Below are 57,671 nucleotides of genomic sequence, written 5' to 3' on the forward strand. Positions count from 1 at the left end.
GGAAGAGACTCCCATTTCAGATAACCGCTCAGGTGATTGCGGTATTGACGTTCAAGAAGTTCACCGTCCACACCGAACAGGCTCCCCAGCAGCTTACAACTGACAGGAAGCGTATCAATATAATTCTTTTAAAAAAGACGCAAATTCATGCGTCATACGGCTGCCTTCCGCCACCAGTTTCCAATTACGGCTTACGTAACGCCCCTCGTCTTTCAAAATCCAACGGCGACGGCGGATATTCAGGAAAAGATGCTTGCCACGGACGGGGAAGTCCTGAACCACCACAGGAGCGTAGAAGCCTTTGCTTTCCACTTTGACATTCGAATACTCACCGGGAAGCTCATTTTTCTCTTCCAGGTAAATCACGATTTCACTACTGCTTTCCTTTACATCGGAAATGTTGAAATAATCCAATATCCCTTCGGGAAGAAGGAGACGATAACCGTTAGCTTCCATAATTACTGTGCTGTTGTTGCAGGCAAAGATAAGATTTTATCAGATATACTCCTCAGATTTTTACGTTGACCCGATTAATCAGAGGGTACATGTAAACCAAGATGTAAACCGGGAAAAGAGTCAACGTAAAAACCGGGATGATTACTCGCTTTATGCATAGCCTGAACAGAAAGAAAATATTCGTCCATACCGTCTGTGTAAAACATTTATTCTGTATTTACAATATATCTTATTTACTATGAAAACAGTAAAAGAACAGAGTTATGATTTATGAGTAAAAAAACGTAAGAAGCGATAGCTATCACCCTTATGATTCGAAGTTCGGTAAATTCAATATAGCCACGATAATAGTAACAATTTCTTCACATTTATTTATCTTTAGGCGTGAGAATTGTTGCCTATTAGGTCTACGGCTTGCCAGAGCCCCGAATACTGAATAGACATAACACAAGCCCTCACGCTTTTTTAAGACCTCGACCGATAAATAAAACCGGACTTCAAAGAATTCCCATTCTTAATATTCACTATCTTTGCCCGCAAATTAAAAATGTCAGAATGAAAACAAATGATAAAATGAGAACGATTGTGCCAATTCCTTCCCGGCAGAATGTGTTTCGTGAAATGCGGGATTATTTGATGATTGCCTTAGGCATGATTATGTACGGTATCGGGTGGACGGTATTCCTGCTCCCCAATGACATTACCACAGGCGGTGTACCAGGTATCGCCTCACTGGTATATTTCGCAACGGGGCTACCGGTACAATATGTTTATTTCGGTATCAACTTCCTGCTGTTGCTGCTTGCTATCCGCATCTTAGGCTGGAAATTCAGTATCAAGACAATTTTCGCTGTCTTTACCCTGACCTTCTTCCTGTCTGTTATCCAGCAACTGGCGGCCGGCGTCCAACTGCTGCACGACCAGCCTTTTATGGCATGCGTTATCGGTGCATCCTTCTGCGGAGGTGGTATCGGTATCGCCTTTTCCTCGAACGGAAGCACGGGCGGAACAGACATCATCGCCGCTATCATCAATAAATACAGGGATATCACATTGGGACGGGTAATGCTGATTTGCGACCTCATTATCATCTCCTCCAGTTATTTCGTGCTGAAAGACTGGGAAAAGGTAGTGTACGGTTATGTCACGTTATACATTTGCAGCTTCGTATTAGACCAGGTGGTGAATAGCGCACGCCAATCCGTACAGTTCTTCATCATCAGCGAGAAGTACGAAGAGATAGCCAAGCATATCAACGTATATCCGCACCGGGGCGCAACGGTAATCAATGCCTCGGGCTTCTATACCGGCAAGGAGATAAAGATGCTGTTTGTCCTTGCCAAGAAACGGGAATCGACCATTATCTTCCGGTTGATAAAAGACATAGACCCGAATGCCTTCGTATCGCAAAGCCAGGTAATCGGAGTGTATGGGGAAGGATTCGACAAGATTAAGGTGAAGTAAGGCTCAATGAAATTGCCGGTTCAACTCACCGGACAATTTCCGCTGCTTTAGTCACTCTAATTCATTCGGAGCGAACGAACTTTCCTTCTTTCCAGACATAACTTACAGGATGGCGGAGAAACGGTTTCAGCTTTTCCGCCGCTTCTTTTTCCATATAATCGGGAGTAGTAAAAGTAAAGATAAGTGTGGCATCTCCGGCTGAAAGGTCGGCTTTCATCAAGAGCATATCCGCCTGAAGGCGGGCATCCTGGTAGCGGTACACATCTGTCGTATCGGAAGCGGGTGCAATGAAGTCGTCCATAGCGGGAAGTGCCGGCAGATAGGATGAGGACGGTAATTTCTTCCAATCGGAGGTATAGAAGTCGATATGGCTGTCGCAAGCCGGAGCACATACGGTAGCAACGGTACAGATAAGCCGGGTAGTGTCGTTCACGGCCAACAGTTTCATCTGCCAGGAGCTTTGGGGTGCTACCTGTACACGGATATAATCGGAGGTAAGCTCCGTCATTTCCGACTTTCCACCCAAACGGTTGGTTACCTCGGCTTTCATCTTGCTCTCCAGGAAGTCGATGAAGTCGGCACGGTTTACAGCCGTGAGCAGCGGGCTCAGGGAATCGGGCATACTGGTAAAACACGCCTTTGCCGATTGCGCCGGCAAAGAACCGGCTCCCATACATATTACGAACAAAAAGACTACCAACTTCTTCATCATATCATCTTATTATTTTTACCGATACTAATTTTTATATTTTTCCAACCGAAACGCATCATAAGTAAGAGCACAGCTCTCGCAGGAAATGTGCGTCCACATCATCGAAACCGTTCAGACTTTCACTATCCACATCCAGCACACCCCACACTTCTCCCTCCGCACGAAGCAGCGGAACCACAATCTCCGAACGCGACAGGGAACTGCACGCAATATGTCCCGGAAAGGCATCCACATCCGGAACGACCAGCGTTTCGGCCTTCTCCCATGCTTTCCCGCAAACGCCCCGTCCTTTCTTTATCCGCGTACAAGCTACCGGACCCTGAAAGGGTGCAAGCACCAATTCTTCTCCCTTCACCAGATAAAAACCTACCCAGAAGAAACTGAAAGTCTCTTTCAGTGCCGCCGCAACATTCGCCAGATTGGCGGTGAGGTCGTCCTCGCCTGCAATCAGGCATTTGATTTGCGGGAGCAGTGTACGGTATTTCTCTTCCTTACTGCCATTACTGATACATAAGTCTTCGGCCATAATCCGTCAAAAAGCTTTATTTGCTGCCCAAATATAGGAAGAACATTCCAATCAACACCAAAATAAGGTCTATCGCCTTGCTTTTTAAATTCTTTTCACGGAAGAAAAGGGCGCCGAACAAGAAGGAGACTACCACACTACCGCGCCGCACCATCGAAACGATAGAAATCATGGAGTCTTCATAGCTCAAGGCGTAGAAATACACGAAGTCCGCCGCACAAAGAAAGACGGAGATACCGATAATAGTCCAGTCCCAGCGGAACGGGGTGCTCTCCTTCCGCTTGGGATACCATAGCAACAGGATAATGGGGCACATGATGAATACCTGGTATATATTGTACCAGGATTGCACTACCATAGGCGGCAGTTGTTTCATCAGATACTTATCGTACAACCCGCTGACAGCTCCCGTTACGGCTGCCAACACAATGAAAAGAATCCATTTGTTGTGCTTGAAGTCGATACCTTCCTTCTTACCGGAACGGCTCAGCATAAAGAACGACAGCACCGCCAGCACCACACCTACCCACTGATAAAGATTCAGCCGCTCGCCGAACACGAGCATGGCGCCTACAAGCACCATGACCGGACGCGTAGCATTAATAGGGCCTACAATGGTGAGCGGCAGGTGCTTCATTCCGAAATACCCGAATATCCACGAGGAAAGGACTATGAAAGACTTGATGATAATGAACTTATGTACCTCCCACCCCACCGCAGGAACGTCGAACATCGTACCGCCCAACACCGCAGGAGCGAAAGCCGATATAAGAATAAACGGCAGGAATATCAAACTGGAGAATACCGTGTTCAGGAACAAGACCGGAAGTACGGCATTGTCTTTGAGCGCCTGTTTCTTGAAGGCATCATAAAATCCCAGCAAGGCTGCCGAGAGAAAGGCTAATAATAACCACATTTGGTCGATTTATGAGTTATGAATTATAAGTTATGAATTGGCTATACCATGAGGGAACGTTGCCGACGGCTCACCGCTAATAAGGTAACCGCTAACCGCTGATAAAGATTGTTTCGGGGTAAGCAACATCTACCAGGAACAATGCATTGCCGGGAACGGATGTTCCTGCACGGCAACGGTCTTTCTGTTCGATAACCCGGCGGAAGCCCTCAACAGAGAGTTTGCCCCTGCCGACTTCGAGCAATGTACCCACCACGGCACGCACCATATTCCGCAGAAAACGGTCGGCCTGAATGGTAAATACCCAGGTTACGTCGTCCACCTGCGTCCAGGCAGCATACATTATCTTGCAATTATTTGTTTTGACATCGGTATGCAGCTTGCTGAAACTGGTAAAGTCCGTATATTCGAACAAAGTCTGCGCGGCTTTGTTCATCCGCTCGAAATCCGGAGTCTGGAACAGACGGCAACGGTATTGGCGGTCGAAAGGTATCTTGGCGGTAGTGACGTAGTACTTGTATGTACGCGCCGTAGCATCAAAACGTGCATGGGCATCGGGATGCACGGCACGCAGACGGTAAACGGAAATATCCGGAGGGAGCAGGCGGTTCAGCTTGTCCGTCATAAAGTCCGTATCCAGCGGGGTGTTGCTATCGAAATGCGCCACCATTAAGGAAGCATGTACGCCGGCATCGGTACGCCCCGCACCCACCACCTCCACGTCACGGCGCAACAAGGTGGAGAGTGCTTTCATCAGACACTCCTGCACACTCGCACCGTTAGGCTGGATTTGCCAGCCGTGATAGGCTGTACCGTCGTAAGCTAAATAGATAAAATATCGTTGCACGTTTCTTTTTACTTCCTGAATTCGGCTGCAAAGGTACAAAAAGGCAGGAAAAAAGCAGCAAACTCTTCCGGTTGTTCTGACGGATTACATTATCTTTGCGGAGTTTTTTACCACAAATAACACAGATTTACACTGATTAGAAGCAATTATGTATAGCAAAAGCCGTTTTATCGCTCTGTTTTTACTGGTGAGTACAGCGATGACCTGCTGCCTGGCAGGATGCAAAAAGAAAGATATGTCCCTCAAACTGAACGAACCCCGCAATATACGGGGTGTCATCAGCTACAAACGTTCCTTCGGTGACTTGAACGAAACCCACCTGAAAATTGCGCAGGCTATCGGCATCCGTCCGCTGGCAACACGCAAGGAGGCGGAGGCGATGAAAGAGAAGTTACGGCATATCGCAACCAATGATTTATATGCGGTGGACTCGCTGACACATTCCATTCCGTACCTTATTCCGGGAGCAGCCTCTTTGCTCGATACGATAGGCTATAACTTCCTCGACTCTCTGGAAGCCAAAGGGTTGAATCCGAACAAGATTACGGTTACTTCCGTGCTGCGTACGAAAGATGATGTGAAACGTTTGCGCCGCCGTAATGTCAATGCATCCGCAAATTCCGCCCATTTCTACGGTACTACGTTCGATGTCAGTTGGAAACGCTTTCAAAAGGTAGAAGATGAGGACGGACGCCCGTTACAGGATGTCAGTGCAGACACCCTGAAACTGGTACTGTCCGAGGTACTGCGCGACTTGAAGAAAGCGGAGAAATGTTACGTTAAATATGAGCTGAAGCAAGGTTGTTTCCATATTACTACAAGAATGTGAAAATGCAAATCTGTTAGTATATAATATATTGAGATAATTGGAATATTGAGAGTATTGGGGTATTGGAATATTGAGATATCAGAATATTGCAAATATTGGAATATTAAGATATTGAAATATTGGAGTATTTGTAATATTGGGATATAGAACATTGAAAATATTGGAATATTAGGATATTGGGATATTGGAGTATTTGTAATATTGGGATATTAGAACATTGGAATATCAACATTAATATGCAATTTACAAAAAGAGAACCCAACATACAAACGAAAGCCTAATTTACCTCTAAGGCTGAAAGCCTTTCATCTTATAGCCCGGGGTAACACCCCGGGAATATGTGAACAATTGATATCGCGCCCTGTAAGGGCAAAAGACTCGTATATGTATCTTTTGCCCTTACAGGGCGCAAACATAAAAACATCCATACCCGGGGTGTTACCCCGGGCTATAAGATGAAAGCCTTTCAGGCTTAGAAACTACTAAATGAAACCAGTATAAATAAATAAATAAATAAATAAATGAATGAATGAACGAACGAATAAACAAATGAATGAATAAACAAATGAATGAATGAACAAATGAATGAATGAACAAATGAATGAATAAATAAATGAACAAATAAAACTGGGGATTGATTATGAACCAGTTTATGCTTATCTTTGAAAACAAAATCCAGATATAAGAACGCTTACATCTGAATCCCGTTTTCGTTTACACAATATTTTGGACACTGCTGATATAAGAGAACTTATAACTGAATCCCGTTTTCATTTACACAAAATTATGAACAGTGCCCGCTTACATTTACACAAAATTTTAGACAGTGCCTCATTATTTCTCCTCCAGCATCCGCCATGCCAGCGGCAAGCAAGTAACAATATCTCCTGCCGTCATCCCCATTACCCCATGCTTCTTGCAAGCAATATCTCCTGCCAAGCCATGAACATAAGCAGCCATACGCGCAGCAGTTTCCGCATCATATCCCTGCGCCAACAAGGCTAATACAACACCCGTAAGCACATCGCCGCTACCACCAGTTGCCATACCGGGATTTCCGGTAATATTGAACCAGTACTTCCCCGACGGCGAAACGACAACGGAATAAGCTCCCTTTAATATAATGTGTACTCCGGCGCTCTTTGCCAGCTCGCCGGCTTTCATCAGCCGTTCGTACGAATTCTGGCATTTCCCTACCAATCGTTCCAGCTCTTTGGGGTGCGGAGTAAGGATGCTGCCCTTGGGCAAGCGGCCGATGTAGCTACGGTGTTCTCCCAGCAAATTCAAGGCATCGGCATCCACCACCATAGGAGTCTGGCAAGACTCTATCTGCTCCAGTAAAGCCGTCTCGGTATCACCCGCCTTACCCAAACCTGGACCGATAGCTACCGCCTGGTAATCGTCGGTATCGGTGGCACAAGAAAAACGCAGGTCGTTTATATCCACTTCCGTCATGGCTTCCGGCACGGAAGTCTGCACGATAAAGTTATTGCAGAAAGGTACATGAACCGTCAGTAACCCCACCCCGGAACGCAGGCACGCACGTGCCGCAAGTACCGACGCACCCGCCATTCCCTGTGAACCGGCTATCAGCAAGGCACGCCCGAAGTTCCCCTTATGGGCGAATTTACCACGCGGTTTCAGCAATGGCGGCATATCTTCATGCTCTGCCAGTACGAAATCCGTTTCCATTTCATCGATAGCCTCCTCGCTCAAACCGATATCCAGCAATTGCCATTCGCCCACGAACGGCTCGTTCTCGGCAAAGAGAAAGGCAAGCTTGAGCAGTTGCAGGCTCAATGTCAGGTGGGCACGGATGATATTTACCTGTATATTATAAGTATTGTCCTCTCCCATTAGACCGGAAGGCACATCGATAGAGACTACCGTAGCCGGAGAAGCATTGATGTACTTCACCACTGCCGCAAAACCGCCGCTCAGAGGTTTGTTCAGCCCGCTGCCGAACAGCCCGTCTATCACGACATGCTCCGCCGTCAGTACCGGCGGGGTGAATTGGGTAGTTATTTCATGGAAATCTATCCCGGCAACTCCTACCAGACGTTCTTTGTTGGCTGCACAATCCGGAGACAAAGTTTCTTTCGTATTGAAAAGATACACTTCCACCCGGTAACCCTGTTCTGCCAGCAGGCGTGAAACAGCCAGGGCATCTCCACCATTATTGCCGGGTCCGGCAAACACTGCAAAAGGAGTATCCGTATCCCAGCGTTCGGATATCGTTTTTGCCAGCGCCTGCGAAGCGCGTTCCATTAAGTCTATGGAAGCAACAGGCTCGTTCTCTATCGTATAAGCATCCAGCTCTTTTATTCGAATGGTAGGAAATATTTTTATCATCGCAGCTTATTCTTTTAAGTCAAGAGCAAAGGTACGAAAAAAAATTCCAATGCGGTCGTATGTTTTAGCTTACGTTTCCTACGGACTATTCCGCAAAATGAATGTTCCATTCCGCAGGATACTATAAAAAAAGCCCCCCGAAAGCCAGAATTCCGACTTTCGGGGAGCAACCGGTCCTATCACAAGACCACTGTCATTTAAGGATTATCCGGAATTATCCTTTTAAACAGACAAACTGTCAATCGGATAATGTAGCCGGCTCAAAGCTCGTGTATATGACAAAACCGTGCGCCGGGACAGAAACCACCGCCGGCTTCGGCTCGCCTGTGATATAATTGTAATAAACGCCGTCCAAACTGATTTCACTATAATTGTTTATGGTCTGAGGGGTAAAATTACCGATTACTACAATCTTATCGCTTCCATTCTCTATTTTGAGACCTCGTCCGCCCCACCAATTGTATTCCGATATTTTTTTCTCTACGATATAATTACTCCTGAACAAATCCGGCTTGACCTGGCGCAAATTCAAGAGCTTAGTATATACATCGTGGAGTTCCTTCCTGTACGGATTATCCAAGTACTCCCAATGCAACGGTTTCTTGCCTGTACGTCCGCCGTCCTCAATGGAAATATCATATCCCATTTCACCAAACTGCCACAACATCTTGGAACCCGGTTGCATGAAACAGAAAGCAGCATTGGCAGCCATACTGTTCATACGGTATTTCAAATTCTGGCCTACTGCACCGTTACCGTAGGCTTTCGCCTTGAAAGCGGTACGTTCTTCATCATGGCTTTCCATGAAGCCGACCCAGCCTTCTTTGAATCTACTGTTCTCGAATCCGCTTCTCTCCTGATATCCCATGCCCGACTGGCAATATGCATCGTTCATCTGACACCACGGCAATATACCCGCAGCAGACAGAACATTTTCTTCATCTTCATTGCAGAAATGTTCTATAATCATGACCGCATCCTGGCGAACAGACTGTATCGTATTATAATAATCCTTTAAGATATTGATACGGGAAGCATCATAGTTGGAGGCGCTACCTTCATCCGATTTATTCTGAGTGAACCCTTTCGTTAAATCGAAACGGAACCCGTCTATATGGTACTCGTTCAACAAGAACTCCAGATTGCGTTTTACAAACTGGCGTACCATAGGTTCTTCGTGGTTGAAATCATGAAACACATTATACGGATGCGGCGCCGTTACATTGAACCACGGATTGTTATCGGCCGTCTGATTATTCTTGGAATCCCAGTATAAACGTGCAAACGGATGACTGCCGGTAGCATGGTTATATACCACATCCAGAATTACCGCAATACCTCTGCCATGGCATTCGTCGATGAACTTTTTGTACATCTCCTGCGTACCATAGGCTTTGTCCATAGCAAAATAGAAACAAGGATTGTAGCCCCAGCTATCGTTACCGTCGAACTCTTGCACGGGCATCAGCTCTATGGCATTCACTCCCAGGTCTTCCAGATAGTCCAGCTTGGCCATTGCCCCATTCAAATCTCCGGTTTCACTGAAGTCACGCAAAAGCAGTTCGTAAATCATGAGGTTGTTTTTATCTTCAATCCTGAAATCATCGTTTTTCCATGCAAAGTTATCTTTTGCAATCTTGAAAACAGACACCACGCCTGCACCTTTCTCCGGGTATTGGCGCATCGATTCCGGATAAGTCGAGGAGGGAATATAAGAATCGTTTCCCGAATCAAGGATTTTCTCCGAGTACGGGTCTGCAATACGCATTTCTTCATTCTTGTCGCCGAGATAGTATTGGAAAGCATACTCCTTAGTCCTATCCAAGCCATTCAACAAAATCCACCAGCAACCGGCAGCCTCATCGCGATACATCCGGGAAGTTTCATCGTTTGCCAGCTTCCAGTCATTAAAGTCGCCCATTACATAGGCGTAATCCTTGCGGTTACCGTTTTTATCCTTCTCGTACAGCACCAATGCTACGGTTGAATCGTCGATGATATTAATACCGTATTCGAGTCCATTGGGCATGGTAGCCTCTACAACCTCACCGGGAGTAAAACCACTGAATTTGCTGTCGGATGTTTCTGTGAAATAGTCTTCTTCCAACCCTTTCATCGTGCCGTCGGCGCTACGGATAAGCAAACCGAGTTCTTCTATCGGAGTATCCCCGCTATCGAACCATTCGCGAATGGAAGGTGTCAATGAAATTTTCCATACATTGCTGGTTATCAGGTTCATCTTACATTTATCCAGATTTTCATCCCAAGCCGCAGGTACGCAAGTCCATGTACCATCTACGATAATACCGGCATGCAGATAGCAATCCTCGGTATGACCGTATAAGGCGGATTCTTCATTTGCCTTGAAATAAATATCCAGTTGCTTATCGGCATCGGGAATGGCGGCAACTTCCTGCATAGGGTTGAAGTTGAAGCCGTCTACCAGTTTGCTCTCGTCGAAATTCTCGTCAACATTTCCGTCCTGGTTTTCTTCTTCCGGTTCGCGGGTGAGCAGGAACGGCTTGTCGTCATCACTACATGCTGTAAAGCAAGGGAGTGCCAGCAGCAAGTATAATAGGTAGATTATATATTTTTTCATAAGTATTCCTTTTTGTTAGTTTTTTATTATGACAATGAAAGGCTCTGCATAGTTGAAATACCATTTGATTGTGTAATTTCCTGTTTCGGGTATCAAGAAATGTGCATCGTCCTTTTTCATAAAGTTTCCGTTGACTTTATCCGGAGTTATATTTTCAGCAGAATCGATATCGGAGCTGATAATCCATGTCGTACCTTGCTGCATATCCATGCTTGTTTCCAACCAATAGTTATTGTCATCGTTCAAAGGGTACATGCTTTGTGCAAAAGTATTGCTACCGGACTGACCTGAAACGCTCCAAGTATTGGCAGGCTTCTTATAATACAATTTTTGATTACTACCATTGAAAGAGAAATACCAACAAGGAGTAGTCAAAGAAGGACAGTTGGAAGCATCCTTGGAGAATTGAACTTCCCCCTCATTATTTTTGAGTTCAGAAGCGTACTTCCACCACTTATCCTCCCAGTCTCCTTTATACAATAGCCATTCTCCTAAGAAATTATGATAAATCATACCGGAAAACGTATTATTACCTTTATTATAAAGTTTCAGACCATTAATAGTATTCCAACCATTATAAACTCCATTTACTAAAAATATATCTTCATTCTCCTCATAATAACGTCCACACGCTACCGTCACAGCCTCCGACGGAACAGCCACCGGATTGTTATCCGAATAAGCACATACCCGGAATTCTACATCCCGGCTCTCGTTTGCCGTTACCTTACCGGTCGTATTTTCATCATAAACAAACTGCAAATAACCTATCCACTTATTCAGTTCCTCACGGTTTACGTCGTATGTAGTACCCTCTACCGCAGCAGCAACCACCATTTTCTGTGCAAAGTCTTTTCCTGCAAGGTCCATTTCGATATTATAACGCATATTCTCACCGGTTCCGGCAGTCCATGTCAATGTCAAATCATCGGTTGAAAGGTCTACGTTGGCAGGTGCATTTATCTGCACACTCTCCCCGTAAGGAGTTATCAGGGTTTCAACAGCTTCGGACGCCAATTGGGGGTCGGTGCTTGAACTCGATGCCAAAATACGGAACAATACCTTAGCCGTCCCGAATTCCTGCTCATATTTGGAAAGCAAGCCGATTACCAGGTTATTCAGTTCAGCGGTAGTAAAGCTGTACGAAGTCTCACCCTTCAAAGTAGCAACGATTTCCCGGTTAAAGATATTGTTCTCTTCCAAATTTATTTCCACTTTATATATCGGGGTCAAATCATCACCCACATAGGCAGGTTCCCAGTTCAGAGTCAGGGCAGTTGCATCCGGTTGAGTCTCGTCCAGCACATAGCTGCCTTCGATTGCGGTAAGCTTGGCGGCTACCTTGCCCTCATTATTATAAGGAGTGACCTTAGTAGAAATTACATTCGACAATATAGCCGATGCTGCCTCCGAAATGGTAGAGCTGATTCTGAACTCCAGTTCAACCTGGCCTTCGTCCATGTTATATGCCTTAAGGATTTCGAGTACACGGTTGTTCAAGTCCTTATGCGTAACGGATACACTGGTTGCAGTACCGCTCAATGCAGACAGAACCACTTTCTTATCGCCGAAGTCCTTACCCTTCACATCCATTTCCAGGTTATTGGTTACGGCAGCATTATAACCCATTTGCGGAGCCTCCCATGTAAATTCTATGGCAGTAGCACCCGTATTGTTCCTGTCGAGTACATAAGACTCGTTGATTGCTGCCAATACTGCCGGCTTAGCTGCGGTTTCATCGTAGGTTGCCGTTTCCAGGTCGCTATCGCATGCCCAGAACAGCGGAGCGATACCTAACACAGCTATATAATTGATTATATTTTTCATGTCTTTTCTGTTTTAAGTTAATATCCAGGGTTCTGTTCCAGGTTAGCGTTGACACTGATGTCGCTTTCCGGTATGGGGAAAAGATTATAACGCTCGTCCACACCCACTCCGGTGATAACTCCGCTCTTATCGGCCCATGTGTACGAACCGGAAGTGAAAAGTCCGAAACGAATAAGGTCTGTGCGGCGGGTAGCCTCCCAATACAGCTCGCGGCAACGCTCGTTCAGAATGTTTCCGAACTCTACATTAGCCGTGCTTCCATTTACGGACGCCGTGGCTCTCAGCCAATTCTCGTCAATCGTAACACCTGTTACACCGGCCTTATAACCTCGTCTGCGCAAGTCGTTAATGTACTGCACTGCCGTAGCCATATCACCGCCCTGGCCACCGCGTGCCACAGCCTCCGCATAAGTCAGGTAAATCTCTGCCAAGCGGAAGAACGGGAAATCGGTGTCGGGAAAAGTCGTGTTCTTTCCGGGCGTACCGTCGCTATTCAGATTGGAGTACTTATAAACAGCCCAGCCCTCGGAAGTGAAAGTCCCGATACATGAAGTGGTTATATCCAAAGAGCGGTTTTCGTTATAGAAGATACCGCGATTATCCAATATCTTGTCGGGCGACCACGTAGACTCGTCCGTATCCGAGAACTGGAACGCACGAACCAGGTTACCGGTAGCACGGAATCCGTCCCAACCGCCATTACAGCCATAATTCTCTACCGTGCCCTCGCTACCGGAACGTGAACCCAAGATGATAGCGCCGATACCGTAAGACTGTGTAACATTACCGTCGGCAATAACCGGGAAAATTATCTCTTTCAACGTTTCCGGATTCTCACCGTTATCGGCCTTGAACAAATCGGCATAATCCGATGCCAGGGAGTAACCGCCGGCAATCACATTCTTGCAGGCTGTAATACAGTCGGTGTACCGTTCCTGCCCGGTATAAACCTCCGCATTGAGATACATACGTGCCAGCAAAGCATCTACCACATGCTGGTCGGCACGGCCGTACTGGGTATATTTTTCGGGCAATGCAGGCTTTATCTCCGTCAGTTCGCCCTCAATCCAATTGAAAAGCTCGGCACGTGTGATTTGCGAAGGAGTGGCCGACATGTTATCCTCTGTTACAAACGGCGGAATGGCAAACGCATCCATAAGCACATAGTACGCCAATGCGCGGCAGAAACGGGCTTCGGCAGCATATTCTTCCTTATCGACACCCTCGGGAGCATTGACGATGTTTTTCAGGAAATCGTTGGTGATGCTCACCACATACATGGCACGATGATACAAGCCTTCCAACGACTCTACGGCAGCCGTAGTCCAGGTAAGGCGGTTGATTTCGGACACCCATTTGTCACCCCATGCGCACTTGGCTTCGTCGGTCGTATTCTCCTGTACCGTCCACCAGCAGCGGAGCAATACGGTATTGCCCGCATCCAGCCCGTCGAGGTCGGACGAACCGGCATCCACCTGTCCGGACAACGCCCACACCGAGTATATCTTGTTAAGAGCCTTAGTATAACTCTCTGCCGTGGTATAAGCCTCGCCGGCGGTAACCACATTGGGGTCTAACGGAAGAACGTCCAAATCGTTGATACATCCGCCAAACATGAACATTGATGCCAGAAAAGAGGCTTTTATATAATTAAGTTTCATAATGGTATCGAATTAAAAGTTAAGATTAAGACCTAAAGTAAATGTCCGGGGACGCGGCCAGATATTCTGGTCGATAGCATTGCATTCGGGGTCGAGTCCCGAATACTTGGTAATCGTAAACACATTCTGCATGGAAACGCTGACACGTCCCGACAATTTGTCGGTAATAAACTTCTTGAATGTATATCCCAGAGTGATATTATCCATTTTCAGGAACGAAGCATTCTCAAGGAACAAATCGCTTGCTTTCTGCTCGGCAGAACTCGTCAGGACGAACCCGGTCTTCTCTACCGCCGTCTTGTTGTAATTGGAGATAGAGCCCTGGTTACCGAATGAGTTAAGCGAACCGCCGTCCGCATTGCTTGCATTGTACACATAGTTTCCGATGCTGGCACGCAGGTTGAAGCCCAAATCCCAGTTCTTATAAGTAAACTGCGAGCTCAGACCCATGTAGAAATCCGCCATAGGACTCTTGTCCGTCATATAACGGTCGGCAGCAGTAATCTGTCCGTCGTTGTTACGGTCTACCACAGCATTCTGTACGGGATTTCCATACTCATCGTACACCTGCTGGAAAAGCCAGTAAGTAGAAGGCGCATAGCCCACCTGGTGTTTCTGCAACACGGTTCCGCTCCCATAGGATGCAGAACCCGCATCGATTCCCTCGTAGTTAGGGTTGAAATTGGCAGTCAGCTTGGTAATACGGCTCGTGTTCCATGTAACGTTATAGCCCAAATCCCAACTGAAATCCTTAGTCTGTACCGCAACGGCATTGATATTGAATTCCACACCCTCATTCTTCATCGTACCCACATTTGCCACTACACGGTTGGTGTAATTGCTGCCGGCAGCAACATTCACCGTATTCAGCAAGTCCTTGGTGTGCTTCTGGTAATACTCGATGCTACCGCTGATACGGTTGTTCAGAAAGCCGAAGTCAACGCCTACGTTATAAGTCGTAGTCTGCTCCCATTTCAGGTCGGGGCTGTATCCGTCCGGTTTCAGCAAATAAGAACCCAGGTAAGTAGCGCTCGGACTGCTGCTGAACGTATATTTAGTAATGAACTGGTAATCTCCGATTTCCTGCTGACCGGTTACACCGTAACCCACACGCAGTTTCAGGTTGGACAACACATTGTGCGTTTTCTCCATAAACGGTTCATTGATAAGGCTCCACGCCAAGGCTACCGACGGGAACAAGCCCCAACGGTTATTCTTGTTGAAGCGGGAGGAGCCGTCGTTACGCAAGGTGGCCGTCAGCAAGTAGCGGTTCATCAGGTTGTAGTTCAAACGGCCGAAGAAAGAAACCAAGTAGTTTTCCCACGGACTGGGATACGTATTGTTTCTCAGGTAGCGTTTCTCGCCTTTGTGATAAGTCCAGCCTTCTTTCTCACCGATATTATCCATGATATTGGACTTGCTGATGCTGTAATCCCTATAATAGAAATGTTGCCAGGAATAACCCGCCATTACATTGATATTACTCTGAATGGATTCGATATCCTTTACATAGTTCAGGTAGAAATCGAGCAGGTGGTTGCGGCGCAGGTTATTCCAACTACTTCCCTGTCCGATGTTCTTAAAATCCGTGTCCTTGGCAGACTGGAACGAACCCGGATTTACATAATTGTCGCCGGTAGACTTAGCGACATCATAGCCCACATTCAGATTGGCATGCAAATCTTCCAGTCCATGTATCCGGTAATCCAACTGGATATTTCCCAGACTGCGCTTCGTCGTACCGGAATTATTCACATCATACAGCAAAGACAGGGGGTTGACAGCCGAAAGAGTGTTCGGATTATTAGCCCCGTTGCTCCAGTTCCAATAACCGTTATAGTTGTACACATCGCTAGCATAAGCCGGGTCTGCCGGGTCAATGCCGTAAACCGGCTTGGTAGGGTCGTAAAAAGCCGCTGCACCTACCGCGCCCGAATCGGCGAAACGGTTATTGTTAATCGTTCCCTTCACATTAATATCCACCGTAAGGTGATTATCGAAAAATTTAGGGCTCAAATTGACCGAACCGGTATAGCGTTCGTATTTAGAAGTTTTCAGCGTACCCCTTTCATTGTTGTAGCCGAAAGACACACGGAACGGAAGGAAACCTGCCTTACCCGCCACCGATATATTCTGGTCGGTACTCAAACCCGCCTGGTAGATTTCGTCCTGCCAGTCGGTAGACTGCTTCGGGTAGAGGTTGACAAGCTCGTTGGCAGCATCCCCCAAAGCCGTACCCACAGGATACTGCTTGGCGACAGCCGCACGGAACTCGTCGGCATTCATCACTTCAATGCGCTTGTACGGGTCTTTCACGGTATACGTACTGTTATACGTTACCTTAATCTTATCCTGCGTACCCTTCTTGGTAGTGATGATGATAACGCCGTTGGATGCACGGGAACCGTAAATAGCCGTAGCCGAAGCATCCTTCAGCACGGTGAACGTCTCGATATCATTCGGATTAATCGTAGACAGCGCATTGGAAGTACCCGGAGCAGCATCGTTGGCAACGGGAATGCCGTCGATAACAATCAACGGGTCATTACTTGCATTCAAGGAAGCACCGCTACGGATACGGATAGTAGAGCCCGACCCCGGACCGCCGTCGCCCTGGCTGATAGCCAGACCCGGCACTTTACCCATCATCAGCTCCTCGGGCGAAGTAACCGCACCCTTATTCATCTCCTCCGCTTGGATAGCCACGACAGAACCGCTTAAGTCCTCCTTTTTCACAGAGCCGTAACCGATTACCACCACCGTTTCCAACAGCTCCGCATCATCCTGCAAAGTAACCGTTACCAAAGGGGCAGCCGCCACCTCCTGCGTTTTGTAACCGATAAACGAAATTACCAAGGTAGCATCCTTCGGAACACTCAGCGTAAAATTACCGTCCAAATCCGTAATCGTACCGTTTCCGGTGTTACCCTTCTCTACGACGTTCGCACCAATCACACCGCCCATGGCATCTTTTACATGCCCTTTCACTGTAATGTTTTGTGCATAAGCGCCCACTGACATAAACAACCCTAAAATCAGGGAAAGAATCGTTCGATAGATTCTAAGATTAACATGCTCCATGCATAAAATAATTAAAGTTAACAATATAAATAGGCTATTATACTCAGTAAAAAAAATAATTAACCAATAATCCATTACTTAGCCTCGCAAAAATATTTCATTTTATATAATCGGAGATGTACAAAGTTTACAAAAAAAACTCCGCAACTGTGCAAACGATTGCATATGAGGATTCCGGTAACAGCCCAATCGCCATACCCCTAAACTTAAAGGATAAAAAATGCAGGAGTGTCCTAAAGAATAGCTATTTTTGCAACCCGGACATAAAAGAAAGACAAAGACAATAAAAACATAACCGATGAGTACATCCAAACACCCGAAAGGACTCTACCTTATCTTCGCCACCAGTACCGCAGAACGTTTCAGTTACTATGGGATGCGTGCCATTTTCATCTTGTTCCTAACCCAGGCACTGCTGTTCGACAAAGAACACGCCGCCTCTATCTACGGCAGCTACACCGGATTGGTTTACCTCACCCCGCTTATCGGCGGATACATTGCCGACAAATACTGGGGCATCCGCCGTTCCGTATTCTGGGGCGCCATGATGATGGCAGTAGGCCAGTTCCTGATGTTTTTCAGTGCCTCCATGCTGGATGCCGTCCGGCTGTCGCACTGGCTGATGTATGGCGGACTCACCTTCCTCATATTAGGCAACGGCTGTTTCAAACCTACGGTATCCTCGCTCGTAGGACAACTGTACGAACCGGGAGACAGGCGGCTGGACTCCGCCTACACCATATTCTATATGGGCGTCAATGTAGGCTCCTTCCTCGCCCCGCTGGTTTGCGGCTATTTCGGCGAAACCGGCAACCCGCACGACTTCAAATGGGGATTCCTTATCGCCGCTATCGTCACCGTCTTTACAGTCGTGCTTTTCGAGACACAGAAGAACAAATACCTTATCGGTCCCGACGGCAAGCAACTCGGCATCATCCCCGACGCTCGGAAGGAACAGCCGCAGGCGGCAAAGACAGCCGCCCGGCCTGCCATAGACAACAGCAAGAAAAAACGCAATTACTTCCTCTTAGGAGCATTGGCAGCAGCGCTTGCCGTATTCTTCTACTGGTGTTTCGGCGACGACTGGATTAGTATCGGCATCTTTACAGCCTGTATCGTTTTCCCCGTCAGCATCCTGCTGGAAGGCTCACTTACGAAGATAGAGCGCGACCGCATTTTCGTAATCTATATCATCGCCTTCTTCGTAATCTTCTTTTGGGCGGCCTACGAGCAAGCAGGCGCCTCACTAACACTTTTCGCCTCCGAACAGACCGACCGCGTTATCCTCGGCTGGGAAATGCCGGCTTCCTGGATACAGTCGTTCAATCCGTTCTTCGTAGTGATACTGGCAGCCATTATGCCGGGCGTATGGGGTTCCCTCAACAAGCGGGGACTGGAACCGGCTTCCCCCACCAAGCAAGCTATCGGTCTACTACTGCTCTCCTTAGGATACCTCGTTATCTGCTTCGCCGTAAAAGATGTACAACCCGGCGTCAAGGTAAGCCTTATCTGGCTGACGGGGCTTTACTTCATCCACACCATGGGCGAGATTGCCCTTTCTCCTATCGGACTGTCCATGGTAAACAAGCTCACCCCTATCCGCTTCGCCTCGCTGATGATGGGCATATGGTATCTCTCCACCGCCACCGCCAACAAGTTCGCAGGAACACTGAGCGGCCTCTACCCCGAAGCCGGCAAGGTAAAAACACTGCTCGGCTACCGTATAGAGACGATGTACGACTTCTTCATGGTATTCGTCGTGATGTCCGCCGCCGCATCGCTCATCCTGTTCCTGCTTTCAAAGAAATTGCAGAAGATGATGCACGGAGTAGAATAAAATCACTATTTTTGCGCCAACTTTCTAAAAAATCCCGTTTATGGATACCATACAAATAAAAGACAAGATGTTCGCCGTTTCTATCAGGGAACAGGACATATTGAAAGAAGTAACCCGTGTAGCGAATGAAATCAACCGCGACCTGGCGGGTAAGAACCCGCTTTTCCTGAGCGTCCTGAACGGCTCGTTCATGTTCACCGCCGACCTGATGAAGCGCATCACCATTCCCTGCGAGATTTCATTCGTAAAGCTCGCTTCTTACCAGGGAGTATCCTCCACGGGAGTTATCAAAGAAGTCATCGGCATCAACGAAGACATATCCGGACGTACCGTCGTCATCGTCGAGGACATCGTAGACACAGGCCTCACCATGCAGCGCCTGTTGGAAACCCTCGGTACGCGCAACCCCAAGGAAATCCACATCGCCTCGTTGCTGGTGAAACCCCAGAAGCTGAAAGTAAACCTCAACATCGAATACGTAGCCATGAACATCCCCAACGATTTCATCGTAGGCTATGGGCTGGATTACGACGGATTCGGACGCAACTATCCCGATATCTATACCGTGGTAGACTGAAACCGGGAGAAGACACCGGAGCAGAAAAAGATTGAATTGTAAATCATAAATAATAGCTAAACAAATGTTGAACATTGTAATTTTCGGTGCTCCCGGTTCAGGCAAGGGAACACAAAGCGAGAGAATTGTAGAGAAGTACGGCATCAACCACATTTCCACCGGAGACGTGCTCCGCGCAGAAATCAAGAACGGAACCGAGCTGGGCAAGACAGCCAAAGGCTACATCGACCAAGGCCAACTGCTGCCGGACGAGCTGATTATCGACATCCTGGCAAGCACACTGGATAGCTTCAAGGACAGCAAAGGCGTTATATTCGACGGTTTTCCCCGTACCATTGCACAGGCCGAGGCATTGAAGAAGATGCTGGCCGAACGCGGACAAAGCGTAAACGTGATGTTAGACCTCGACGTACCCGAAGACGAACTGATGCGTCGCCTTATCAAGCGCGGGCAAGAATCAGGCCGTGCCGACGACAATGAAGAGACTATCAAGAAACGCCTCACCGTATATCACTCGCAGACAGCCCCGCTGATAGACTGGTACAAGAACGAAAAGCTGTACGCACACATCAACGGTACAGGCGAATTGGAAACCATTACGGCAGACATCTGCAAGGCGATTGACGCGGCAAAATAAGCCATAAGCGGCAACCCCCTTTTTTCACCACAGATTACACGAGCTAGCACAGATTATATTTATTGATAATCAATAAATTATATTCAGGCTGTATGAATTCGTGCAGTCTGTGGTGAATTTCGCCCCCCCTCCCCTCCTTCAATGTACGGCTTATAAGCCTGCAAAGAAAATTTCATTCGGTTTTCTACCTCCAACACCCCTCCACCCGTATCCTCCCGCCGAAAACCTTCATGACTGCAAAAACCGGATACAGATAAAAAAAGCCGTATAATTTCCGCTTATGCCGGAGAATGACTATTTTTGCACGCATTATCCTAAATAATAAAAGAATATGGCTGAATCGAATTTTGTCGACTACGTAAAGATATACTGCCGCTCCGGTAAGGGCGGTCGAGGCTCCACCCACATGCGGCGCGAAAAATACATCCCTAATGGCGGCCCCGACGGAGGCGACGGAGGACGGGGAGGCCATGTAATCCTTCGCGGCAACCGCAACTACTGGACTCTGCTGCACCTCCGCTACGACCGCCACATCATGGCAGGGCATGGAGAATCGGGGTCTAAAAACCGCAGTTTCGGCAAGGACGGAGAAGACAAAGTAATCGAAGTCCCCTGCGGCACGGTAGTGTACAATGCCGAAACCGGCGAATACATATGCGACGTCACCGAGCACGGCCAGGAAGTCGTTCTGCTGAAAGGCGGACGCGGCGGCCTGGGCAACTGGCACTTCAAGACCGCCACCCGCCAAGCTCCCCGTTTTGCCCAGCCGGGCGAACCGATGCAGGAAATGACGGTTATCATGGAATTGAAACTGCTGGCCGACGTCGGTCTGGTAGGCTTCCCCAATGCAGGCAAATCGACCCTGCTCTCGGCGGTATCCTCGGCAAAGCCCAAAATAGCCAACTACCCCTTTACCACACTGGAGCCCAACTTAGGCATCGTATCCTACCGCGACGGAAAATCGTTCGTCATGGCAGACATTCCCGGTATCATCGAAGGTGCGAGCGCCGGCAAGGGGCTGGGACTCCGCTTTCTGCGCCATATCGAGCGCAACTCGCTGCTGCTGTTCATGATTCCCGCCGACAGCGACGACATCCGCAAGGAATACGAAATCCTGCTGAACGAGCTGCGCAACTTCAATCCCGAAATGTTGGACAAGCAACGGGTGCTTGCCGTTACCAAATGCGACATGTTAGACCAGGAGCTAATGGACGAAATAGAACCCACCCTGCCCGAAAACATTCCGCACGTATTCATCTCGGCTATCTCCGGACTGGGCATTTCCGTCTTGAAAGACATCCTGTGGGAAGAACTGAACAAAGAAAGCAACAAGATAGAAGGCAAAGTGGAAAGCATCGCCCACCGTGCCAAAGACATGAGCCACCTGAAAGAAGAACTGGAGGATGAAGGCGAAGCCGAAGACCTCAGCTCCGGATACACCGATGACGACATCGAGGAACTCGAAGACTTCGAATACGAGGAGGAAGACTGGGAGGAAGACGGAAAATGATTTTCCTTACAAAAGATAAAAACATGTTGGGATACGAGGTGCTTGCCCCGTATTCCGACATTTCTTGTTTTGTAACCACCCGGCACGGCGGGTGCAGTACCGGCAACTATGCCTCCTTCAACTGCACCCCCTATACCGGAGATGATGCGGATTGCGTACGCAGAAACCAGGCATCCCTGTGCACAGCCCTGCCCGAGCAGCCGCGGGAACTGATTATCCCCTTTCAAACCCATAGCACCGCCTCCCTTATCATCGACGAAACCTACCTGGATGCAACGCCCGGCGAGCGGCAATACATGCTGCAAGGCATCGACGCACTTATCACCCGCATACCCGGCTGCTGCCTCTGTATCTCTACCGCCGATTGCATTCCCATACTGCTATACGACAAGCAGCATCACGCCGTTGCCGCAATCCATGCAGGCTGGCGGGGAACGGCAGGCCGTATCCTCGCGAAAACCCTCCACCGGATGCAGACGGTTTATGGTACGTCAGGAGAAGATGTCATAGCCTGCATAGGTCCGGGCATCTCCCTCGCCTCTTTCGAAGTAGGCGACGAGGTATACGACACCTTCCGCACCGAAAGTTTCCCAATGGAATACATCTCCGTATGGAAACCCGAAACACACAAATACCATATCGATTTATGGGCTGCCAACCGCCTGCAACTCTCGGACTTCGGAGTGCCCGACGCCCAAGTAGAGACAGCAGGCATCTGTACCTATACCCGGCATGAGGACTTCTTCTCGGCACGGAGGCTGGGCATAAAGTCGGGCAGGATTCTTAGCGGCATCATGCTGAAAACATCTGTCTAAGCGGAAAGAAAGCAACCTCTATATTTGAAAGAATTGCAGTTTATGGCTACTTTTGTACCCAGCCGGCAACCGAAGGGAACCGGCAGCCCTACATTTACACCTTATTATATATACAAACTTTAATAGAACAAAACGACATGGAATCGATTCCGGTAAATATGCCTTATGAATATGCCTATTGCTTTGCCACGGACAAGCAGTGTCCGCAACGCAAAGGATGCCTGCACGCGCTGATAGCGGAACTTCCCCTGGAAGCATCCCGAAACCGGAGCCCCGTGATAAGTTCCATAGACCCGCGCTACATCGCCACGCTGAAGGGCAAGGACGGCTGCACCTTTTACCGCAGCTCCGCATTTAAACAGTACGCCCGCGGTATGTCGCAGATGTACGACGAAGTGCCCAACAAAGTAGTGAGCGAAGTGAGAAAGAAGGTACAGCGCTGTTTTACGTGCCGCAGCTACTATTTCAGCAGCCGCAAAGGAGAAAGACTCATCTCGCCCGACGAGCAGAGGCAGATTGCCGCCGTATTCCAGCGGCTGTGCCCGGACATACAGCCCGTATACGACAGCTTCGAAGAAGCGTACGAGTGGTAAAAGCCGCATCCGTAAGAAAAATACAGTTCATTATAAATCAATACCTTACGAGTTTATCATAGTTTATCTGTAATAAACTGCCTATTTATTACTAATAAACTACCGGTTTATCAGTAATAAATCCCCAGTTTAATTGCATTGGACTATCGGTATCCTCGAAGCGTACCAAACATAACGAAGAACATCATGTACAACATTACCGTATCGGAAGAAATAAAGAGAGCCTGCCCTGCCTTTAAAGGGGCGGCCGTATATGCAGAAGTTACCAATACCGCTTTCTGCAAGGAACTTTGGGACGAAATAGACGCCTTTACACATGAACTGACAACGACCACGCAGCCGGACGACATCAAACTGCAACCCGCCATTGCAGCAACCCGCGAAGCCTACAAGCGTTGCGGAAAAGACCCGAGCCGCTACCGTCCCTCGTCCGAGGCACTACGCCGCCGCCTCATGCGGGGGTTGGAACTTTACCGAATCGATACGCTGGTAGACCTCATCAATCTCGTTTCGCTCCGTACCGGATATTCCATAGGCGGCTTCGATGCGGACAAGATACAGGGAAACGACCTCGAGCTCGGCATCGGACGTGCGGAAGAACCTTTCGAGGGCATCGGACGCGGAGTGCTGAACATCGAAGGACTTCCGGTTTACCGCGACCGGACAGGAGGCATAGGTACTCCCACCAGCGACAACGAACGTACTAAAATGGACTTGGGAACCCGCCGCATCCTTGCCGTTGTAAACGGTTACAGCGGAAGCGACGGGCTGGCGGAGGCCGCCGGAATGATACAGGAACTCCTACGGAAATATGCCGCTTCCGACGGAGGAACCGTACTCTATTTCGAATAAAAGGGCGTCTCAAAACTCTTTTTTATGCACAAAGGGACTGTCCGGGAAGTAGCGGGACAGCCCCTTTTGCTATTGCACATTTCGGTAAAAAGCCGTATCTTACCGTTACAAAAGAACAAACCTTATAATAACGGCTAAGACACCGGCAGCTACTATCCTCACATGCTTTCTAACATCTTGTCTTATGCCTGCCCGAACAATATCCATTCCTGCCGTAAAATAAGAAGACCTTGCAGAAGAATATTCACTTCATGCGGTTCTCCGGCAATAATCCCTCGATTTCCACCCTATCAATGATATCTGTGGCAAACATACTTTTCGGGCACTTCCTCCTCCTACTTTTGGCGCGAATACCTGTCTAATTAATATCTCCGGCAAAATATGAAGGCGGTGGCTAAAGATAGTGTTGTAATGAAACATTTGCCTTTGCATCCTGTTTGCAACGTAATATATGCGCGTGCATAACGTGCGAAGAAAATGAATGATTATGAAAACAGTCTATTTAAACGATTTTATGAGTTCGGTAATCGCCGAACTCGAAAGTAACGGGCAGTACGGCACCGCCCATGTATGCGGTAGCGTACTGCGGTCTGTAATGGCTTTCGATAGTGAAAGGTTGTCCCTATCCGATATTACGCCTTTGTGGTTGAAAGCTTATGAGAATTACCTGCTTCATAAGGGAGAGAAAGGCTTGGCGTGGAATACCATTTCCACCTATATGCGTATGCTCCAAGCGGTTTATAACCGGGCTGTGGTCCGTAAACTGGCGGCTTTCATCCCCTACCAGTTCCGTGGCGTGTTCACCGGGCGCAAAGCAGACCACCGTCGTGTGTTGGAACGGGCCGATATGCAGAAACTGCTGGTGGAAAAAGAGCCCGACATCACCTCTCCCAGCATGGCGTGGGCACGCACATGCCTGGAACTGATGTTCCGTTTTCACGGTATGCCCTTTGTGGACCTTGCCCACCTGCGGAAGTCCGATTTAAAGAACGGCTATCTGACCCTGCGCCGCCGGAAGACGGGCATGCCGCTTTCTGCCCGTGTGGATAACCGTACTATGCAGTTGCTGGAGCGCTACCGGAATCGGGACGACACCTCACCCTACCTGCTTTGTTTTCTGAATGGAAATCTGGAGGGAATGGCCGCTTACAAGGATTATCAGCGGACATTACGCCTGCTTAACAGCAGGCTGCGTGCACTTGCCCAATGGAAGAAAGTACAGGGCAAAGTGACTTCGTACAGTGCCCGCCATACATGGGCTACGGTAGGTAAGTATTGCCACATTCCTATCGAGGTCATTTCCGAAGGGCTGGGACATGCTTCCGTAACCACCACCGAAGGATATATGAAAGAGTTTGGAAATAGTCGGATAGAACAGGCGAATAAGGTTATAATGAATTACATCTTCAATGGATGACCTAATACATCGGCATAGATATAAATTGCTGATATATAGTGCAATGAGAAGATATTACCTTGTAGGTAACGGAGATGTGATTATGGCGTAAAAGTAGAGAATATATTTCTAACTTCCAAAAGAAAGGTGTTTTATTTGCCTGTTTACATGGGGATTTATTAACTGACGATTTACATTAGAGCACAAATGCTGCAAATTCTACAAGTTTCTCTTTTTTGTGTACAGATTGGGCGAACCGATAATTGATGAAGTTAATGATAATCAGCCTCTGCATGTACGAATTCGTATATAAGTTCCCCCACCCGTTTTCTAATTCTGATACGGGAAAAGGAAATTGTACGCCATGAGCTGCATGTACGTACAAATTCTTGTATATATCGGACTTTTATGAGCTTGTTTCTTATTGTATCTGCGTGTATCCGTTACCTACAAGGTAATGCCGGTGCATATGATAGACAAAAGCAAACAAACAAATATCATGATAACACCCATAACACAAGCTGCTATCGCAGTACTCAACGACATCTATGGGAGAGAATGCACCGCCCGTACGGATGCCTGCCACCTTACGGAGCAGGACCTGGATATCCTGCTGTCAAAGCTTCTAAAGGCCAGACTTATAAAACTGTCCAATCAAGGCAACCCTCGCAATATACGGTCGTACAGTCCCGTACGTAGTTCTTACGAAGTTTCCCTTCTCGACATCCTTGAAACTATAGGCGAACATCTGAACTGCAACCGTCCTACTACTGAAGAATTTTATATGCGTTACGGAAAAGCCGCGCAGAAACTCGGGATAGTAAACTACATTACAAGGAAATACCTGCATGAGATAAAGCTGTTTGAGTTGTAAACGTAATCCTCAAGAAACTTTTGAAAAGAAAGACTTTTATATTGTCCTTGTTCCTGCTATTCTGCCTTACAGACCTGCACTCCCAAACCCTTGCCGTAAAAAGCGACCTGCTGGCCGGAGCGCTTTCCTCGCCCAACCTTTCCGTGGAGGTTAAACTCTCCGGGCGTTTCACGCTGGAAGCCGGTTTCCACTACAACCCTTTCCCGGCGGGTGGAAACAAGCGCTGGAAACACTGGTTCGTACAGCCTGAGCTACGTTATTGGATGTGTCAGCCCTTCGGCGGTCACTTCTTCGGCGCGCACCTGATGTACGGAGTATATAATGTGGGCGGCATGAAACTCCCGCTGGGACTATTTAAGGGTATCCGTTCTTCAAGGTACGAGGGCGACTTTCTGGGGATTGGCGTATCATACGGTTACCACTTCATCCTCTCGCCCCATTGGAGCATCGAGACAAGCCTCGGCATCGGATTCCTACACTCAGGCTATGAACGCTACCGTTGCCTGCATTGCGGTGAGCAGACCGGTGACGGGCATAAGAACTTTATGGCTCCGACCCGGGCTGCGGTATCGCTGGTATACTTGATAAATTGAGAGATGAAAGTAAAGAGTCGGGAAATGAAAATTGAAAGTGATTTATAATTAGTAATCTGTAATTAAACATAGAGCATGAAAAACTTAATCCGTATTCCTTTGACGCTGGCACTTCTGTTCGCCATATGCAGCTTCTGCTCCGGACAGGAGTTCTATCGGGGAGAACTGTTTGTCACCGGACAGCATTTTTCGCTGACTGACGGACACCTGAATGTAGAGCTTTCCGTAGACTTCGAAAGCCTGCAAATGCCTTCTGATGAATCCCTGACCGTGACTCCCGTGCTTAAAAACGGCGAATACGAACAGGAGCTCCCCGCCGTACTCATCAACGGCTCGGAAAAACAGAAAGTGTATCAGCGCGCACAAGCTTTGGCGGCAGGCAAACGTAGCACCAAGGTGCGTACTTCGCCTATCCCGGCGGTGGTGGTACGCAACGACCGTACAACCTCCCGCACGTTTACCTATAAGGTTTCTATCCCTTACGAAGAGTGGATGGGACGGGCCGTCCTCCTGCTGCGCTCTCAAGAATGTGCCTGCCACGGACGGAAAGGGGATAACTACGAGGATAAGATAGCAGACGGCCTCCGCCTGCCGGGGCTGAGGACATCCCCGTGGGATGCGGATACCGATGCCGGTTTCCTTTCACTGGTGAATTTCATCCTGTCTGCACCGGACAAGGACACGCTGCACTGCATAACAGGGTCTATCCCGTACTTCGAACAGGAAGGATACCGGAAAGACGGCAAGCAACTGGGCGAACTCTCCGAAGAAAAGCGGAACTTCGAGATTTACTACCGTCTACGTAGCGCCCTGCGTGACGTGCGCCAAGAGGTGGGTGCGGAAGTGGCTAAAGTCCGCATAACGGGCTATGGAGCCCCGGTAGGTAACCTGAAGAAGAACGAAACCAATGCCCTGATACGGACGCTTAAACTAAGAGAATACTTGCGTGAGAATCGCCTGGCAGGAAAAGCCCTGCTGGAGGTGAACTGGATTCCGGAAGACTGGGACTCTATCACCAACCTGGTGAGGAAAAGCGATATGATGCTCAAGGATGCCGCCCTCGACCTTATTGATAATGTAGAAATCGCCAAAGGGCGCGAACGTATGCTGATGTCGCTTGCCGACGGCAAGCCTTACAAGTATCTTTCGGAGAAGATATTCCCGGCAGTGATGCGTGTGGACTACCGGATAGAATACACGCGAAAGCCTCTGGATGTAGCCGAAAGCCTCCGGTTGCTGCGCAGCGGGAAACAGCATGCTATGCAACCGAATGAGTTTTTCGCCGTAGCCGGAAGTTATCCGGCAGGTTCCACCGAATATAATGACGCCCTTGACCTTGCAGCCCGGCTGTTTCCGGACAGTCCGGAAGCCAACATCAATGCTGCCGCGGTTGCATTGAGTAAAAAGGAGCTGTCCAAGGCACGCAGGTATCTGGAGCGTTTCGTCACCCTTCCGGTGGCTTATAACAATATGGGTATCCTCTGCCTGCTCGAAGGTAACCGTGACAAGGCAGAGGTGTATCTTACAATGGCTGCCGCCGCCGGAGTGGAACAGGCGGCAAAGGCATTGGAGAAATTGAGAATTGAACATTAAAAAACAGGCGATACGGACAAAGGATACAGAATAACCATAAACTGTATAATATATGAAAACGAGTAATTACTTATGGGCGGTGCTGGCAACGGCCACCCTTTCACTGACCGCATGCGGCAGCGATGAAAACGAGAGTCTAACTCAGCCTAAGGAAAAGACTGCAAAACTTGAACTGACCCTGGTGGGCACACCTGCTGCCAGCCGCGCTACGGGGACCTTGCCTACCACTGATGAATCCCAGATTAATCGCCTGACGGTAGTTGTATTCACCGGAGCCTCGGGCAACCCTGTCAATGCCCTGCATGAATTTACGGGCAATGATATCAAGGACGCGACAGGCGGAACCGGCAAGAAAATCACGATGCTTTGCGAACCCGGAAACGGACAGACAATCTATGTGGTAGCCAACGCCTCATCAGCACTTTTTGCGGGAGTGACTAACCTTTCTGAATTCCAATCCAAGCTGGCGCTTCTCTCGGAAACCACCAAGTCTGCGGGAGCCGGTGATGCGACGGATGTGCAAAAAGCCAACAACCTGCCGATGTTGGGAAGTGCCACCGGAAAGGATTTCACGGCCGGAGGTGAATTGAAGGTAGAGATAGCTCTGTCCCGCCTTGTAGCGAGGGTGTCTATCAGTAGCATCAAGACCGCTTTTGATAAGGCGGGACAATTTAAGGATGCAACGTTCAAGGTGGATGCAGTTTACCTGAAGAATGCCAACAGTTCCGTCAATATGAAAAAGGAGGGCAGCGTCCCCATTAACGGAGGACACGAAGGCAAAGCTGTAACCAAATATCTGTATGAGGCGGTGACCAGCCATACGGCCAATACGGAACTCACCACTCCTTACTACTTCTACACATTTCCGAACGTTTCCGGAGATACCCCTACTAAGCTCATTATTAAAGGAACGTTTGATGCGGACGGAAGCGGTACGGCCAGTGCTGCCGCTACCCGGTATTATCCCATTGTCATCAATAAGAAACAGGCTAACACTACCATTACTACAGGACAAGGTACGGATAAGGGTAGCATCGCTTTCAATACAAAATATGTGCTTACCGCCGTTATCAAGGGGGAAGGCGCCCTTGACGACAAGACGGATATAGACCCCGCCACCCTGCAACTCACGGTCACTGTTGCTGAATGGGCACTGACCATTAGCCAGAATGTGACTTTCGAGTAATATTTATATCAGGCTGACATGACATTATAAACCAATCCGTAGTAGCTATGCGAGTGTCCGGAATCTCCCCAGTCTTTCTGTTTCTTCTTTTTCTCCTCTGTTGCGTTTCGTGCGTACGTGAGGATATGGAAGGTTGTACCCGTTACGAACTGCATGTCCGTGCGGTGGACGCTGACGGAAACGACCTCACCGGAAGCGGAACTGTGCGGAAATCGGATATTTACCTTTTTAATGAGCAGGGGTTCGTCAGGATGATTCCCTCCGATGACTTCTCCAGCTTCTACTTTGGCGAGGACAAGGGAGAACGGCTCACGCTGGTAGCCTGGGGCAATCTGAAAGAAGATAGCCTGATTACTACGGAGATAGCGCCGGGCACAACTCTGAAAGATGCAAAGCTTTGTCTCCGGCAATACGCCCACGGCACGCACCTTCCGCTAACGGACTTGTTCTATTGCCGCAAGGAAATAGGGGAAGCGGAAACCCGTAGCGTGGAAGGTGCGGATATTACGCTCGTAATGGAGCGTATGGTAGCGGGCCTCAGCATACGCACGCGTTATCTTTCCGAACGCTATCCCTACAAGGGTGAAGCGTACCGTTTCATTGTACACGGCACCAGTACGGAAATGGATTTTACGGGTGAGGCTGCCGGGAGCGGGGCGGGATACGAACCGGCTGCCGTTACCGACACTAAAGGGGACATCTATGCACCGCCTTTCCACATCTTCCCTATCGGGGAGGGGAAGCCGTTGGAAATTGACATTTACCGGAAAGGGGATAAATTGCTGACTATCACCGAGGACAATGAATACCGTCCTTTGTATGCTCCTGTGGGTAAACAGACTAATATAGATATCGACTTCCGCTATGCGGATATTCAGGTCGTTGTAAATGTGGTTCCCTGGGGTACGGTTAGCCAGGATGTGGAAATGTAAATAGGAGGAGTATGATTAGGTTATTTGGATACAGAATGTACCGCACACGGCAAGAGGATGTTCCGTTCTGCCGGAGAGTGCTGTTCGTACTGGGCATGTTACTGGCTATGACGGCTGTTTGTAATTCCTGCCAACCGGAGGAGGAAGGTATGAGGGATGCGGAAGACAACCTGCCCGCTATCATCCGGCTGGAAGTGCAGGGGGAAGAACAGGCGGATATTACTACCCGGGCTGTCAGTGAGAGTACGGTCGATAACCTTCATGTTCTGGTGTATAACAGTACGGGAGAACTGATTGGCCAGAAATATCAGACGGGGAGTTCTACGGTTACCGTAAATACCCGTAGCGCTGCCGGGTGTACTATCTATGCCATTGCCAATACGGGCAAAGCCGACTTGTTCAAAGGATATTCCATACATAAGGAGTCTTATCTGAAAAGCCTGGTGTACAACCTGACCAATTGGGACGAACTGGGTACAGGCACTCATCTACTAATGACGGGAAGCATGAAAAGTGTGAATATCAAGGCGGGAACACAAACTTTATCAACAAAACTGGTATTGACCCGCATGGTCGCAAAGATTGTATTAAATATCAATGTAAAAGAAAGCAGTGGAATTACCATTACGAATTATTCTATAAAGGACATCCCTTCACGTTCCTATTATGTAGCCCGCGCATCGGAAGATGCCGTTCAGGATGCTACTGCCACACATTGGAAAGAAAGTGGAGTTATCGCTACGTCCGGAGCGACTTCGGCGAGCAGGACTTTTTATATGTTTGAGAACCGCAGGGGAACTAAAGCTATCTCCGTCCAAAAGAATAAAACTACCGCCAATGCACCTGCTAAGGCTACCTATGTGGTTATTCATGGTTCGGTAGGTACTGTAGCCGTAACATGGACAGTGTATCTTGGCGAGAATAATACAAGCGACTTCAATATCAAGCGGAACGGTAGCTATACATATAATATTACGTTGAATGACGCTGCGACAACAGATACAAGGGTTGTTGTAGATTTTACGGGAACAGAAGATTTGAGCAGTGCGGGTACGGCAAATTGTTATCTTGCCAAGAAGGTAAATACATGGTATAAGTTCAAGGCTACGGTGAGAGGGAATGGAGCTGCCACCACAGCACAGATTTCGCCGACCGGAAGTGCTTTAGCCGCGAATGCTGCTATCAGTCCTACAAGTGCAGAGCTTGTTTGGGAAACGAATGGGCATGGGAAAATCATTCAAGGAGTGATTTTAAAAAACGGATATATCTATTTCAAAACCGGTCCGACTGCTGAAGGGAATGCGGTGATTGCAGCAAAAGACGGAAGCGGTAATGTGTTGTGGAGCTGGCATATTTGGAAAACTCATTTTAATTTGGCGGAAATACCTACACAAACATATAAGACGAGTCCAAGAAGTGGAATGAATGGTACAATTTATTCAGACGTTTTGCCGGCAAAGCGTACATTGGTCATGATGACATGTGACTTAGGAGCAGCCAGTAGTGCTGCTACCAACAATGATGAGGTTGTGAAGACGTTCGGGTTGTATTATCAATTTGGGCGTAAAGACCCTTTTCCAACAGCAAAGAACAGAGAAAGAAGAATTGATAATAACTCAGAAACAGTAGATGTTTTTGATAGAGACGGAAACAAACTGAATGCAGCTACCCTAAGGGGAGGAAGCTATCAAATCATAAATTATTCTATCTCATCTTCCATGCAGTCAATTATCAGCTATTCAATAAACCATCCGTTGACTTTTATTTTATATGGTGAGGAGAATTCTTTCAACTGGATTTATGCAGCCGCAAGTCAGACTGCGACATGGAAAGCTTCCAATCGGTTGTGGGGTGGTAACCTTAATAATGAAACAAGTAGTAAACGTCTTGATACTAAGTTTACAGGTAAAACAATCTATGACCCTTGTCCTTCGGGGTGGTGTATGCCTCCTCAAGATACATGGACAAATTTTACAACCACTCTTTTAAATGGAGATAAAAACAGTAACTACAATATAAGTATTGCAAGTTTATATAATACTCCAACTGAAGATAAGAAAAATTATGTGGATGGTAATAATTCTGGGTTTGTAAGTTCTACCGGAGTTTTTGGCCGTCGTTATTATATTAATGGCAATACAGGTGAGCAGGCTTTTTATCCTGCGTCTGGTTATAGAAACGGTCTTAATGGGCAAATCTGTGATGTTGGCGCCAGTTCATGTGCATGGTCATCATCCCCCGTCAGTGCTGATTTGCCACAAGGGGCTTGTTTGAATACGAACATTACGTGGGTATATCCGGTTAGCAGCCATAGTCGGGCAAACGGATTTTCTGTACGTTGTGTTAAAGAAACATCTTTGTAAGTAAAATACGTCCAGGCGAATGGTTATAAAGATGTGAATGGGAATGCAGCTTTTGTATACTTTAACGAACCTAATCTTATTATATAAGTAATTTAGCCTTACATATTTTTTGAAATCACCACACCGGTATCTTCCGTCTATAATCCGCGGACATCCATATCAGCGTTTTAATATATCGGACAAGAAAGAGCATAATGCCTTTATTCTTTGATTTTCTTTTGCAAATACATCCGATTCCCGTTTTACAACCCGCTGCGGAAATCCGATACGACGACCGGATTCTTCAAAGTCTGTTCTACTTCACTTGATACGTATCCGAAAGTTTCATGCCTTCGCCATTCCATATTCCTAATTCTCCGGACATACTACCGCGTTTTCTTCTTTTTTTGCGGGGAAACTCACGATAAAGGAGGTATGCAGGAAAGGGGAAACTGCAGCGTAGCAGAGCCGGCTGCAAAAAAATAACATACAGAACCGTCCAAGTATTCAAACGTTTCACTACATTTGCAAAACGTTTTACCCGAAAAACAAAGAATTGAACTTTAAAACATATCGATGATAGAAAAACTGATTGTTCTCGAGGATATCGACCCGGTTATCTTTTACGGCGTAAACAACGCCAACATGCAACTGATAAAAGCTTTGTATCCTAAACTCCGTATCGTTGCCCGCGGCAATGTTATCAAAGTCCTGGGAGACGAGGAGGAGATGTGCGCATTCGAGGAGAATATCACCAAGCTCGAAAAGTATTGTGCCGAATACAACTCTCTGAAAGAGGAGGTTATCATCGATATCGTCAAGGGCAATGCTCCGCAGGCGGAAAAGTCCGGCAACGTCATCGTGTTCAGCGTAACGGGGAAACCCATTATACCGCGCAGCGAGAACCAGTTGAAGCTGGTGGATGCCTTTGCCAAGAACGACATGGTGTTTGCCATAGGCCCTGCCGGTTCGGGCAAGACCTATACGGCTATCGCCCTTGCCGTACGTGCACTGAAGAACAAGGAGATAAAGAAAATAATCCTCAGCCGACCCGCCGTGGAAGCCGGCGAGAAACTGGGCTTCCTGCCCGGCGACATGAAGGACAAGATAGACCCGTACCTGCAACCGCTTTACGACGCATTGCAGGATATGATACCCGCCGCCAAGCTGAAAGAGTACATGGAGCTGAACATCATCCAGATAGCTCCCCTCGCTTTCATGCGCGGACGCACGCTGAACGATGCCGTGGTAATCCTGGACGAAGCTCAGAACACCACCACCCAGCAGATAAAGATGTTCCTTACCCGCATGGGCATGAACACCAAAATGATTGTAACGGGAGACATGACGCAGATTGACCTTCCGCAATCGCAAACCTCCGGACTGGTGCAGGCTCTCCGCATACTGAAAGGCGTGAAAGGCATCAGCTTCGTAGAGCTGAACAAGAAAGACATCGTACGCCACAAACTGGTTACGCGGATTGTGGAGGCGTACGAGAAGTTCGACAAAGCAAACATTAACTCATAAATATCACAAAGATGAAAGCATTAACAGCAACAGATTTCAACTTTCCCGGACAGCAGAGCGTCTATCACGGAAAGGTACGCGATGTGTACAACATCAACGGTGAAAAGTTAGTCATGGTAGCCACCGACCGCATTTCGGCATTCGACGTAGTACTGCCGAAAGGTATTCCTTTCAAGGGACAGATGCTGAACCAGATTGCAGCCAAGTTCCTCGATGCTACCGCCGACATCTGCCCCAACTGGAAAACCGCCACTCCCGACCCCATGGTAACGGTAGGCGTGATGTGCGAAGGCTTCCCTATCGAGATGATTGTACGCGGCTATCTCTGCGGCAGCGCATGGCGTGCCTATAAGAGCGGTGTCCGCGAAATCTGCGGTGTAAAGCTGCCCGAAGGCATGAAGGAGAACCAGAAGTTCCCCGAGCCTATCATCACGCCGACCACGAAAGCTGAAATAGGCGAGCACGATGCCGACATTTCCAAGGAGGAAATCCTTGCCAAAGGCCTGGCTACCCCCGAAGAATACGCCGTTTTGGAGAAATATACAATGGCTCTCTTCAAACGCGGTACGGAAATCGCAGCAGAGCGCGGCCTGATTCTCGTCGATACCAAATACGAATTCGGCAAGCACAACGGTACTATCTACCTAATGGACGAAATCCATACGCCGGACTCCAGCCGCTACTTCTATTCCGAAGGCTACGAGGAGCGTTTTGCCAAGGGCGAACCGCAGAAACAGCTTTCGAAGGAGTTCGTGCGCGAATGGCTTATGGACAACGGTTTCCAGGGCAAAGAGGGACAGCAGGTTCCGGAAATGACGGATGAAATCGTTACTTCTATCAGCGACCGCTACATCGAGTTGTACGAACACATCACCGGCGAGAAGTTCGTAAAAGAAGATACGGACAACATCGCGGAACGTATCGAGAAAAACGTAACGGAATACCTGAAATAAATGGATTATCCCCAAGAACACATCAAGCCTTACGGCAAAGACGGTAAAAAGAGCGAACAGGTCGAAGAGATGTTCGACAACATCGCCCCTGCTTACGACAAGCTGAACCATACCCTGTCAATGGGTATAGACCGCAGTTGGCGCAGGAAAGCAATCGATGCGCTCCGCCCTTTCCACCCCCGGCGTATCATGGATGTGGCGACCGGAACCGGCGACTTCGCCATACTTGCCTGTCGCGAACTGAAGCCCGATACGCTGATAGGGACCGACATTTCCGAAGGCATGATGAACGTGGGACGCGAAAAAGTAAAACGGGCACGCCTCTCGGACAGGATTTCCTTTGTCCGGGAGGACTGTACCTCCCTCTCTTTTGCCGATGAAAGTTTCGATGCCGTAACCGTAGCGTTCGGCATCCGCAACTTCGACGGACTGGACAAAGGGCTGTCCGAGATATGCCGCGTACTGAAGCCCGGCGGACATCTCGTGATACTGGAACTCTCCACCCCGGAACGTTTCCCGATGAAGCAGCTCTTTACCGTTTACTCCAAGGCCGTCATTCCGCTACTCGGCAAATGCATCTCGAAAGACAACAGCGCCTATACCTACCTGCCCCAGAGCATCCGCGCCTTCCCGCAAGGTGAAATCATGCAGGGGGTTATCCGCAAGGCGGGCTTCGGCGAGGTACGCTTCAAGCGGCTGACTTTCGGAATATGTACCTTATACATTGCTAAGAAATAGCCACTATCTTCCTTTTTAACACACTTGGATATGCAGAAATACGGTTTAATCGGTTATCCGCTGAAACATTCGTTTTCTATCGGATACTTCAACGAGAAATTCAAAGCAGAGAACATCGACGCAGAATACGTGAACTTCGAGATTCCCCGTATCGAGGATTTTATGGAAGTGATTGAAGAAAACCCCAATCTCTGCGGACTCAATGTAACCATTCCTTACAAGGAGCAGGTTATCCCCTACCTCGACGAGCTGGATAAGGACACGGCCAAAATCGGTGCGGTCAACGTTATCAAGATTGTCCGTCTGCCCAAAGGCAAGGTGAAGCTGATAGGATGCAACTCGGACATCATCGGGTTTACGCAGTCTATCGAACCCTTGTTACAGCCCCACCACAAGAAAGCACTCATCCTGGGCACGGGCGGAGCGTCCAAAGCCGTACACCGCGGCCTGGAGAACCTGGGGATAGAGAGTACTTTCGTATCGCGTACCAAAAAGGACAATAGATACCTTACCTACGAGGAGCTGACTCCGGAGGTGATGTCGGAGCATACGGTCATCGTGAACTGTACTCCCGTGGGCATGTTCCCCAAGGTGGACTTCTGCCCGGATATTCCATATGAGCTGCTTACTCCCAACCATTTGCTCTACGATTTGTTATACAATCCAAATGAAACGCTCTTCATGAAGAAAGGCAAGGCACAGGGAGCCGTGGTAAAGAACGGCCTCGAGATGTTGCTGCTGCAAGCCTTCGCTGCATGGGAGATTTGGAACAAGTAACATGAAAAAAAGTATCAAATACGGCTTGCCCGCGCTGTTGGCGGTAATACTCATCGCCCTTGCCGGAGGAAGCTATTACATGCTCGGCTATTCGCTGACGCCGAAGGATAATAAAGGCAGGGACATCCCCGGCTCGTACGCATATATGCGCAGTACTTATCCGTTTATTACCCCGTGGCTGGACAGCCTGCAAACCGCGGGCGCCTTGCGCGACACTTTCATCATCAGCCCGGAAGGACGGCAGTTGCACGCCATGTTTGCCGCTGCCGCCAGACCTACCGGCAAGACGGCGGTCATCGTACACGGTTATACGGACAATGCCGTGCGTATGCTGATGATAGGTTATCTTTACAACAAAGAGCTGGATTACAACATACTCCTGCCGGACTTGCAGCATAACGGGCTGAGCGGAGGACCCGCCATACAAATGGGCTGGAAAGACAGGCTCGATGTATTGGAGTGGATGAACATAGCCGATACTCTTTTCGGGGGAAACACCCGAATGGTGGTGCACGGCATTTCCATGGGAGCAGCCACCACCATGATGCTGGCCGGTGAACCGCAGCAGCCTTTCGTGAAGTGTTTCGTGGAGGACTGCGGTTACACGAGCGTATGGGACGAGTTCTCGTTCCAGTTGAAAGAGATGTTCGGGTTGCCCGAATTTCCATTAATGTACACCACCAGCCGGCTATGCGATGCCAAGTACGGCTGGAATTTCAAGGAGGCTTCCTCCCTGAACCAGGTCAGGAAGTGTACCCTTCCCATGCTGTTCATACACGGGGACGCAGATACTTACGTGCCCACCCGCATGGTGTATCCTTTATACGACGCCAAAAGCGGGGCGAAGGAGTTGTGGATTGTTCCCGGCGCCACCCATGCCATGTCTTACAGGGATTATCCGCAGGAATATACGGAGCGTGTGAGGAATTTTGTGGAGAAATATATCCGTTAATGTGATTTTTCCTATCTTCGCCCCTACAAATACAATAGTATGAAACGAATTATCTCCATAGCGCTTTTCTTGTGCATGCTTGTTTCCTTGCAGGCACAAGAGGTTTATACAACCGATAACATTCCTAAGGTTCACCTTCAGGACAAGACACGTTACGTTTGTAACCCTGCCGGCATCCTCTCCGCTTCGGCATGCGATGAAATAGACCGTATGCTTTATGCCTTGGAACAGCAGACCGGTATCGAAACCGTAGTGGCCGTCGTGCCCTCTATCGGCAATGAGGATTGTTTCGACTTCTCGCACCGGCTGCTCAACGAATGGGGCGTAGGCAAGAAAGGTAAGAACAACGGACTGGTTATCTTGCTGGTAACCGACCAGCGCTGTATTCAGTTCTACACCGGATATGGTTTGGAGGGAGATTTGCCCGACGCCATTTGCAAACGTATCCAAACCCGCGACATGATTCCTTACCTGAAAGACGGCAACTGGGATGCCGGTATGGTAGCCGGCGTGCGTGCCGTATGCGCCCGTCTTGACGGTAGCATGGTTAACGATTCGGACGAAGGAGGAGGCAATCCCCCGATAGGAATGATTCTGACAGTGGTGGGGTTCTTTGCCGTGGCTATCGTAGCAGGAATATTGAAAACGCGCGCTGCAAGCAAATGCCCGCAATGCGGCCAGCATAAGCTGCAACGGAGCAACAGCGTACTCATTTCGCGCCACAACGGTGTGCGCACAGAAGATGTTACCTATACGTGCCGCAACTGCGGTCACAAGGTAGTACGCCGCCAGCAATCCCATGATGAGAATTACCGGGGCGGTGGTGGCGGAGGTCCCGTTATCTTCGGCGGAGGGAGAGGTTTCGGCGGAGGAGGCGGAGGCTTTAGCGGAGGCAGCTTCGGCGGTGGCATGGGTGGCGGAGGAGGCGCCGGCTCCCGGTTCTGAGCCGTAGTGCTGGACGCGCTTTGCAACAGGCTAAGCGTATTATTCTAATATAGCGTATCGTTTTATGTTGCATCGTTTTATATCGTATCATTTTATGTTGCATTATTTTATATCGCACCATTTTATATAGCATTGTCCTATATCGTATCAATTTATATAACGTCATTTTATATCGCATCATTAATATTAAAAAAAGAAGTATGAAAAAATCAACCATTATCATCATTGTTGTCGTAGCCCTTCTCGCCATTTGGGGTGTTACCGGTTATAACGGACTCGTTACCATGGACGAAAACGTCAGCGGGCAATGGTCTAACGTCGAAACACAATACCAACGCCGTGCCGACTTGATTCCGAACCTCGTAAATACCGTCAAAGGATATGCGTCCCACGAAAAGGAGACGCTGGAGGGTGTAGTAGAGGCTCGCAGCAAGGCCACGCAAATGACCGTAGATGCCAACGACCTGACCCCGGAAAAACTCGCCGAATACCAGAAGGCACAAGGTGCGGTTACTTCCGCTTTGGGCAAGCTGCTCGCCATTAGTGAAAACTATCCCGACCTAAAGGCCAACCAGAACTTCCTGGAGCTGCAAGCCCAATTGGAAGGTACGGAAAACCGCATCAACGTGGCGCGTACCAACTTCAACAATGCGGCGAAGAACTTCAATACGGCTATCCGCCGTTTCCCGAGAAATATCCTCGCCGGTCTTTTCGGCTTCGAGAAACGCGCTTATTTCGAAGCTGCCGAAGGCAGCGAACAGGCGCCCGAAGTGAAGTTCTGACAAACGGAAATCTGAAATTCCGATACCCCCTCATCCGGCACGACACCTGCAAACGGGTAAAAGCATGCTGCCGGACGAGGGGATATTTTTTATACAAAGCTAAGGCTATAAGCGAAATAATCACTACTTTTGTGCTCAATTGAACTAACTTATTATCTCATGAGTAATCAACGATACATGATGAGAGGCGTCAGCGCATCGAAAGAGGATGTGCACAACGCTATCAAGAACATCGACAAAGGTATTTTCCCGCAGGCTTTCTGCAAAATCATCCCCGACATCCTGGGCGGCGACCCCGAGTACTGTAACATCATGCATGCCGACGGTGCAGGAACGAAATCCAGCCTGGCTTACATGTACTGGAAAGAAACCGGCGACCTTTCGGTATGGAAAGGTATCGCACAGGATGCACTGATTATGAACATCGACGACCTGCTTTGCGTAGGTGCAGTAGATAATATACTGGTATCGAGCACTATCGGACGCAACAAGCTGCTTATTCCGGGTGAGGTAATCTCCGCTATCATCAACGGTACAGACGAATTGCTTGCCGAGCTCCGCGAAATGGGCGTGGGTGTGTACGCCACCGGCGGCGAGACGGCGGATGTGGGTGACCTGGTACGTACGATTATCGTAGACTCCACCGTGACCTGCCGCATGAAGCGCTCGGATGTCATAGACAATGCCAACATCCGTCCGGGCGATGTGATTGTAGGCCTGTCCTCCTGCGGGCAAGCCACTTATGAGAAAGAGTACAACGGCGGTATGGGCAGCAACGGGCTTACCAGCGCCCGCCATGATGTGTTCGCCAAGTACCTGGCAGAGAAATATCCCGAAAGTTACGACAAGGCAGTGCCCGACGAGCTGGTGTACAGCGGCAAGCTGAAACTGACGGACAGCGTGGAGGGCAGCCCGTTGGATGCCGGCAAGCTGGTACTCTCTCCCACCCGTACATATGCCCCGGTGGTAAAGAAGCTGCTCGATACGCTCCGTCCCGAAATCCACGGCATGGTGCACTGTTCCGGCGGCGCACAGACTAAGGTGCTGCACTTCGTTGGTGATAACTGCCGCGTTATAAAGGACAACCTTTTCCCTGTTCCGCCATTGTTCAGTACCATTAAGGAGCAAAGCGATACGGATTGGAGCGAAATGTACAAGGTATTCAATATGGGACACCGTCTCGAAGTGTATCTCTCGCCCGAACATGCGGAAGAGGTGATTGCTATCAGCAAGAGTTTCGATATCGACGCGCAAATCGTAGGTCGCATCGAGGAGAGTGACAAGAAGGAGCTGATTATCAGGAGCGAGTTCGGAGAGTTCAGATACTAAGGCATTAAGACATTAAGATAATGAAAAGACTCATTTATATTTTCTGTTGCTCTTCTGCATCATGATAACGGTTATCGCCGGTTGTCAGATTGCGGGGTAGGGTATCGGAGGTTCATCCACCCTTTGGCTATCTTTGACTTTTACATTTATCGGCGCAGGATATGTTGCCTACAACATGGGTATGAGAAAATATAAGCGGGTGCAAAAACTATGTGAATAAGCTAAATGGCAGATAACAATACCATACTTGAGAAACTGGAGGGGCTCGTTGCCCGCTTCGAGGAGGTATCTACATTGATAACCGACCCGGCGGTGATTGCCGACCAGAAGCGTTACGTCAAGCTCACCAAAGAATACAAAGAGCTGAACGACCTGATGAATGCCCGCAAAGAGTACATGCAGGTGCTGAACGGCATCGAGGAAGCCAAAGAAATCATCGCCAACGAAACCGACGCGGAGATGCGCGAAATGGCGCGCGAGGAGCTCGATGCCTGCCAGACGCGCCAGCCCGAACTGGAAGAACGGATAAAGCTGCTGCTCGTCCCTGCCGACCCGCAGGACAGCCGCAATGCCATTCTCGAAATCCGGGGCGGTGCAGGGGGCGACGAGGCCGCTATCTTTGCCGGCGACCTTTTCCGCATGTACACCAAATATTGCGAAACGAAAGGTTGGAAACTGGATATATCCAGCGCCAACGAGGGTGCTGCCGGCGGCTTCAAGGAAATCATCTGCTCCGTAACGGGCGACAACGTGTACGGCACACTGAAGTATGAATCGGGGGTGCACCGCGTACAGCGTGTGCCTGCCACCGAAACGCAGGGGCGTGTGCATACATCCGCCGCCTCCGTAGCCGTACTGCCCGAAGCAGAGGAGTTCGACGTGGTTATCAACGAAGGAGAAATCAAATGGGACACTTTCCGGAGCGGCGGTGCGGGCGGACAGAATGTAAACAAGGTGGAGTCCGGCGTACGCCTGCGCTATAACTGGAAGAATCCGAACACCGGTGTCGTAGAAGAAATCCTTATCGAATGTACCGAAACGCGCGACCAGCCGAAAAACAAGGAACGTGCCCTCGCGCGCCTCCGTACCTTTATATACGACAAAGAGCATCAGAAATACATCGACGATATCGCCTCCAAGCGTAAGACAATGGTTTCCACCGGCGACCGTTCGGCCAAAATCCGTACCTATAACTATCCGCAGGGACGCATTACCGACCACCGCATCAACTATACCATTTATAACCTTGCCGCCTTTATGGACGGCGATATCCAGGACTGCATCGACCACCTGATTGTTGCGGAGAATGCAGAAAGGCTGAAAGAAAGCGAATTATAATTATGAAAGGGCTATCAGTAAAGAAAGCGTTTCACACAGCTACCGGGGCGTTTCAAAATTGCCTGAGGCGCTTCCCCGTTGCGGTGGGCTTTATCTTTGCGTTCACGGCCTATCTTATCTACCTCACAGCGACAGACTGGAAAGGCGAGAACCGGATATTGTTCATAGCCGGCTATTATCTGTCTGTGGGCATCTTGCTTTCGCTCACGCTCCACCTGTGGGGCGAGGAAGCAAAAAGCCGCTTGTGGAAAACCGGTGTACAGTTGGCAGCGCATGTATTACTCGTAGCAGATGCTTTCCTTCTTTACCACTATCTCGCTGCGGAAAGTTCGTGGATTGAAATCGGCATCGCCCATGCAGCAGCTATTTTCGCCGTGGGGCTTTCTGTCTTCTTCCTTTCATTCCTGCGCGAGAAAAACGATATTGCAAGCTGGAACTTTGCCCTGAACACCCTTTCCGCATACATCGTTACACAGGTGATAGGTCTTGTCTTATGCGCGGGCATCAGCCTGTTGCTGCTCTCGCTGAACCAACTGTTCGGGATACATATCAGCGGTAAATGCTATGCCTATATCTACTACCTGTGCAATACGCTACTCGGCATGATGCTGTTTCTCGGGCTGTTGCCGCAGGGTAGCGGCAAGCATAACCCGCAACCGCATTCATCGGAATTCCTGAACGGTATCATACATTACCTGTTCCTTCCCCTTACGGCAGGTTACCTGATTGTACTTTACATCTATGCCGCCCGCATACTTGCCAGTTGGGAACTGCCCACAGGTTGGGTGTCGTGGCTTATCGTGGCGCTGATGACGGTATGTATCGCTATCCAATTCGGGCTGTACCCCACACGTTTCAAAGAAGGCAAGCGTTTCGACAACTGGACGGCACGCTGGCTGCCCGTACTGATACTGCCGCTGTTGCTGCTAATGACAATCGGCATCGCACGCCGGTTCAACGATTACGGCATTACCCTCAACCGGCTCTACCTCGCCACCCTCAACGGCTGGTTCTACATAGTATGTATCGGGCTGTTCGTTACAAAGGCGCGGCGTATCAACTGGATACCTATTTCGTTTGCGCTCATTTTCCTGCTGACATCCGCATTACCCGTCAATTATGCCAGCGTCACGAAAAGCGTTCTTCTCGACGAGATAAAGGCCGGGATGCAACATAGTTGCCGTACGGAGCCTCCCCTGTCGCTGCAAGAGTACAAGGAATGGATTTTTTCACTGCCGGAGCAGCAGGCAGCCCGGATAAACAGTAAACTCAAATACCTGAACAGTTGGTTCGGGGCGGAAAGTGTTGCCCGCCTGATAGACAAAGACGTAACTTACCACCTATATTCGATAGCGGTGGATATCGAGACGGATACGGCAGATGTCGAAACGGACGGCGACAGAGTTGCCTATAACGGCGAAGTCGGCAGCCAGGCTGTTATCGAGGTTCCCGAAGGTTATACCCGGTTCGCCGCCATACCCGGCAACGGCAGGTCGAGCCATTATTCCACCGTTCCCCGCCGACACCTGGAGAGCGGTATATTGCCCGTGCTGCTCGATACCCGTACCGGCGGGCTGAACGACAGCGTGTACATCGAGCTGAAAACCCTGGAGATGCTGGAAAAAGACAAGAAACACGGTCATATACCGCCTGTACGCTTCCGGTGCAACTCCCCGGAAAACCTGTTCGTCCTGACCGGTTTCGACATCGATTACGAAAAGGAGGGCGTTGAGGACATAACAATGAATATAAAAGGATATCTATTTAAAAAGTAAAATCACTAATAACAGAAATTCGATATGAACAAGCAACAACTCTTTGAAAATATCAAACGTAAGAAATCGTTTCTCTGCGTAGGCCTGGATACGGATATCAAGAAGATTCCGGAACATCTGCTGAAAGAAGAAGACCCGCTCTTTGCCTTCAACAAAGCGATAATCGATGCTACCGCCGACCTGTGCATCGCCTATAAGCCCAACCTCGCTTTCTACGAAAGCATGGGGGTAAAAGGCTGGATTGCTTTTGAGAAAACGGTAAACTACATCAAACGGAACTATCCCGACCAGTTCATCATAGCAGACGCCAAGCGCGGCGACATCGGCAACACCTCTGCCATGTACGCCCGTACCTTCTTCGAAGAGCTGGACATCGACTCCGTAACCGTAGCTCCTTATATGGGCGAAGACAGTGTTACCCCGTTCCTCACTTACGAAAACAAATGGGTTATCCTGCTTGCGCTGACCAGTAACAAAGGGTCGCACGATTTCCAACTGACGGAAGACCCGAACGGCGAACGCCTCTTCGAGAAAGTATTGCGCAAATCGCAGGAATGGGCAAACGACGAACAAATGATGTACGTAGTAGGTGCCACCCAGGGACGCGCCTTCGAGGACATCCGCAAGATTGTACCCAACCACTTCCTCTTAGTGCCCGGCGTAGGTGCACAGGGCGGTTCGCTGGAGGAGGTCTGCAAATATGGCATGAACGATACCTGCGGACTGATTGTAAATTCCAGCCGCGGCATTATCTACGTGGACAAGACCGAGAACTTTGCCGCCGCTTCACGCCAGGCCGCCCGGGAAGTACAGGCGCAAATGGCAGAGCAGTTGAAGAAAGTGACGAACGATTAGCGCCGGCGATTCGGCGGCGGACTGTTCCGCACAGGAGAAAAGCCCGACGGGCTATCCGGTATCAATAACCAACGACTATCAAAGTGCAAGCAAGAAAAATCATCAACGACCCGGTATTCGGATTCATCAACATACCGAAGGGGCTGCTGTACGACATCGTACGGCATCCCCTTTTGCAACGCCTGACACGTATCAGGCAACTGGGCTTGTCGTCCGTGGTATATCCCGGCGCACAGCATACCCGGTTCCAGCACTCACTGGGTGCTTTCTACCTGATGAGCGAAGCCATACAGCAACTCACAGCCAAAGGCAATTTCATCTTCGACAGCGAAGCGGAAGCCGTACAAGCGGCTATCCTGATGCACGACATCGGGCACGGCCCGTTCTCGCACGTACTCGAAGACACCATTGTAAAAGGCGTTTCGCACGAGGACATCTCCCTGATGCTAATGGAGCGTATCAACAAGGAGATGAACGGGCAGTTGACGCTTGCTATCCAGGTGTTCAAGGACGAATATCCCAAGCGTTTCCTGCACCAGTTGGTAAGCGGGCAACTGGATATGGACCGCCTGGACTATCTGCGCCGCGACAGCTTTTATACGGGGGTTACGGAAGGCAATATAGGCTCGGCGCGCATCATCAAGATGCTCGATGTAAAGGACGACCACCTGGTGATAGAGTCCAAAGGTATCTATTCCATTGAAAACTTTCTCACCGCACGCCGCCTGATGTATTGGCAGGTATATCTGCACAAGACATCGGTTGCCTACGAAAAGATGCTCATCAGTACCTTGCTGCGTGCCAAGGAACTGGCGGGCAAGGGGGTGGACTTGTTCGCTCCGCCCGCACTGAAGTTCTTCCTGTACAACGACATTAACCGGGACATATTCTACAATAACCCGGACTGCCTGGAAAACTACATCTGCCTGGACGACAACGATATCTGGACTGCCCTGAAGGTATGGAGCACCCACCCCGACAAGGTGCTTTCCACCCTGAGCCTGGGCATGATTAACCGCCGGATATTCAAGGTGGAAATATCCGCCGAGCCTTTCAGCCAGGAGCGGAAAGAAGAAATAATACGGCAAATCAGCCGGCAACTGGATATAACCGTTTCCGAAGCGGGCTATTTCATCTCCACACCCAGCATCGAGAAGAATATGTACGACCCGGCAGACGACAGCATCGACATCCTGTACAACGACGGTTCTACTAAAAACATAGCCGAAGCATCGGATATGCTCAATATATCCCTGCTCTCCAAAAAAGTAAAAAAATACTACTTGTGCTACCAGCGTTTGCATAGATAAGTATAAAATATTCATCACAGGACAAGGATATATAAAAAAAAAGTCCGTTATTTGTGTTTTGAAACCATCTAACAACAACATAACATGGAGTTCTCTGCTAAACAAATTGCAACATTTATACAAGGAGAAATCGTAGGAGACGAGAATGCGACCGTACACACCTTTGCCAAAATCGAAGAAGGAATACCCGGAGCAATCTCTTTCCTATCCAATCCCAAATACATACCCTACCTATACGAAACCCGGTCGAGCATCGTGCTGGTGAACAAGGATTTCATTCCCGAGCAAGAAGTCAAGACCACCATGATTAAGGTAGACAATGCCTACGAAAGCCTTGCCAAACTGTTGAACCTCTATGAGCAAAGCAAGCCCAAACGTACCGGTATCGACCCGCGCGCTTATGTTGCCGAGACAGCCAAAATAGGCAAAGATGTTTACATCGCTCCTTTTGCCTGCATCGGAGAATACGCAGAGGTGGGAGATAACACGGTTATCCACCCGCACGCCACTATCGGGAGCGGTGCGAAGGTAGGCAGCGACTGTATAATCTATGCAAACGTAACAATCTACCACGACTGCCGCGTAGGCAACCGTTGCATCCTGCATGCCGGCTGCGTAATCGGTGCGGACGGTTTCGGCTTCGCTCCTACCCCCGAGGGGTACGAAAAGATTCCCCAAATCGGTATCACCATACTGGAGGACGATGTGGAGATAGGCGCCAATACCTGCGTAGACCGCGCCACAATGGGAGCTACTATCGTGCACAGCGGTGTAAAACTGGATAATCTGGTACAGGTAGCCCATAACGATGAAATCGGTGCGCATACGGTAATGGCAGCCCAGGTAGGCATAGCCGGCTCTACCAAGATAGGCGAATGGTGCATGTTCGGCGGCCAAGTGGGCATTGCCGGACACATCCATATCGGGAACAAGGTGAACCTCGGCGCACAATCGGGTGTTCCAAGCAGTATCAAGGAAGGCAGCCAGCTCATCGGTACGCCGCCTATGGAAGTGAAACCCTACTTCAAGTCGCAGTCCGTATTCCGCAAGTTACCGGATATGTACTTCGAGCTGAACGCACTCCGTAAAGAACTCGATGAATTAAAAAAAACAATTAAATAAGTAACCAATGTTGAAACAAAAGACTCTGAAAGATAGCTTTTCACTCAGTGGAAAAGGTCTTCATACAGGACTCGACCTGACCGTTACTTTCAACCCCGCCCCGGACAACCACGGGTATAAGATTCAGCGCATCGACCTGGAAGGGCAGCCTGTCATCGACGCCGTTGCCGACAATGTGACCGAAACTACGCGCGGCACCGTACTCTCCAAAAGCGGAGTAAAGGTAAGTACCGTAGAGCATGGTATGGCAGCACTTTATGCACTGGGCATAGATAACTGCTTGATTCAGGTGAACGGCCCGGAATTTCCCATTCTGGACGGGAGCGCTCAATATTATGTCAACGAAATAGAACGTGTGGGCACGGTGGAACAGAATGCCGTAAAGGATTTCTATATCATCAAGTCCAAGATTGAATTCCGCGACGAAACGACCGGTTCGTCGATTATCGTACTGCCCGACGAGAATTTCAGCCTGAACGTACTGGTATCCTACGACTCCACTATCATCCCCAACCAGTTTGCCACACTGGAAGATATGACAAAATTCAAGGACGAGGTGGCAGCCAGCCGCACGTTCGTATTCGTACGCGAGATAGAGCCTTTGTTGCAGGCAGGGCTTATCAAAGGCGGCGACCTGGACAATGCTATCGTCATTTACGAACGGGAGATGCCGCAGGATGCCTACGACAAGCTTGCCGATGTCATGGGCGTTCCCCATATGGATGCCAAACAATTGGGTTACATCAACCACAAACCGCTGGTATGGCCTAACGAATGCGCCCGCCACAAACTGCTGGACGTTATAGGCGACCTGGCACTGATAGGCAAACCTATCAAAGGCCGCATCATCGCCACGCGTCCGGGACATACTATCAACAACAAGTTCGCCCGCCAGATGCGCAAGGAAATCCGCCTGCACGAGATACAGGCTCCGGCTTACGACTGCAACCGCGAACCGATAATGGACGTAAACCGTATCCGCGAGCTATTGCCCCACCGCTATCCGTTCCAACTGGTGGACAAAGTTATCGAAATAGGCGCCAACTATATCGTAGGCGTCAAGAACGTAACTGCCAACGAGCCTTTCTTTCAGGGACACTTCCCGCAAGAGCCGGTAATGCCGGGTGTACTGCAGGTGGAAGCAATGGCACAGACGGGCGGTCTGCTCGTCCTGAATTCCGTAGACGAGCCGGAGCGTTACTCCACCTACTTTATGAAGATAGACGGTGTGAAGTTCCGCCAGAAAGTAGTGCCGGGCGACACCTTGATTTTCCGTGTCGAGCTAATGGCTCCTATCCGCCGTGGCATCTCTACCATGAAAGGTTATGTATTCGTAGGCGAAAAGGTAGTGTGCGAGGCTGAATTTATGGCACAGATAGTAAAAAACAAGTAAGTTAATTATGAATTATAAGTTATGAACTATGAATGCCTTCTTATCATTCGTAATTCATCATTCATAATTCGACATTTATAATTGAATAACATGATAAGTCCCTTAGCGTATATTCATCCCGAAGCCCAAATCGGGGAAAACGTAGAGATTGCTCCTTTTGTTTTCATTGACAAGAATGTGGTAATCGGCGATAATAACAGGATTATGGCTAACGCCAACATCCTGTACGGCTCACGTATCGGCAACGGGAATACAATCTTTCCCGGAGCTGTAATCGGCGCTATCCCGCAAGACCTGAAATTCAGGGGAGAAGAGACTACCGCCGAGATAGGCGATAACAATATAATCCGTGAAAACGTAACGGTGAACCGGGGTACGGCTGCCAAAGGAAAGACAATCGTGGGCAGCAACAACCTGCTCATGGAAAGCGTACACGTAGCGCACGACGCCCTTATAGGCAACAGTTGCATTATCGGCAACTCCACCAAAATGGCCGGCGAGATTGTGATAGACGACTACTCCATAATCAGTGCCAACGTGCTGATGCACCAGTTCTGCCGCGTAGGCGGATTCGGCATGATACAGGGCGGCTGCCGTTTCAGCAAGGACATACCGCCGTACATCATAGCCGGACGCGAGCCTATCTGCTATGCAGGGCTCAACATCGTGGGACTGCGCCGCCGCGGTTTCTCCAACGAAACTATCGAAGCTATCCACGACGCCTACCGCATTATCTACCAAAGCGGAATGAACAATACGGAAGCCCTGAAAAAGATAGAGAATGAAATGGAAATGACGCCCGAAATCAGCTATATCGTAAGCTTCATACGCGAATCGGCGCGTGGTATTATTCCTGCAAGTAAATAACGGAGATTTATGACAAAGCCATAAATCTAAAAAATAATAAACTCAGCATGATATACAGATTTACCCTCATCTCCGACGAAGTGGACGACTTCGTACGAGAAATACAGATTGACCCGGAAGCCACTTTCTATGACTTCCACGAAGCTATCCTGAAATCAGTGGGTTATACCGACGACCAGATGACCTCTTTTTTCATCTGCGACGACGACTGGGAAAAGGAAAAGGAAGTTACCCTCGAAGAAATGGACGATAATCCGGAAATGGACAGTTGGGTGATGAAAGATACCCAAATCAGCGAGCTGGTAGAAGACGAAAAGCAGAAACTGCTGTACATCTTCGACTACATGACCGAACGCTGTTTCTTTATCGAACTCTCCGAGATTATCACCGGAAAGAATATGACCGGAGCCAAATGTACCCGGAAAGCGGGAGAAGCCCCCAAGCAAACCGTCGATTTCGAAGAAATGGCGGCTGCCGGCAGTTCGCTGGACTTGGACGAAAGCTTCTACGGCGACCAGGATTTCGATATGGAAGACTTCGACAAAGAAGGTTTCGGAGGCCTGGACGAAGGAACAGACATACCTTACGAAGAAGAAAAGCTTTAACTCTGTCGGGAAAAGCCAATGCCGGAAACCGGAAGACCGGCTGCGTTGCCACGCCGCACGGCAACTCCCGGTTTCCGGCTTTCATCCCTCAATACCTCCCTATGCATACCCTAATCGTACTTATAGGTCCTACGGGCGTAGGAAAGACCGAACTCAGCCTCCGGTTGGCAGAGCATTTCCGGACATGCATCGTTTCCGCCGACTCCAGACAACTCTATGCCGGTTTGCAAATCGGCACGGCAGCCCCTACACCGGAACAACTGCAAAGGGTGCGGCATTACTTCGTAGGTACGCTGCAACTCACCGACTATTACAGCGCCGCCCAGTACGAAACCGAAGTACTGCAACTGCTCGAAAAACTCTATACCGAACACGAAGTCGTACTCCTCGCCGGAGGTTCCATGATGTACGTGGATGCCGTATGCAAAGGTATCGATGATATTCCCACCGTAGACGCAGACACCCGCCGGCTCATGCTGCAAAAGTACGAAACGGAAGGACTGGAGAACTTGTGCGCCGAGCTGAAACTGTTGGACCCGGCATATTACAAGATTGTAGACCTGAAAAACCCCAAACGCGTAATCCACGCCCTGGAAATCTGCTACATGACAGGCAAGACCTACACCTCGTTCCGCACGCAGCAGAAGAAAGAACGCCCCTTCCGTATCATCAAGATAGGACTGACGCGCGACCGTGAAGAACTGTACAGCCGCATAAACCGCCGTGTGGAACAGATGATAGCGGACGGACTGATAGAAGAAGCGCGCAACGTCTATGCCCACCGGGCACTCAATTCCCTGAACACGGTAGGCTACAAAGAGATATTCAACTACCTCGACGGCAAGTGGACACTGCCTTTCGCCATTGAAAAAATCCAGCAGAACTCCCGCATCTATTCCCGTAAACAAATGACATGGTTCAGGCGGGACAAAGAAATACGCTGGTTTCATCCGGAACAGGAAACGGAGATACTTGCATACCTCCGTTCCCGATTAACCTGACTCCGCCTTACCGGTAACGGACTCCCCCCGGAAAGACTGGCCGTCCTTATATGCCCGTTACCATTACGGCAAAGCCGTTATCGTCTTTTTCAGCCGTATATCCTGGCTGGAAGCACCTATCATCACCTCGAACTCACCCGGCTCCACCGTCCAGTTCATATTGCGGTCTAACAGTTGCAAGTCCTCCGGTTTCAAGGAGAATACCACCTCCCTGGTTTCACCCGGTTGGAGAGACACCCGCTCGAAACCGCGTAACTGCGAGTCGTAGGGGATAACGCTGCCCACCTTGTCGCGTACATACAACTGCACCACCTCGTCGCCGGCACGTTTCCCGGTATTCGTTACATCGACCTTGACCGTATATTCCCCCTGCGTACGCTGCTGCAACGGCGAAACCTCCAGATTGGAGTATGCAAAGGTAGTATAGCTCAATCCGAACCCGAACGGGTACAACTCGCCGATAACGCGCGTAGCTCCCGAACCGTTGGGACCGGATGCCGGTTGGCTACCGTGCGAACCGGGCTTAAAGGGAAAGTTCAGCTCTATCTGCCCTACACTCTTCGGGAAAGTAACCGTCAGCCTACCGCCCGGATTATGCTCGCCGAACAGCGTCTCCGCAATAACCGTTCCACCCTGGCAACCGGGAAACCACGCCTCCAGAATGGCGGGAATATGCGCATCCGCCCAGTTAATGGTTAACGGCTGGCCGTTTATCAGCACCAGCACCACCGGTTTGCCCGTAGCATGCAACGCCTCGAGCAACTGTTGCTGGCGTCCCGGCAAATCGAGCGAAGTACGCGAACGGCTCTCACCCGTACGATATTCATCCTCTCCGAGCACGGCAATAACTACATCGCTCTCGCGGGCTTTCGCCACCGCCTCGGCAATACCCTGCTCCTCCCGCTCGTCCATGGGGACAGGCAATATTTCCGTAGCAGGCCAGCCGGCATCCACAATATCGCACCCTTCGGCATACTCCACCCGGGCGGAACCTTTCAGATAACTACGCAAGCCGTCGAGCACGGTAACCGTCTCCAACCCGTTGGGGCCGTAGCGGCTGGTCATAAAATTATCTTCATCGGCCAAAGGACCGGTTACCAGTACTTTCTTTACCTGCCGCTTGTCCAGCGGGAGAATGTTATTCTCATTCTTCAGCAGCACGAGCGCCTGCTGTTGCATCTGCTTCACGAAATCCATATTCCGGTCTACTCCGCCCACCCGGTCGGCAGCCTTCGTATCCGCCACATAAGGCTGGTCGAACAATCCCAGGCGGAACTTGACCCGCAGCACCTCCGACACCCGTTTGTCTATCGTAGCCATTGAAATCTTCTTCTCCTCCAGCAACCGGCGCACAGGCAAGATAAAATCGGAAGGCGGGGTAAAGTGGGTACGTACATTCAAGCCCGCCTCCAACACCTGGCGCACAGCCTCATCATACGAGTCCGCCACACGGTGCTTGGACTCCACGAACTCCACAGCCTGGCTGTCGCTCACCACATAACCGTCGAACCCGTATTCCTCGCGCAACAGCTCCGTCAAGAAGTAATAACTGGCGGACACGGGCACACCGTCCCAATCGTTATAACTGCTCATCACCCCCATAGGACGGGCATCCCGGATAACCTTCCTGAAAGGATAAAGGAAAAGCTGGTGCAGCTCGCGCGGCGCTACGTGGGGGTCGGTACGGCAGTTCCCGTCGCGCCCGCCTTTGGGCACACTGTAAACGGCATAATGTTTCAAGGTCGCCGCTACCCCCTGCGACTGGATGCCGTTCACCATTTCCGTACCCAGCGCCGCTATCAGGTAAGGGTCTTCCCCGTAACACTCCAACGTGCGCCCCCAGCGCGGGTCGCGCACCACATCCAGTATGGGAGCATACACATTGGTATATCCCAATGCCCTCGCCTCCTGTCCGGCTATGACACCGGCACGATGCACTAACTCCTTGTTCCAGGTACTCCCGATAGCGATAGGTGCCGGCAGCGGGGTGGCCTTCGTATGGTTCAGTCCGTGAATGCCCTCATTGGAAAAGTCTACGGGAATTCCCAACCGGGTTTCCTCCACAAACCAGCGCTGCACGGTATTGATAGCCTCGGCATGGTTACTGAAAGGATACGACAAGCTACGGAGGCGGGCTGATTTCTGCCCTACCCCGTTCAGCATCTCGTCGATATTGGCAATGCCGTCTTTCCATATCTCGTTCTTCCAGCCGGCGGTAGGCAAGGAGTCCTTCAACACACGCCCGTAACCGTAAAGGGTTGCCAGTTGGCAGGTTTTCTCCTCCACCGACATCTGGGAGAGCAAGTCCGCCACCCGTTTTTCGACGGGTTGGGCGGGGTCTTCATAAACATCCTTCACTCCGTTCTTGTTGAAATCTATCCAACCTTTCCGGTATATCTCCCTGTTTTGTGCCTGCACATTCCCGGCAAGCCCCAAGCACAGGACGGAAATGCCGGCGATAAGTTCGTACCTCATTGTATAAAACCGATTATATAATTAAAACCCGAATAATTCCGCATATTGTGCGCCCACAAAAGCATCCAACTCGCCGTAGAGCGACCGTATGCCCCCGGTATCCGCGCTTCCCTTCCTGCGCCACTCCTCCAAAAGCGGCGCGGTGCGCCGGAATACCTCCTCCTCTACCGGAGCCAACAACTGCATATAGCCGTTCTTGTCTGCATTGTAAAGCTTCTCCCAGTTCATATAGCGGTTACTGCCCATGCCCTGTTTGTAAGAGAATACATCGCCAGCCAACGTTACCGACCAATCTCCCAGAGGAGACACCTTTGTCGTTTCGTCGCGGAGGAGCAGTCCAGGCAACCCCTCGTCCGCACCTTTCACCCACACAGGCATCGCCACCCCTGTGGGCGGATAGCCCAGAATCGTCCACATCGTAGTGAGTTCCGGGTTCTCCCCCGGCTTCACCCCCTGCACGACAACCGAACTTGCCGTGCTGCTACGGGCTATGAAATCCTGGTCTACAAACCACCCGGTCGTTTCGGGACGGTTGAAGCCTCCGCTTTTCAAGTCGATTCCCAAGAGCGGATTGGCGAAAGAACGGGCAAGCTCGCCGAATATCCATTGCGGGGTAATCTGCCCGGTAGCCGAAGCAGGCATCAGCAACTTATCTTCCTGCATAAAGCGGACATAACCCGCGCCCTCGTTCACCTTGCCAGAAAAAGAGAAGTTAGTACGGGCTATATACCCGCAAGGCGCATCTTTGGGATTATTGGCATCGTACATCACATAGTTATAATAATCCGCTTCGAACATAGCCGCACCGCCGGCGGCATCGATTACACCGAAGTTGGCCTCAATCAGGCTGGGCTTCGGCAAGGTATCGAGAAAGTGCCGGAAATCGTCCACCGTAGTACAAACCTCCAATGCACGGCGCATTACGCGCCCGTTGGCCTCGCCGCGCTCCTCGCCGGGCTTTACCTCGACCAGGTTATAGGACTGCGTGTTCATAATGGAAAAGCCTGCGGCGTTCGTACCTATCCACACATCCGTCGGATTATCCTCTACACTGTTGACAACGGCTATAAACGGATAACGCCCGCCGGCAAAATACCTCACACTGTTTTGCGGAAAGTCCGTATCCCGGTTCTTCCACAACAAAGGACGCCCGTCGGGAGTAACCTTACCGGAAATTACGGCAGACGTACAGGCGGAAAGCGGTCTGGCGCTTCCCAAGGAAATGATGAAAGCAATCAAAACGGGCAGAATCTGTTTCATAGTAAGAAAAGTTTTATCATTCGTTGAGACAAAGATAAAAAATCAATCCGGATTAGGGATAATATATAAAAGAAAGAGGGCAGCAAAATTCACCGCAGAATTACACGGATTTACACAGATTGAAAGCTAAACGATTGATTATCACAATAAGTAATCTATGAAAAATCGTGTAGTCCTATGGTAACAAAAGAACTTTAGCACACCTCCCCGCCAGATTGACAGCCCGAAAGGTTATCCGCCATTTCCCCTTATCGCAGTCCTCCCGCCGCCTGCCCCGTCCGGCGCTTTCGGCGGCATTGTCCGGCTCCATACCCCAAATACCTACTAATAGCGATTGCAATTCTCGAAGAAAAGCCGTTACTTTGCGCCCGGAACATAGAGTAGAAAGGAATAACTTACAATGAATGAGCAACATAAATATCGGGCAACGGACAAGATGAGCGACCTCATCTGCGACAATTACTCCTTATTAATGGTGATGAGCCGCTTCGGGCTGTCGCTGGGATTCGGAGACAAGAGCGTGAAAGACGTCTGCGAAGCCCAGAATGTAGACTTCCGGACTTTTCTCGCCGTAGCCAACTTCATCAGCGAAGAGCAATACTCTTACAGCGACGATGAAAATTCATTCTCTATTCCGGCACTCATGGATTATCTGAAACGTGCCCATACCTATTTTCTCGACTTCAACCTGCCCGCCATACGCCGCAAGCTGATAGAGGCCATAGACTGTTCCAGGGATAACGATGTGGCCTACCTCATCCTTAAGTTCTTCGATGAATACGCCAAGGAAGTGCGTCGTCATATGGAATACGAGAACGAGGCGGTCTTTACCTACGTGAAGCAGTTGCTGGAAGGCACACTGTCCGACGAGTACAACATCGCTACTTTCGCCAGCAAGCACAATCAGATAGACACCAAACTGAAAGAGCTGAAAAACATCATCATCAAGTACTATCCGGAAAAAGAGAACAATAATCTTCTGAATGCCGTCCTGTTCGACATCTTCAACTGCGAGCAAGACCTTGCATCGCATTGCCAGGTAGAAGACTATATGTTCGTTCCCGCCGTAGCACAAATAGAAAAGAGACTGAAAGATGAACAATAATATTTCCCTGAAAGTAGTTGTTGCAGAAACCTCGGTCATCGTACGAAGTGGTCTTGCGGCAGTACTCAAACGCATTCCCAACCTGAATGTGCACCCTATCGAGGTGTCTTCGCCGGAAGCGTTGCAAAACTACATCCACCTGCACACACCCGACATCGTAATCATCAATCCCACTTTCGGCGGCTGGTTCGACCTGCCCGCTTTCAAAGCCGACAACAGGAACGGTATCAAATACATCGCCCTGGTATGCTCCGTCATCGACAACAACACCCTGAAGGAATACGACGAGAATATCGCCATTTGCGACGATACCGAAGCGATTACCGCTAAAATCAACCACCTGCTCCACACCGAGGAAGAAGAGAAAGACAACGAACAAGAAACGCTCAGCCAACGCGAAAAGGAAATCATCACGTGCGTTGTGAAGGGTATGACCAACAAGGCGATTGCCGACAAGCTGTATCTCTCTATCCACACCGTAATCACCCACCGCCGCAACATTGCGCGCAAATTGCAGATACACTCTCCCGCAGGACTCACGATTTACGCCATTGTGAATAAACTGGTGGAACTGAGCGACATCAAGGACAACTTATAATCCCGTCCGCCCCCTCCTCCATACATCCCGTTAGGAAAGAGACATAAGTCCCTTTCCAAGGCTGCCTCCCTATACGGGAAAAGTATGCCGACCTACCTCCCAAGCTTCATCTCTAACCTAAAGATGTTCATCTTTAGCTTGAAGATGTATATCTCTACGCTAAAGACGAGCGTCTTTAGGCTGAAGATAAGCCTTATCCCATACTTTACCGTCCTTCCCCAAGCAACTCTGCCCCTTTCGGTAAGTACTTCAAGATAGCTCTCCCTATAACCCGAGCCAGATAGCATCATCCGTGCCTGCCATAAAGCAAATCCCCGCTCCACGATATCGCATCGGGAAGCGGGGATCCTTTTATCTTCATAAAAGTGGTTACGTAATTATGACTAACTAATTCATTATTTAAATCTGATGTTGCAAAGATACAGCATCGATGCCGACGGTACAATCACTCAATTTAGGTATAATAAAGAACAGCAGTCATTATAAGTAGGTAACGCACCCGTTTCAATCAGGCATCCGCATAACTGTGCATCCCTCCCAAGATGTAACTGACCCCGAAATAAGTCATCAGCACGGTAAGGAAAGCCGCAATCTATAAAGGTGGAAAAACCGTTGCAGAGCTTTAAGGCCACCGGTTCTTATGAAAAGCCTTTAAGCTCTGCAACCGCTGCGGACAGTTGTTGCAACGCCTGTTGCAAGGCAGAACGCGGACAGCCTATGTTCAAGCGCATAAACCCTTCTCCCGGTTGCCCGAACATGGTTCCGTCATTCAATGCCAGGCGGGCTTTATCCACAAAAAGTTCTATCAGCTTCTCGTGCGGCAACCCCAATGCACGGCAATCCAGGAAAACAAGATAAGAGGCTTGCGGGCGTATCATACCGATACCGGGAATATGTCCTTTCAGGTACTTTTCCGTAAAGTCTATATTGCCTTTTACGTATTCGAGCATCTGCTCC

The 57,671-nt window shown here is 49.4% G+C and carries 48 protein-coding genes (1 of these 48 running past the window's edge); 35 read left to right on the plus strand and 13 right to left on the minus strand.

Annotated features, from left to right (window positions below):
- Positions 1-114: 114 nt before the first annotated feature.
- A complete protein-coding gene (locus C233_RS0104305; RefSeq protein ID WP_018666189.1) occupies positions 115-456 on the minus strand; it encodes an ISAon1 family transposase N-terminal region protein in 342 nt (113 codons plus the stop codon).
- A 573-nt stretch (positions 457-1,029) separates the two neighbouring features.
- On the opposite strand from C233_RS0104305, the gene C233_RS0104310 reads away from it, so the two are divergent.
- The gene (locus tag C233_RS0104310; RefSeq protein ID WP_025068606.1) at positions 1,030-1,920 is read left to right on the plus strand and encodes a YitT family protein; all 891 of its coding nucleotides are present in this window, start codon (positions 1,030-1,032) and stop codon (positions 1,918-1,920) included.
- Positions 1,921-1,981: 61 nt separating this feature from the next.
- On the opposite strand, the gene C233_RS0104315 is transcribed toward C233_RS0104310, so the two are convergent.
- The 4 genes from C233_RS0104315 to truA form a co-directional block, all read right to left on the minus strand.
- A complete protein-coding gene (locus tag C233_RS0104315; RefSeq protein WP_018666191.1) occupies positions 1,982-2,632 on the minus strand; it encodes a DUF3256 family protein in 651 nt (216 codons plus the stop codon).
- Between the two features lie 55 nt (positions 2,633-2,687).
- The gene (locus C233_RS0104320) at positions 2,688-3,158 is read right to left on the minus strand and encodes a GAF domain-containing protein (protein WP_018666192.1); all 471 of its coding nucleotides are present in this window, start codon (positions 3,156-3,158) and stop codon (positions 2,688-2,690) included.
- A 16-nt stretch (positions 3,159-3,174) separates the two neighbouring features.
- Entirely contained in the window at positions 3,175-4,074 is a 900-nt protein-coding gene (locus C233_RS0104325; protein WP_018666193.1) for a DMT family transporter, read from the minus strand.
- A gap of 91 nt (positions 4,075-4,165) precedes the next feature.
- Entirely contained in the window at positions 4,166-4,921 is a 756-nt protein-coding gene (truA, locus tag C233_RS0104330; RefSeq protein ID WP_018666194.1) for a tRNA pseudouridine(38-40) synthase TruA, read from the minus strand.
- Between the two features lie 148 nt (positions 4,922-5,069).
- On the opposite strand from truA, the gene C233_RS0104335 reads away from it, so the two are divergent.
- On the plus strand, positions 5,070-5,750 hold the full coding sequence (locus C233_RS0104335; RefSeq protein WP_018666195.1) for a DUF5715 family protein: 681 nt from the start codon (positions 5,070-5,072) through the stop codon (positions 5,748-5,750).
- 834 nt (positions 5,751-6,584) lie between these two features.
- Here the strand turns inward: C233_RS0104335 and C233_RS0104340 are convergent.
- The 5 genes from C233_RS0104340 to C233_RS0104360 all read right to left on the minus strand — a co-directional run bounded on the left by C233_RS0104340 (position 6,585) and on the right by C233_RS0104360 (position 17,270).
- Positions 6,585-8,099: a bifunctional ADP-dependent NAD(P)H-hydrate dehydratase/NAD(P)H-hydrate epimerase gene (locus C233_RS0104340; RefSeq protein ID WP_025068607.1), complete on the minus strand. Its 1,515-nt coding sequence runs from the start codon at positions 8,097-8,099 to the stop codon at positions 6,585-6,587.
- Between the two features lie 241 nt (positions 8,100-8,340).
- Positions 8,341-10,701, minus strand: a complete 2,361-nt coding sequence (locus tag C233_RS0104345; protein WP_018666197.1) for an alpha-amylase family glycosyl hydrolase — start codon at positions 10,699-10,701, stop codon at positions 8,341-8,343.
- Between the two features lie 15 nt (positions 10,702-10,716).
- Positions 10,717-12,528: a SusE domain-containing protein gene (locus C233_RS0104350; protein ID WP_018666198.1), complete on the minus strand. Its 1,812-nt coding sequence runs from the start codon at positions 12,526-12,528 to the stop codon at positions 10,717-10,719.
- A 17-nt stretch (positions 12,529-12,545) separates the two neighbouring features.
- Positions 12,546-14,189: a RagB/SusD family nutrient uptake outer membrane protein gene (locus C233_RS0104355; protein WP_026314727.1), complete on the minus strand. Its 1,644-nt coding sequence runs from the start codon at positions 14,187-14,189 to the stop codon at positions 12,546-12,548.
- Positions 14,190-14,201: 12 nt separating this feature from the next.
- On the minus strand, positions 14,202-17,270 hold the full coding sequence (locus tag C233_RS0104360) for a SusC/RagA family TonB-linked outer membrane protein (RefSeq protein ID WP_026314728.1): 3,069 nt from the start codon (positions 17,268-17,270) through the stop codon (positions 14,202-14,204).
- Positions 17,271-17,568: 298 nt separating this feature from the next.
- On the opposite strand from C233_RS0104360, the gene C233_RS0104370 reads away from it, so the two are divergent.
- The 31 genes from C233_RS0104370 to miaA all read left to right on the plus strand — a co-directional run bounded on the left by C233_RS0104370 (position 17,569) and on the right by miaA (position 51,276).
- A complete protein-coding gene (locus C233_RS0104370) occupies positions 17,569-19,107 on the plus strand; it encodes a peptide MFS transporter (protein WP_018666201.1) in 1,539 nt (512 codons plus the stop codon).
- A gap of 40 nt (positions 19,108-19,147) precedes the next feature.
- Positions 19,148-19,684, plus strand: a complete 537-nt coding sequence (hpt, locus tag C233_RS0104375; protein ID WP_018666202.1) for a hypoxanthine phosphoribosyltransferase — start codon at positions 19,148-19,150, stop codon at positions 19,682-19,684.
- A 64-nt stretch (positions 19,685-19,748) separates the two neighbouring features.
- Entirely contained in the window at positions 19,749-20,321 is a 573-nt protein-coding gene (locus tag C233_RS0104380) for an adenylate kinase (protein ID WP_018666203.1), read from the plus strand.
- 331 nt (positions 20,322-20,652) lie between these two features.
- A complete protein-coding gene (obgE, locus tag C233_RS0104385) occupies positions 20,653-21,831 on the plus strand; it encodes a GTPase ObgE (protein WP_026314729.1) in 1,179 nt (392 codons plus the stop codon).
- Positions 21,828-22,646, plus strand: coding sequence for a peptidoglycan editing factor PgeF (pgeF, locus tag C233_RS0104390; RefSeq protein ID WP_018666205.1), 819 nt, complete (start codon positions 21,828-21,830; stop codon positions 22,644-22,646). Before obgE ends, pgeF begins: the two co-directional genes overlap by 4 nt.
- 137 nt (positions 22,647-22,783) lie before the next feature.
- The gene (locus C233_RS0104395) at positions 22,784-23,239 is read left to right on the plus strand and encodes a DUF6078 family protein (protein ID WP_018666206.1); all 456 of its coding nucleotides are present in this window, start codon (positions 22,784-22,786) and stop codon (positions 23,237-23,239) included.
- A gap of 186 nt (positions 23,240-23,425) precedes the next feature.
- Positions 23,426-24,091, plus strand: coding sequence for a B3/B4 domain-containing protein (locus tag C233_RS0104400; RefSeq protein WP_018666207.1), 666 nt, complete (start codon positions 23,426-23,428; stop codon positions 24,089-24,091).
- A 481-nt stretch (positions 24,092-24,572) separates the two neighbouring features.
- The gene (locus C233_RS0104405) at positions 24,573-25,508 is read left to right on the plus strand and encodes a tyrosine-type recombinase/integrase (protein WP_018666208.1); all 936 of its coding nucleotides are present in this window, start codon (positions 24,573-24,575) and stop codon (positions 25,506-25,508) included.
- Between the two features lie 478 nt (positions 25,509-25,986).
- Positions 25,987-26,361 carry a hypothetical protein gene (locus C233_RS0104415; RefSeq protein ID WP_025068609.1) on the plus strand — a complete coding sequence of 125 codons (375 nt, stop codon included), beginning with the start codon at positions 25,987-25,989 and terminating at the stop codon, positions 26,359-26,361.
- A gap of 20 nt (positions 26,362-26,381) precedes the next feature.
- Complete coding sequence (locus tag C233_RS0104420) at positions 26,382-26,954, plus strand: DUF3575 domain-containing protein (RefSeq protein ID WP_025068610.1); 573 nt, start codon at positions 26,382-26,384, stop codon at positions 26,952-26,954.
- Between the two features lie 75 nt (positions 26,955-27,029).
- A complete protein-coding gene (locus tag C233_RS0104425; RefSeq protein ID WP_018666212.1) occupies positions 27,030-28,547 on the plus strand; it encodes a DUF3868 domain-containing protein in 1,518 nt (505 codons plus the stop codon).
- A 52-nt stretch (positions 28,548-28,599) separates the two neighbouring features.
- Positions 28,600-29,733 (plus strand): fimbrial protein, encoded by a 1,134-nt coding sequence (locus tag C233_RS0104430; RefSeq protein WP_018666213.1) that lies wholly within the window; start codon positions 28,600-28,602, stop codon positions 29,731-29,733.
- A 125-nt stretch (positions 29,734-29,858) separates the two neighbouring features.
- Positions 29,859-30,665 carry a FimB/Mfa2 family fimbrial subunit gene (locus C233_RS0104435; RefSeq protein ID WP_018666214.1) on the plus strand — a complete coding sequence of 269 codons (807 nt, stop codon included), beginning with the start codon at positions 29,859-29,861 and terminating at the stop codon, positions 30,663-30,665.
- A gap of 293 nt (positions 30,666-30,958) precedes the next feature.
- Positions 30,959-33,028: a DUF4906 domain-containing protein gene (locus tag C233_RS0104440; protein WP_244149054.1), complete on the plus strand. Its 2,070-nt coding sequence runs from the start codon at positions 30,959-30,961 to the stop codon at positions 33,026-33,028.
- Positions 33,029-33,583: 555 nt separating this feature from the next.
- Positions 33,584-34,534 carry a PhoH family protein gene (locus C233_RS22290; RefSeq protein ID WP_018666216.1) on the plus strand — a complete coding sequence of 317 codons (951 nt, stop codon included), beginning with the start codon at positions 33,584-33,586 and terminating at the stop codon, positions 34,532-34,534.
- Between the two features lie 11 nt (positions 34,535-34,545).
- The gene (locus C233_RS0104450; protein ID WP_018666217.1) at positions 34,546-35,487 is read left to right on the plus strand and encodes a phosphoribosylaminoimidazolesuccinocarboxamide synthase; all 942 of its coding nucleotides are present in this window, start codon (positions 34,546-34,548) and stop codon (positions 35,485-35,487) included.
- On the plus strand, positions 35,488-36,225 hold the full coding sequence (ubiE, locus tag C233_RS0104455) for a bifunctional demethylmenaquinone methyltransferase/2-methoxy-6-polyprenyl-1,4-benzoquinol methylase UbiE (RefSeq protein ID WP_018666218.1): 738 nt from the start codon (positions 35,488-35,490) through the stop codon (positions 36,223-36,225).
- A 30-nt stretch (positions 36,226-36,255) separates the two neighbouring features.
- Positions 36,256-37,002, plus strand: a complete 747-nt coding sequence (locus tag C233_RS0104460; protein WP_018666219.1) for a shikimate dehydrogenase family protein — start codon at positions 36,256-36,258, stop codon at positions 37,000-37,002.
- Position 37,003: 1 nt separating this feature from the next.
- Positions 37,004-37,954, plus strand: a complete 951-nt coding sequence (locus C233_RS0104465) for an alpha/beta hydrolase (RefSeq protein ID WP_018666220.1) — start codon at positions 37,004-37,006, stop codon at positions 37,952-37,954.
- Between the two features lie 39 nt (positions 37,955-37,993).
- The gene (locus C233_RS0104470; protein WP_025068612.1) at positions 37,994-38,899 is read left to right on the plus strand and encodes a TPM domain-containing protein; all 906 of its coding nucleotides are present in this window, start codon (positions 37,994-37,996) and stop codon (positions 38,897-38,899) included.
- A gap of 200 nt (positions 38,900-39,099) precedes the next feature.
- Positions 39,100-39,681, plus strand: a complete 582-nt coding sequence (locus C233_RS0104475) for a LemA family protein (protein ID WP_018666222.1) — start codon at positions 39,100-39,102, stop codon at positions 39,679-39,681.
- Between the two features lie 159 nt (positions 39,682-39,840).
- The gene (locus C233_RS0104480; protein WP_025068613.1) at positions 39,841-41,010 is read left to right on the plus strand and encodes an AIR synthase related protein; all 1,170 of its coding nucleotides are present in this window, start codon (positions 39,841-39,843) and stop codon (positions 41,008-41,010) included.
- A 225-nt stretch (positions 41,011-41,235) separates the two neighbouring features.
- Positions 41,236-42,348, plus strand: a complete 1,113-nt coding sequence (gene prfA / locus C233_RS0104485) for a peptide chain release factor 1 (protein ID WP_018666224.1) — start codon at positions 41,236-41,238, stop codon at positions 42,346-42,348.
- Positions 42,349-42,350: 2 nt separating this feature from the next.
- Positions 42,351-44,123: a DUF4153 domain-containing protein gene (locus tag C233_RS0104490; RefSeq protein ID WP_018666225.1), complete on the plus strand. Its 1,773-nt coding sequence runs from the start codon at positions 42,351-42,353 to the stop codon at positions 44,121-44,123.
- 24 nt (positions 44,124-44,147) lie between these two features.
- Complete coding sequence (gene pyrF / locus C233_RS0104495) at positions 44,148-44,978, plus strand: orotidine-5'-phosphate decarboxylase (protein ID WP_018666226.1); 831 nt, start codon at positions 44,148-44,150, stop codon at positions 44,976-44,978.
- A gap of 83 nt (positions 44,979-45,061) precedes the next feature.
- Entirely contained in the window at positions 45,062-46,288 is a 1,227-nt protein-coding gene (locus C233_RS0104500; protein WP_018666227.1) for an HD domain-containing protein, read from the plus strand.
- 84 nt (positions 46,289-46,372) lie between these two features.
- Positions 46,373-47,410, plus strand: coding sequence for a UDP-3-O-(3-hydroxymyristoyl)glucosamine N-acyltransferase (gene lpxD / locus C233_RS0104505; protein ID WP_018666228.1), 1,038 nt, complete (start codon positions 46,373-46,375; stop codon positions 47,408-47,410).
- Between the two features lie 7 nt (positions 47,411-47,417).
- Positions 47,418-48,803 carry a bifunctional UDP-3-O-[3-hydroxymyristoyl] N-acetylglucosamine deacetylase/3-hydroxyacyl-ACP dehydratase gene (locus tag C233_RS0104510; RefSeq protein WP_018666229.1) on the plus strand — a complete coding sequence of 462 codons (1,386 nt, stop codon included), beginning with the start codon at positions 47,418-47,420 and terminating at the stop codon, positions 48,801-48,803.
- A gap of 90 nt (positions 48,804-48,893) precedes the next feature.
- The gene (gene lpxA / locus C233_RS0104515; RefSeq protein ID WP_018666230.1) at positions 48,894-49,670 is read left to right on the plus strand and encodes an acyl-ACP--UDP-N-acetylglucosamine O-acyltransferase; all 777 of its coding nucleotides are present in this window, start codon (positions 48,894-48,896) and stop codon (positions 49,668-49,670) included.
- 47 nt (positions 49,671-49,717) lie between these two features.
- On the plus strand, positions 49,718-50,275 hold the full coding sequence (locus C233_RS0104520; RefSeq protein WP_018666231.1) for an IS1096 element passenger TnpR family protein: 558 nt from the start codon (positions 49,718-49,720) through the stop codon (positions 50,273-50,275).
- A 101-nt stretch (positions 50,276-50,376) separates the two neighbouring features.
- Positions 50,377-51,276 carry a tRNA (adenosine(37)-N6)-dimethylallyltransferase MiaA gene (miaA, locus tag C233_RS0104525; RefSeq protein ID WP_018666232.1) on the plus strand — a complete coding sequence of 300 codons (900 nt, stop codon included), beginning with the start codon at positions 50,377-50,379 and terminating at the stop codon, positions 51,274-51,276.
- 63 nt (positions 51,277-51,339) lie between these two features.
- Here miaA and C233_RS0104530 read toward each other — a convergent pair whose 3' ends face one another.
- The gene (locus tag C233_RS0104530) at positions 51,340-53,751 is read right to left on the minus strand and encodes a glycoside hydrolase family 3 N-terminal domain-containing protein (RefSeq protein WP_018666233.1); all 2,412 of its coding nucleotides are present in this window, start codon (positions 53,749-53,751) and stop codon (positions 51,340-51,342) included.
- A gap of 21 nt (positions 53,752-53,772) precedes the next feature.
- Positions 53,773-55,011: a carcinine hydrolase/isopenicillin-N N-acyltransferase family protein gene (locus C233_RS0104535; RefSeq protein ID WP_018666234.1), complete on the minus strand. Its 1,239-nt coding sequence runs from the start codon at positions 55,009-55,011 to the stop codon at positions 53,773-53,775.
- Positions 55,012-55,411: 400 nt separating this feature from the next.
- Between C233_RS0104535 and C233_RS0104540 the strand changes: the two genes are divergently transcribed.
- Together C233_RS0104540 and C233_RS0104545 are read left to right on the plus strand one after the other, a co-directional pair.
- Positions 55,412-56,116 carry a hemerythrin domain-containing protein gene (locus C233_RS0104540; protein WP_018666235.1) on the plus strand — a complete coding sequence of 235 codons (705 nt, stop codon included), beginning with the start codon at positions 55,412-55,414 and terminating at the stop codon, positions 56,114-56,116.
- A complete protein-coding gene (locus C233_RS0104545; RefSeq protein WP_018666236.1) occupies positions 56,106-56,714 on the plus strand; it encodes a response regulator transcription factor in 609 nt (202 codons plus the stop codon). Before C233_RS0104540 ends, C233_RS0104545 begins: the two co-directional genes overlap by 11 nt.
- 638 nt (positions 56,715-57,352) lie before the next feature.
- Here C233_RS0104545 and C233_RS0104555 read toward each other — a convergent pair.
- On the minus strand, positions 57,353-57,671 hold the 3' portion of the coding sequence (locus tag C233_RS0104555; protein ID WP_018666238.1) for a MalY/PatB family protein. It continues 863 nt past the right edge of the window; 319 of the gene's 1,182 nt are visible here — the last part of the coding sequence; its start codon lies beyond the right edge, outside the window; the stop codon is at positions 57,353-57,355.

It is taken from the genome of Bacteroides gallinarum DSM 18171 = JCM 13658 (assembly GCF_000374365.1).
Classification (GTDB): domain Bacteria; phylum Bacteroidota; class Bacteroidia; order Bacteroidales; family Bacteroidaceae; genus Bacteroides; species Bacteroides gallinarum.

What these genes read in the sequence shown, in the direction of transcription:
- C233_RS0104545 (WP_018666236.1), top strand. Translation starts at nt 56,106, where the DNA reads ATGAACAATAATATTTCCCTGAAAGTAGTTGTTGCAGAAACCTCGGTC.
- C233_RS0104530 (WP_018666233.1), bottom strand. Translation starts at nt 53,751, where the DNA reads ATGAGGTACGAACTTATCGCCGGCATTTCCGTCCTGTGCTTGGGGCTT.
- C233_RS0104405 (WP_018666208.1), top strand. Translation starts at nt 24,573, where the DNA reads ATGATTATGAAAACAGTCTATTTAAACGATTTTATGAGTTCGGTAATC.
- C233_RS22290 (WP_018666216.1), top strand. Translation starts at nt 33,584, where the DNA reads ATGATAGAAAAACTGATTGTTCTCGAGGATATCGACCCGGTTATCTTT.
- C233_RS0104460 (WP_018666219.1), top strand. Translation starts at nt 36,256, where the DNA reads ATGCAGAAATACGGTTTAATCGGTTATCCGCTGAAACATTCGTTTTCT.
- C233_RS0104490 (WP_018666225.1), top strand. Translation starts at nt 42,351, where the DNA reads ATGAAAGGGCTATCAGTAAAGAAAGCGTTTCACACAGCTACCGGGGCG.
- C233_RS0104320 (WP_018666192.1), bottom strand. Translation starts at nt 3,158, where the DNA reads ATGGCCGAAGACTTATGTATCAGTAATGGCAGTAAGGAAGAGAAATAC.
- miaA (WP_018666232.1), top strand. Translation starts at nt 50,377, where the DNA reads ATGCATACCCTAATCGTACTTATAGGTCCTACGGGCGTAGGAAAGACC.
- C233_RS0104325 (WP_018666193.1), bottom strand. Translation starts at nt 4,074, where the DNA reads ATGTGGTTATTATTAGCCTTTCTCTCGGCAGCCTTGCTGGGATTTTAT.
- C233_RS0104520 (WP_018666231.1), top strand. Translation starts at nt 49,718, where the DNA reads ATGATATACAGATTTACCCTCATCTCCGACGAAGTGGACGACTTCGTA.
- C233_RS0104535 (WP_018666234.1), bottom strand. Translation starts at nt 55,011, where the DNA reads ATGAAACAGATTCTGCCCGTTTTGATTGCTTTCATCATTTCCTTGGGA.
- C233_RS0104350 (WP_018666198.1), bottom strand. Translation starts at nt 12,528, where the DNA reads ATGAAAAATATAATCAATTATATAGCTGTGTTAGGTATCGCTCCGCTG.
- C233_RS0104470 (WP_025068612.1), top strand. Translation starts at nt 37,994, where the DNA reads ATGAAACGAATTATCTCCATAGCGCTTTTCTTGTGCATGCTTGTTTCC.
- C233_RS0104355 (WP_026314727.1), bottom strand. Translation starts at nt 14,189, where the DNA reads ATGAAACTTAATTATATAAAAGCCTCTTTTCTGGCATCAATGTTCATG.
- C233_RS0104400 (WP_018666207.1), top strand. Translation starts at nt 23,426, where the DNA reads ATGTACAACATTACCGTATCGGAAGAAATAAAGAGAGCCTGCCCTGCC.
- pyrF (WP_018666226.1), top strand. Translation starts at nt 44,148, where the DNA reads ATGAACAAGCAACAACTCTTTGAAAATATCAAACGTAAGAAATCGTTT.
- C233_RS0104480 (WP_025068613.1), top strand. Translation starts at nt 39,841, where the DNA reads ATGAGTAATCAACGATACATGATGAGAGGCGTCAGCGCATCGAAAGAG.
- C233_RS0104475 (WP_018666222.1), top strand. Translation starts at nt 39,100, where the DNA reads ATGAAAAAATCAACCATTATCATCATTGTTGTCGTAGCCCTTCTCGCC.
- ubiE (WP_018666218.1), top strand. Translation starts at nt 35,488, where the DNA reads ATGGATTATCCCCAAGAACACATCAAGCCTTACGGCAAAGACGGTAAA.
- C233_RS0104360 (WP_026314728.1), bottom strand. Translation starts at nt 17,270, where the DNA reads ATGGAGCATGTTAATCTTAGAATCTATCGAACGATTCTTTCCCTGATT.
- C233_RS0104395 (WP_018666206.1), top strand. Translation starts at nt 22,784, where the DNA reads ATGGAATCGATTCCGGTAAATATGCCTTATGAATATGCCTATTGCTTT.
- C233_RS0104305 (WP_018666189.1), bottom strand. Translation starts at nt 456, where the DNA reads ATGGAAGCTAACGGTTATCGTCTCCTTCTTCCCGAAGGGATATTGGAT.
- lpxA (WP_018666230.1), top strand. Translation starts at nt 48,894, where the DNA reads ATGATAAGTCCCTTAGCGTATATTCATCCCGAAGCCCAAATCGGGGAA.
- C233_RS0104425 (WP_018666212.1), top strand. Translation starts at nt 27,030, where the DNA reads ATGAAAAACTTAATCCGTATTCCTTTGACGCTGGCACTTCTGTTCGCC.
- C233_RS0104450 (WP_018666217.1), top strand. Translation starts at nt 34,546, where the DNA reads ATGAAAGCATTAACAGCAACAGATTTCAACTTTCCCGGACAGCAGAGC.
- prfA (WP_018666224.1), top strand. Translation starts at nt 41,236, where the DNA reads ATGGCAGATAACAATACCATACTTGAGAAACTGGAGGGGCTCGTTGCC.
- C233_RS0104380 (WP_018666203.1), top strand. Translation starts at nt 19,749, where the DNA reads ATGTTGAACATTGTAATTTTCGGTGCTCCCGGTTCAGGCAAGGGAACA.
- obgE (WP_026314729.1), top strand. Translation starts at nt 20,653, where the DNA reads ATGGCTGAATCGAATTTTGTCGACTACGTAAAGATATACTGCCGCTCC.
- C233_RS0104540 (WP_018666235.1), top strand. Translation starts at nt 55,412, where the DNA reads ATGAATGAGCAACATAAATATCGGGCAACGGACAAGATGAGCGACCTC.
- C233_RS0104435 (WP_018666214.1), top strand. Translation starts at nt 29,859, where the DNA reads ATGGAAGGTTGTACCCGTTACGAACTGCATGTCCGTGCGGTGGACGCT.
- C233_RS0104510 (WP_018666229.1), top strand. Translation starts at nt 47,418, where the DNA reads ATGTTGAAACAAAAGACTCTGAAAGATAGCTTTTCACTCAGTGGAAAA.
- C233_RS0104315 (WP_018666191.1), bottom strand. Translation starts at nt 2,632, where the DNA reads ATGATGAAGAAGTTGGTAGTCTTTTTGTTCGTAATATGTATGGGAGCC.
- C233_RS0104335 (WP_018666195.1), top strand. Translation starts at nt 5,070, where the DNA reads ATGTATAGCAAAAGCCGTTTTATCGCTCTGTTTTTACTGGTGAGTACA.
- C233_RS0104465 (WP_018666220.1), top strand. Translation starts at nt 37,004, where the DNA reads ATGAAAAAAAGTATCAAATACGGCTTGCCCGCGCTGTTGGCGGTAATA.
- lpxD (WP_018666228.1), top strand. Translation starts at nt 46,373, where the DNA reads ATGGAGTTCTCTGCTAAACAAATTGCAACATTTATACAAGGAGAAATC.
- C233_RS0104370 (WP_018666201.1), top strand. Translation starts at nt 17,569, where the DNA reads ATGAGTACATCCAAACACCCGAAAGGACTCTACCTTATCTTCGCCACC.
- hpt (WP_018666202.1), top strand. Translation starts at nt 19,148, where the DNA reads ATGGATACCATACAAATAAAAGACAAGATGTTCGCCGTTTCTATCAGG.
- C233_RS0104415 (WP_025068609.1), top strand. Translation starts at nt 25,987, where the DNA reads ATGATAACACCCATAACACAAGCTGCTATCGCAGTACTCAACGACATC.
- C233_RS0104430 (WP_018666213.1), top strand. Translation starts at nt 28,600, where the DNA reads ATGAAAACGAGTAATTACTTATGGGCGGTGCTGGCAACGGCCACCCTT.
- pgeF (WP_018666205.1), top strand. Translation starts at nt 21,828, where the DNA reads ATGATTTTCCTTACAAAAGATAAAAACATGTTGGGATACGAGGTGCTT.
- C233_RS0104345 (WP_018666197.1), bottom strand. Translation starts at nt 10,701, where the DNA reads ATGAAAAAATATATAATCTACCTATTATACTTGCTGCTGGCACTCCCT.
- C233_RS0104310 (WP_025068606.1), top strand. Translation starts at nt 1,030, where the DNA reads ATGAGAACGATTGTGCCAATTCCTTCCCGGCAGAATGTGTTTCGTGAA.